Origin of the sequence: Nocardia altamirensis NBRC 108246 (assembly GCF_001612685.1) — a bacterium.
Taxonomy (GTDB): domain Bacteria; phylum Actinomycetota; class Actinomycetes; order Mycobacteriales; family Mycobacteriaceae; genus Nocardia; species Nocardia altamirensis.
In genome coordinates this window covers 1-57423 of sequence record NZ_BDAY01000063.1, presented here as the reverse complement: position 1 = coordinate 57423, position 57423 = coordinate 1, and the positions used below count along the sequence as shown (strand labels likewise).

The 57423-nt window shown below is 67.8% G+C and carries 51 protein-coding genes; 19 read left to right on the top strand and 32 right to left on the bottom strand.

Features of this window, described 5'->3' with window-relative positions; genetic code table 11:
- Nucleotides 1-1178: 1178 nt before the first annotated feature.
- On the bottom strand, nt 1179-2195 hold the full coding sequence (locus tag NA11_RS29630; RefSeq protein WP_069165323.1) for a stage II sporulation protein M: 1017 nt from the start codon (nt 2193-2195) through the stop codon (nt 1179-1181).
- A 43-nt stretch (nt 2196-2238) separates the two neighbouring features.
- On the opposite strand from NA11_RS29630, the gene NA11_RS29625 reads away from it, so the two are divergent.
- Nucleotides 2239-3048, top strand: a complete 810-nt coding sequence (locus NA11_RS29625) for an RDD family protein (protein WP_069165322.1) — start codon at nt 2239-2241, stop codon at nt 3046-3048.
- 19 nt (nt 3049-3067) lie between these two features.
- On the opposite strand, the gene add is transcribed toward NA11_RS29625, so the two are convergent.
- The 6 genes from add to NA11_RS29595 form a co-directional block, all read right to left on the bottom strand.
- The gene (add, locus tag NA11_RS29620; RefSeq protein WP_069165343.1) at nt 3068-4084 is read right to left on the bottom strand and encodes an adenosine deaminase; all 1017 of its coding nucleotides are present in this window, start codon (nt 4082-4084) and stop codon (nt 3068-3070) included.
- Nucleotides 4085-4149: 65 nt separating this feature from the next.
- Nucleotides 4150-5445, bottom strand: coding sequence for a DUF58 domain-containing protein (locus NA11_RS29615; protein ID WP_069165321.1), 1296 nt, complete (start codon nt 5443-5445; stop codon nt 4150-4152).
- Nucleotides 5446-5448: 3 nt separating this feature from the next.
- Nucleotides 5449-6435: an AAA family ATPase gene (locus NA11_RS29610; protein WP_069165320.1), complete on the bottom strand. Its 987-nt coding sequence runs from the start codon at nt 6433-6435 to the stop codon at nt 5449-5451.
- Nucleotides 6432-7541, bottom strand: coding sequence for a DUF4129 domain-containing protein (locus tag NA11_RS29605; RefSeq protein WP_084655183.1), 1110 nt, complete (start codon nt 7539-7541; stop codon nt 6432-6434). Before NA11_RS29605 ends, NA11_RS29610 begins: the two co-directional genes overlap by 4 nt.
- A complete protein-coding gene (locus NA11_RS29600) occupies nt 7538-8320 on the bottom strand; it encodes a hypothetical protein (RefSeq protein ID WP_069165319.1) in 783 nt (260 codons plus the stop codon). The genes NA11_RS29605 and NA11_RS29600 overlap by 4 nt, the downstream gene beginning before the upstream one ends.
- A 192-nt stretch (nt 8321-8512) precedes the next feature.
- Nucleotides 8513-9058, bottom strand: a complete 546-nt coding sequence (locus NA11_RS29595; protein ID WP_069165318.1) for a TetR/AcrR family transcriptional regulator — start codon at nt 9056-9058, stop codon at nt 8513-8515.
- A gap of 85 nt (nt 9059-9143) precedes the next feature.
- Between NA11_RS29595 and NA11_RS29590 the strand changes: the two genes are divergently transcribed.
- Nucleotides 9144-10679: an MFS transporter gene (locus NA11_RS29590; RefSeq protein WP_069165317.1), complete on the top strand. Its 1536-nt coding sequence runs from the start codon at nt 9144-9146 to the stop codon at nt 10677-10679.
- Between the two features lie 51 nt (nt 10680-10730).
- Here the strand turns inward: NA11_RS29590 and NA11_RS29585 are convergent, their stop codons facing one another.
- Together NA11_RS29585 and NA11_RS29580 are read right to left on the bottom strand one after the other, a co-directional pair.
- Nucleotides 10731-12281, bottom strand: a complete 1551-nt coding sequence (locus tag NA11_RS29585) for an adenylate/guanylate cyclase domain-containing protein (protein WP_069165316.1) — start codon at nt 12279-12281, stop codon at nt 10731-10733.
- A gap of 219 nt (nt 12282-12500) precedes the next feature.
- The gene (locus NA11_RS29580) at nt 12501-14222 is read right to left on the bottom strand and encodes a DUF4407 domain-containing protein (protein WP_069165315.1); all 1722 of its coding nucleotides are present in this window, start codon (nt 14220-14222) and stop codon (nt 12501-12503) included.
- Between the two features lie 246 nt (nt 14223-14468).
- Here NA11_RS29580 and aroQ point away from each other — a divergent pair, with 246 nt between their 5' ends.
- From aroQ to NA11_RS29560, 4 genes are all read left to right on the top strand, one after another.
- The gene (aroQ, locus tag NA11_RS29575; RefSeq protein WP_084655182.1) at nt 14469-15041 is read left to right on the top strand and encodes a gamma subclass chorismate mutase AroQ; all 573 of its coding nucleotides are present in this window, start codon (nt 14469-14471) and stop codon (nt 15039-15041) included.
- Nucleotides 15042-16027: 986 nt separating this feature from the next.
- Complete coding sequence (gene gltB, locus NA11_RS29570; protein WP_069165314.1) at nt 16028-20677, top strand: glutamate synthase large subunit; 4650 nt, start codon at nt 16028-16030, stop codon at nt 20675-20677.
- 59 nt (nt 20678-20736) lie between these two features.
- Nucleotides 20737-22206 carry a glutamate synthase subunit beta gene (locus tag NA11_RS29565; RefSeq protein ID WP_069165313.1) on the top strand — a complete coding sequence of 490 codons (1470 nt, stop codon included), beginning with the start codon at nt 20737-20739 and terminating at the stop codon, nt 22204-22206.
- 650 nt (nt 22207-22856) lie between these two features.
- Entirely contained in the window at nt 22857-23756 is a 900-nt protein-coding gene (locus NA11_RS29560) for a cutinase family protein (protein ID WP_167837761.1), read from the top strand.
- A gap of 65 nt (nt 23757-23821) precedes the next feature.
- On the opposite strand, the gene NA11_RS29555 is transcribed toward NA11_RS29560, so the two are convergent.
- The 4 genes from NA11_RS29555 to lysX all read right to left on the bottom strand — a co-directional run bounded on the left by NA11_RS29555 (nt 23822) and on the right by lysX (nt 28675).
- Nucleotides 23822-24166: a hypothetical protein gene (locus NA11_RS29555; protein WP_174567754.1), complete on the bottom strand. Its 345-nt coding sequence runs from the start codon at nt 24164-24166 to the stop codon at nt 23822-23824.
- Between the two features lie 113 nt (nt 24167-24279).
- Nucleotides 24280-24891 carry a histidine phosphatase family protein gene (locus NA11_RS29550; protein WP_069165311.1) on the bottom strand — a complete coding sequence of 204 codons (612 nt, stop codon included), beginning with the start codon at nt 24889-24891 and terminating at the stop codon, nt 24280-24282.
- 132 nt (nt 24892-25023) lie between these two features.
- Complete coding sequence (locus NA11_RS29545; RefSeq protein WP_069165310.1) at nt 25024-25242, bottom strand: hypothetical protein; 219 nt, start codon at nt 25240-25242, stop codon at nt 25024-25026.
- 112 nt (nt 25243-25354) lie between these two features.
- Nucleotides 25355-28675, bottom strand: coding sequence for a bifunctional lysylphosphatidylglycerol synthetase/lysine--tRNA ligase LysX (gene lysX, locus NA11_RS29540; protein ID WP_069165340.1), 3321 nt, complete (start codon nt 28673-28675; stop codon nt 25355-25357).
- A gap of 130 nt (nt 28676-28805) precedes the next feature.
- On the opposite strand from lysX, the gene NA11_RS29535 reads away from it, so the two are divergent.
- A complete protein-coding gene (locus NA11_RS29535) occupies nt 28806-29024 on the top strand; it encodes an RNA-binding S4 domain-containing protein (RefSeq protein ID WP_069165339.1) in 219 nt (72 codons plus the stop codon).
- Between the two features lie 9 nt (nt 29025-29033).
- Here NA11_RS29535 and rraA read toward each other — a convergent pair whose 3' ends face one another.
- From rraA to NA11_RS29490, 9 genes are all read right to left on the bottom strand, one after another.
- Complete coding sequence (rraA, locus tag NA11_RS29530; RefSeq protein ID WP_069165309.1) at nt 29034-29522, bottom strand: ribonuclease E activity regulator RraA; 489 nt, start codon at nt 29520-29522, stop codon at nt 29034-29036.
- A gap of 77 nt (nt 29523-29599) precedes the next feature.
- A complete protein-coding gene (locus NA11_RS29525) occupies nt 29600-29965 on the bottom strand; it encodes a DUF5313 family protein (RefSeq protein WP_069165308.1) in 366 nt (121 codons plus the stop codon).
- A 49-nt stretch (nt 29966-30014) separates the two neighbouring features.
- Complete coding sequence (locus tag NA11_RS29520) at nt 30015-30389, bottom strand: DUF5313 family protein (protein ID WP_069165307.1); 375 nt, start codon at nt 30387-30389, stop codon at nt 30015-30017.
- Nucleotides 30390-30430: 41 nt separating this feature from the next.
- A complete protein-coding gene (locus NA11_RS29515) occupies nt 30431-30904 on the bottom strand; it encodes an SRPBCC family protein (RefSeq protein ID WP_069165306.1) in 474 nt (157 codons plus the stop codon).
- Nucleotides 30905-30952: 48 nt separating this feature from the next.
- Nucleotides 30953-31912 (bottom strand): CopD family protein, encoded by a 960-nt coding sequence (locus NA11_RS29510; RefSeq protein WP_084655180.1) that lies wholly within the window; start codon nt 31910-31912, stop codon nt 30953-30955.
- A complete protein-coding gene (locus NA11_RS29505) occupies nt 31909-32451 on the bottom strand; it encodes a copper resistance CopC family protein (RefSeq protein ID WP_069165305.1) in 543 nt (180 codons plus the stop codon). Before NA11_RS29505 ends, NA11_RS29510 begins: the two co-directional genes overlap by 4 nt.
- The gene (locus NA11_RS29500) at nt 32448-33098 is read right to left on the bottom strand and encodes a YcnI family copper-binding membrane protein (protein WP_069165304.1); all 651 of its coding nucleotides are present in this window, start codon (nt 33096-33098) and stop codon (nt 32448-32450) included. The genes NA11_RS29505 and NA11_RS29500 overlap by 4 nt, the downstream gene beginning before the upstream one ends.
- Before the next feature lie 38 nt (nt 33099-33136).
- On the bottom strand, nt 33137-33655 hold the full coding sequence (locus NA11_RS29495; RefSeq protein ID WP_069165303.1) for a hypothetical protein: 519 nt from the start codon (nt 33653-33655) through the stop codon (nt 33137-33139).
- A gap of 10 nt (nt 33656-33665) precedes the next feature.
- Nucleotides 33666-34310: a DUF6474 family protein gene (locus NA11_RS29490; RefSeq protein ID WP_069165302.1), complete on the bottom strand. Its 645-nt coding sequence runs from the start codon at nt 34308-34310 to the stop codon at nt 33666-33668.
- A gap of 289 nt (nt 34311-34599) precedes the next feature.
- Between NA11_RS29490 and NA11_RS29485 the strand changes: the two genes are divergently transcribed.
- The 3 genes from NA11_RS29485 (at nt 34600) to NA11_RS29475 (ending at nt 39303) form a co-directional block, all read left to right on the top strand.
- Nucleotides 34600-36237, top strand: coding sequence for a TM0106 family RecB-like putative nuclease (locus NA11_RS29485; RefSeq protein ID WP_069165337.1), 1638 nt, complete (start codon nt 34600-34602; stop codon nt 36235-36237).
- A 130-nt stretch (nt 36238-36367) separates the two neighbouring features.
- Nucleotides 36368-38332, top strand: coding sequence for a molecular chaperone HtpG (htpG, locus tag NA11_RS29480; RefSeq protein ID WP_069165301.1), 1965 nt, complete (start codon nt 36368-36370; stop codon nt 38330-38332).
- 155 nt (nt 38333-38487) lie between these two features.
- Entirely contained in the window at nt 38488-39303 is an 816-nt protein-coding gene (locus NA11_RS29475) for a class I SAM-dependent methyltransferase (protein WP_069165300.1), read from the top strand.
- Nucleotides 39304-39360: 57 nt separating this feature from the next.
- Here the strand turns inward: NA11_RS29475 and NA11_RS29470 are convergent, their stop codons facing one another.
- Nucleotides 39361-40128, bottom strand: coding sequence for an SDR family NAD(P)-dependent oxidoreductase (locus NA11_RS29470; RefSeq protein WP_069165336.1), 768 nt, complete (start codon nt 40126-40128; stop codon nt 39361-39363).
- Between the two features lie 231 nt (nt 40129-40359).
- Between NA11_RS29470 and NA11_RS29465 the strand changes: the two genes are divergently transcribed.
- Both NA11_RS29465 and NA11_RS29460 read left to right on the top strand, forming a co-directional pair.
- Entirely contained in the window at nt 40360-41238 is an 879-nt protein-coding gene (locus tag NA11_RS29465) for an SDR family NAD(P)-dependent oxidoreductase (RefSeq protein ID WP_069165299.1), read from the top strand.
- Nucleotides 41239-41326: 88 nt separating this feature from the next.
- Nucleotides 41327-41995 carry a TetR/AcrR family transcriptional regulator gene (locus tag NA11_RS29460; RefSeq protein ID WP_069165298.1) on the top strand — a complete coding sequence of 223 codons (669 nt, stop codon included), beginning with the start codon at nt 41327-41329 and terminating at the stop codon, nt 41993-41995.
- Between the two features lie 56 nt (nt 41996-42051).
- On the opposite strand, the gene NA11_RS29455 is transcribed toward NA11_RS29460, so the two are convergent.
- From NA11_RS29455 to NA11_RS29445, 3 genes are all read right to left on the bottom strand, one after another.
- The gene (locus NA11_RS29455) at nt 42052-42777 is read right to left on the bottom strand and encodes a TMEM165/GDT1 family protein (protein ID WP_069165297.1); all 726 of its coding nucleotides are present in this window, start codon (nt 42775-42777) and stop codon (nt 42052-42054) included.
- A gap of 295 nt (nt 42778-43072) precedes the next feature.
- Nucleotides 43073-43600 (bottom strand): peptidase, encoded by a 528-nt coding sequence (locus tag NA11_RS29450; RefSeq protein ID WP_069165296.1) that lies wholly within the window; start codon nt 43598-43600, stop codon nt 43073-43075.
- A gap of 355 nt (nt 43601-43955) precedes the next feature.
- Nucleotides 43956-44579 (bottom strand): superoxide dismutase, encoded by a 624-nt coding sequence (locus NA11_RS29445; protein WP_069165295.1) that lies wholly within the window; start codon nt 44577-44579, stop codon nt 43956-43958.
- 208 nt (nt 44580-44787) lie between these two features.
- Here NA11_RS29445 and msrA point away from each other — a divergent pair, with 208 nt between their 5' ends.
- Nucleotides 44788-45468, top strand: coding sequence for a peptide-methionine (S)-S-oxide reductase MsrA (gene msrA, locus NA11_RS29440; RefSeq protein ID WP_069165294.1), 681 nt, complete (start codon nt 44788-44790; stop codon nt 45466-45468).
- An 82-nt stretch (nt 45469-45550) separates the two neighbouring features.
- Here msrA and NA11_RS29435 read toward each other — a convergent pair whose 3' ends face one another.
- Nucleotides 45551-46165, bottom strand: a complete 615-nt coding sequence (locus tag NA11_RS29435) for a hypothetical protein (RefSeq protein ID WP_069165293.1) — start codon at nt 46163-46165, stop codon at nt 45551-45553.
- 531 nt (nt 46166-46696) lie between these two features.
- On the opposite strand from NA11_RS29435, the gene NA11_RS29430 reads away from it, so the two are divergent.
- From NA11_RS29430 to NA11_RS29415, 4 genes are all read left to right on the top strand, one after another.
- The gene (locus NA11_RS29430; protein WP_084655179.1) at nt 46697-47068 is read left to right on the top strand and encodes a rhodanese-like domain-containing protein; all 372 of its coding nucleotides are present in this window, start codon (nt 46697-46699) and stop codon (nt 47066-47068) included.
- Nucleotides 47069-47160: 92 nt separating this feature from the next.
- Nucleotides 47161-48210 (top strand): DUF4328 domain-containing protein, encoded by a 1050-nt coding sequence (locus tag NA11_RS29425; protein WP_069165292.1) that lies wholly within the window; start codon nt 47161-47163, stop codon nt 48208-48210.
- A complete protein-coding gene (locus tag NA11_RS29420; protein WP_069165291.1) occupies nt 48207-48974 on the top strand; it encodes a glycerophosphodiester phosphodiesterase in 768 nt (255 codons plus the stop codon). The genes NA11_RS29425 and NA11_RS29420 overlap by 4 nt, the downstream gene beginning before the upstream one ends.
- A 176-nt stretch (nt 48975-49150) precedes the next feature.
- Nucleotides 49151-50071 carry a DUF5926 family protein gene (locus tag NA11_RS29415; RefSeq protein WP_069165290.1) on the top strand — a complete coding sequence of 307 codons (921 nt, stop codon included), beginning with the start codon at nt 49151-49153 and terminating at the stop codon, nt 50069-50071.
- A 265-nt stretch (nt 50072-50336) separates the two neighbouring features.
- On the opposite strand, the gene NA11_RS29410 is transcribed toward NA11_RS29415, so the two are convergent.
- The 4 genes from NA11_RS29410 to NA11_RS29395 all read right to left on the bottom strand — a co-directional run bounded on the left by NA11_RS29410 (nt 50337) and on the right by NA11_RS29395 (nt 54014).
- On the bottom strand, nt 50337-50885 hold the full coding sequence (locus NA11_RS29410) for a ferritin (RefSeq protein WP_069165289.1): 549 nt from the start codon (nt 50883-50885) through the stop codon (nt 50337-50339).
- A 71-nt stretch (nt 50886-50956) separates the two neighbouring features.
- The gene (locus tag NA11_RS29405) at nt 50957-51505 is read right to left on the bottom strand and encodes a ferritin (RefSeq protein WP_069165288.1); all 549 of its coding nucleotides are present in this window, start codon (nt 51503-51505) and stop codon (nt 50957-50959) included.
- Nucleotides 51506-51515: 10 nt separating this feature from the next.
- Nucleotides 51516-52844, bottom strand: a complete 1329-nt coding sequence (locus tag NA11_RS29400) for an LCP family protein (RefSeq protein ID WP_174567753.1) — start codon at nt 52842-52844, stop codon at nt 51516-51518.
- 381 nt (nt 52845-53225) lie between these two features.
- On the bottom strand, nt 53226-54014 hold the full coding sequence (locus NA11_RS29395; protein ID WP_069165287.1) for a CPBP family intramembrane glutamic endopeptidase: 789 nt from the start codon (nt 54012-54014) through the stop codon (nt 53226-53228).
- A 392-nt stretch (nt 54015-54406) separates the two neighbouring features.
- On the opposite strand from NA11_RS29395, the gene NA11_RS29385 reads away from it, so the two are divergent.
- Nucleotides 54407-55516, top strand: a complete 1110-nt coding sequence (locus NA11_RS29385) for an FAD-dependent oxidoreductase (protein WP_069165285.1) — start codon at nt 54407-54409, stop codon at nt 55514-55516.
- A 117-nt stretch (nt 55517-55633) separates the two neighbouring features.
- Here NA11_RS29385 and NA11_RS29380 read toward each other — a convergent pair whose 3' ends face one another.
- A complete protein-coding gene (locus NA11_RS29380) occupies nt 55634-56401 on the bottom strand; it encodes a DUF2470 domain-containing protein (RefSeq protein ID WP_069165284.1) in 768 nt (255 codons plus the stop codon).
- A gap of 427 nt (nt 56402-56828) precedes the next feature.
- Here NA11_RS29380 and NA11_RS29375 point away from each other — a divergent pair, with 427 nt between their 5' ends.
- Nucleotides 56829-57245 (top strand): hypothetical protein, encoded by a 417-nt coding sequence (locus NA11_RS29375; protein ID WP_069165333.1) that lies wholly within the window; start codon nt 56829-56831, stop codon nt 57243-57245.
- Nucleotides 57246-57423: the final 178 nt, after the last annotated feature.

Below are 57423 nucleotides of genomic sequence, written 5' to 3'. Positions count from 1 at the left end.
CGTGTGGGCGCGATAGTGCGGCGCGCTTGGCTGCGCAGCAGCGCATTTCACCTGTGGATGGTGCTGTGTGTTGTTTCGGGATGGCCGAGTGCCGTTCACCTGTGCGTTGCCGGTCCGACCTCGAGCATTGCGGCACAGACGACTCCGAAGGGCCTGGCTTACGGCTGTGGATGCGCGTTGTGGCGGTAGGCGAGGCTGTGCGCGAAACCTGTTGATGCACCGTCGCCTTTGTGGATGATGCCGCCGTACCCAGGTGTGGACATCGATCCCACCGAGCGCGGGCATCCGCGGCGCCAACAGGGTGTGCTGATGCTGTGCACAGCGGTGGACTACCGGTGACTCCCAGCCTGTGGACGGGCGTCGAGGACGTTAACACCGGTGGCCCGGATGGCTATGTGGCGTCGGCGCGGCAGGCTCCGTGATAACCGCTGCGCCTGCGGTTTCGGAGCGTGCGCGCAACGCCTCGGCGTGTTGCAACGGCGTGTCTAGTTTGGGGACAGGTTGCCGCCCTGTCGATTTCGCGGCTTTCGCCGCATCCCGAGGCCAAGTGAGGCGAAGATCACACCCCTGCGCGAGGTTGCGGTCGAGGTGCTGAACGGCGCCTGGCAAACCTCAGCGCGGGCGACCTTTGTGTGTCTGGTTATTTCCGATTCTCACACGACACATGCATGTCTTCGGGCAGTCCTAACAGGTCTGCATCGTGTTAATTGCGTCGTAAACAAACCTCAGGTTGCTTTTGAAACATCCATCATCCAGCTATCCCGTTTTGTAGAGGTGAACGCGCAGGTAGAGGCCTACGTAGCCGTGCCATGGAGAGATCTACGTTGGCATGGCAGCAAATCGCTTTGAGAATGTTTGTTACATCCCCGAGTGGATATGGGTGGACCTGCGGATTCCCTCGATCGCCGACTCGTGGAGTGATCGAATCGGTCGCCGCGGCGGCAGCCACAAGTTAGCTGGGAGAGTGAAAAATGATGCACCCACATGGGTTTGCTGAAGCGCTGCTTTATACGCTTGACACGAGCGACGAGGGTTGCATCGGCATAACGATTGTGTAGAGTCAACGGCAACGCTGGCCGCAGCTGAGCACGACTCGCTGCGGCCAGCGGAACTCAAATGGGGAAGTCGAAACCAAACCGTGACTCGGCGTTGCTGTCGATTGTCCGAACGCACTCTGCTCAGCGGATGCCCAAGGTTGTCTGCGGACCCTCCGGTGCCACCTCACCCGTCACACCCCGCGCCCGTTCGGCTTGCTCCGACACCACTCGGCGACCCACCCCGAACACATAGACCAGGAACAACGCCTCCGCGGTGAACCCGATCGCGATCCGCACCGGGGCGGGCAAGGCGCTCGGGGTCACGAAACCCTCGATGCAGCCGCACACCAGCAGCACCCCGACCAACCCGAGCGCGATCGTCGCGGTCGCCCTGCCCTGCCGGGCCACCGCCTCCACCCGGCTCAACCGACCCGGATCTATCAGCGTCCAACCAAGTTTCAGCCCGGCGCCGCCCGCGACGAACACCGCGGTCAGCTCCAGCGTGCCGTGCGGCAGGATGAAACCGAAGAACGAATCCAGCCGTCCCGCCTCGGCCATCAGCCCGGCGGAGACGCCGAGATTCAGCGCATTCATGAACAGCAGATACACCGCAGGCAGGATCAGCACGCCGGTGAACAGCGCGATCGCGGTCACCCATGCGTTGTTCGTCCACACCTGCGCGGCGAACGCGCCCTGCGGATGCTCGGAGTAATAGGACTCGAACGCGCCGCCACGCCCGGTGATGTCGCTGGTGTCCGCCGGAATGCCGAGCACCCTCCGCGCCGAATCGAACTCCGCCACCCAGAACGCAAGCCCGGCGGACACCAGCAGGAACACCGCCGCCACGCTGACCCACCACGGCCACGACCGATACAGCGCGGCAGGGAAGGCATGCGTCCAGAACCTGCCGATCTCCTGCCAGGCATCGGACTTGCTGCCGAGCACCCGGCCACGCGCCCGCGCCAGCAGCGCGCTCAAGCCGGCGATGAGTTCCGGGTCAGGGCTGTGCGACTGCAACCTGGCCAGCTGCTGGGACGTGCGCCGATACAGCATGACGAGCTCATCGGCCTCCTCGCCGCTGAGTTTGCGCCGGGAGGCCAGGTAATCGAGTCGATCCCAGGCCCTCCGGTGTGCATAGCTGTACGCGTCAACATCCATTGGCTTGCCTCCCACTACCGCCGGTCGGAAGAATGCTATCCACATGGCTGAATTCACCACCGGCGAAGCGGTCGCTCTCGAGCTGCCGATCGCGCGGATCCCCACCAGAGCCACCGCGTTCCTGATCGACGTGTTGGTGCAGGGCACGCTTGCCTTCATGCTGCTGTTCTTGTTCGTCGCGATGATGCTGCCCGCAGGCGCGGATTCGGCGTGGTTGCAGGCGGTCGTGCTGATCACCGTCGTCGGCGTGCTCGTCGGTTATCCGGTGACGTGCGAAACCGTGTGGCGTGGCCGGACATTGGGCAAGCTGATGCTCGGGCTGCGGGTGGTGCGCGCCGACGGCGGCCCCGTCGACTTCCGGCATGCGCTCACCCGCGGGCTGGCCGGTGCGATCGTCGACTTCTGGATGCTCGGCGCGTTCGGCGCCGTCGCGGTGGTCACCTCGCTGTGCTCGCCGAACGCGCGTCGCGTCGGCGATGTGCTGGCAGGCACGGTGGTGGTGCACGCGCAGCGGGCGCTGCCTGCGCCGCTGCTCGCGACCGCGCCGCCGTGGCTCACCGGGTGGTCGGCGCAGTTGGAGCTGGCCGGGCTGCCCGAGGATCTTGCCCTCGCGGTGCGTCAGTACCTGAGCCGGTTCCGCACGCTCACCCCGGCGGCACAGCACGAGCTCGGCAGTGCGCTGGTGGTCGCGGTGTGCACGCGGCTGCAGGTGCCGCCGCCGCAGGAGTATCCGCCGTTGCAGATCCTCGGCGCGATCATCGCCGAGCGGCAACGCCGGGTGCTGCCGCCGCCGATGTTCCCGGTCTTTCCGGTCGCGCCGATGGCGCCGTTGCAGCCACAGGCGGGTTGGTAGCGGTCGGGGCCAACTGTTCTCAGCGGTTGGCGGCGACGTAGTCGTCGATCTCGCGCAGGAAAAGGTCGAGCCGTGCCGGGGTGATCCACGAGGCGCGGAACGAGTTCTTCGCCAGCGTCACCAGCTGATCGATGTCGAGGCCCGCGTGCTCGGCAAGGGCCAGGTAGTTGTCCGCCGCGTAGGCGCCGAAGTACGCGGGGTCGTCGCTGTTGACGGTCACCGTGAGGCCGCGGTGCAGCAGGGCGACGATCTCGTCGGACTTCATCTGGGTGGTGACGAACGAGTTCGAGACCGGGCAGCAGGTGAGCGCGATGCCCTTGGACTTGGCCAGATCGACGAGCCGGTCGTCCTCGACGATGTTGGTGCCGTGGTCGAGCCGGTCGACGACGATGTCCTCCAGCGCCTGCCTGATGTGTTCGATCGAGTCTTGCTGGTCGATATCGCAGTGCATCGTCAGCAGGAAACCCTCGCGCCTGGCCCTGGCGAAGACGGCCGCGAACTTGCTCGGCGGGTTCCCGCGTTCGTCCGAGTCGAGCCCGACACCGATGATCCAGTCGCGGTAGGGCAGCGCCTCGAGCAACGTCGCCATCGCGTACTCCGCCGAATAGTCGCGCAGGAAGCAGAGGATCAGCTCGGCCGAGATGCCGAACTCGCGGCGGGCCTGCACGATCGCCGACCGATATCCGGTGATCACCGTCGCGAACGGGACGCCGCGGCCGGTGTGCGCCTGCGGGTCGAAGAACATCTCGACATGGCGGATGCCCTGCGCATGCGCCTTGGTCAGATAGTCGAAGGCCAGGTCGTGGAAGTCCGCAGACTCCTGGAGCACCCGCATGGCCGGGTAGTAGACCTGGAGAAACGAGGTCAGATCGTGGAACTGATACGTCTGCTTGACCGCGTCTACCGACTTCTCGGCCAGCGCGATCCCGTTGCGTTCGGCCAGCCGGAACTTCAACTCCGGCTCCAGCGTCCCCTCCAGATGCAGGTGCAACTCGGCCTTGGGCAGGCCGCGGACGAACGAGGCGAGATCAGCCATGGCTTCCATCATGCGCTCCGGTCGGCGTCGCCGCGGGCGTTCCGCCGGTGGTCTCCGGTCCGGACCTACATGGTGCCGGACTGCTTGAGTTCCAGGTATTCGTCGGCGAGGGCCTCAGGGAGGTGGCCGGGGGAGGCGGCGACCACGGCGATGCCCTTGCGGCGCAAGGATTCCTGGACAAGGGCGCGCTCGGCGAGGACGGTTTCGGCGGCCGCCGCGGGGTAGAGGTCGGCGCGGGTGGTACGGCGCGCGGCGGCCGCGGCGACGTCGGGATCGGTGACCGAGACGATGAGGACGCGGTGGCGCTGGGCCAGGACCGGCAGCACCGGGAGAAGGTTCTCCGCCACCGCGGCGCCGTCCAGGCTGGTGAACCAGACGACCAGGCTGCGGCGGCGGGTGCGCTGGATGGCGGCGCGCACCAGGCCTGCGCTGTCGGTGTCGACCAGGGCGGGCGTGATGCCAGCCAGCGCGTGCATCAGCTTCAGCTGCAAGCTCTTTCCGCCGATGCCGCGTACCTCGGCGCGCGGCGCCCGGTCGTAGGCGAGCAGGTCCACCGAGTCGCCCGCAGCCGCGGCGAGCCCGCCGAGCAGCAGCGCGGCCTCGATGCTGGCGTCGAGGCGGGTGCCGTCACCGACGCGGCCCGCGCTGATCCGGCCGGTGTCGAGCAGCATCAGCATGTGCCGGTGGCGTTCCGGGCGCCAGGTGCGCACGAGCACGTCGGTGGCGCGGGCGGTGGCCCGCCAGTCGATGGCGCGCACGTCGTCGCCTGCCACGTATTCGCGGAACGAGTCGAACTCGGCGCCCTGGCCGCGCAGATTGGCCACGTTGCGGCCCTCGAGGTGTTGCAGGCGTTTGACTTTCGAGCGCATCAGGGGCTCGCTGCGGAACGGGGGCAGCGCACGGACCCGGGCAGGGACGGCACGGCGGGTCTGGGTCCCGGCCAAGCCGAGCGGGCCGATCAGCCGGACGGTCACCTGACCTGCCACGCGGTCACCGCGATAGGTCGGCGTCAGCGTCGTGCGGAAGCGGACCAGCGTGGCGGGCGCCAAAGCCAAGTCGTGCGTGCGGTTTTCGGCATTGGCGCTGCCCGGCCAGTCGTCCCACACGACGCCGCGCATGGTGCGGGATCCGGTGTTCGTTGCGACGAGTTCCACCTCGGTGGCGCGGCCGAGCCGGACCGTCGTCAGCGGCACCCTGGTCAGGGTGAGATCACGTGCCCTGGCGACCGAGCCGATGTCGAAGAGCAGGCCTACCGCGAGGACCGCCGTCGCGATCAGCACCCCGAGCAACGACGGCATGACAAAGGTGACGAGCAGCGCGAGCAACCCCGCCGCCGCGGCAAGCCGACCGGTGACGACCACGGACTAGACCGGAACCGGGACCGAAAGCAGCAGCGACGACATGACGCCCTCGGTGGTCACGCCGTCCAGCTCCGCCTCGGGCCGCAACTGCAGGCGATGCCGAAGCGCCACGACCGCAACGGATTTGACGTCGTCCGGGGTGACGAAGCCGCGCCCGGTCAACCACGCGTAGGCGCGCGCGGCCGCCATCAGCGCGGTGGCGCCTCGGGTGGACGCGCCGTGCTGTACCGCAGGGGACATCCGGGTGGCCCGGCACAGGTCGACGGTGTACGCGAGCACCTCGGGGCTGATCGTCACCGTGCCGATCGCGGCCCGCCCCGCCGCGATATGCGCCCGGCCTGCCACTGGACGCAGCCCGGCCGCGGCCAGGTCGCGCGGGTCGAAGCCTGCGGCGTGCCGCTGCAGAATGCGGAATTCGTCGTCGCGGCCGGGCAATTCGACGTCGACTTTGAAGAGGAACCGATCCAGCTGCGCCTCCGGCAGCGGATAGGTGCCCTCCTGCTCGATCGGGTTCTGGGTGGCGATCACGACGAACGGATCGGGCAGCGGCCGCGGCTTGCCGTCGACCGAGACCTGGCGCTCCTCCATCGATTCCAGCAGCGCCGACTGGGTTTTCGGTGGGGTGCGGTTGATTTCGTCGGCAAGCAGCAGATTGGTGAACACCGGGCCGTGCCGGAAGGTGAACTCCGCCGAGTGCGGGTCGTAGATCTGCGAGCCGGTGACATCGCCCGGCATCAGGTCGGGGGTGAACTGCACCCTGGTGTGGTCCAGATCCAGTGCCGTCGCCAACGCGCGCACCAACAGCGTCTTCGCCACGCCGGGCACACCTTCGAGCAGCACGTGCCCGCGGCACAGCAACGCGAGCACCAGGTACATGATCGCGTTGTCGTTGCCGATCACCGCCTTGCCGATCTCGGTGCGCAACGCCGCGAACGCCGCGCTCGCCTCCGCGGCGGTCGGCGTGTGGTTGACGTCGGCGGTGCTGGTCATCGGGTCTCCTGTGTCTGACGGGGGGCCTGTGTCTGGTGGATCCGGGGCACGGCGGCATCCGAGACCGCGGCGCGGTGCGCCGTCGTGTCGTGTGCGTCGATCCAGTCGAGCTGTGCCGCAACGAGTTCCAGCGTCTCGGCGTCGGGAACCGGTCCGAACAGCGCCATCCCGATCTGGTTCGGGTCGGCGCCGGTGCGCGCGGCGAGCGCGGCGACCAGCCGGTCCGCCGGGGTGTCCGCGGTCATCCCAAGGGCGGGGCGGATGCGGCGCAGCGTGGCCGCGCGCAGCTTGCCTGCGACATGTTCATGGTCCTTCGACCGCCGATACAGCCCCGCCTGCCCGGCGAGCAACTCGTTCGCGGCGACCTCGACCGGGCGTGGTTCGCGCACCAGCGCGCCTCGGCGGCGCGCCCGCCACCACACCACCACGGCGCCCGCGATCAGGAATTGCACAAGGCCGAAGAAGACCGGCGCGGGCAGCCGATCCCAGATCGCATCGCTGCCTGCCCCGAAGTCGGGCTCACCGATGTCGGGCGGCTGGTTCGGCAGGTCGGGTGGTTGCATCGGTGTCGGCGCGGTTGGCGCACCGCAGGACTGCAGCACGGCATAGAACAGGAGCAGGAACGCGGCGACGGCGGCGAGGGTGGCCCAGAACTTCGGGTTGCGCAGCAGATCGGGTAGGCCCGGCAGCTTCTTGCGGGCCCGAGGCGGTTTCTCGGGCGCGGTCACGTCCGTCGGTTCTGCTGCGGGCGGCGGCGCGGCGGCGGAGAACTGGTCGGCGTGTTCGAGCCTGCGATACTCGTCTTCGGTGGCGCGGCGCCCGCCGTAGACGACCTCGTCGAAACTGTTAGCGGCGGGCCGCAATTCGGCGGCGACCTCGGGCTGCACCGCGCTGCTCGCATCATTGGCGGTCTCCCGCGCGGTGCGCGACCGGCGCACCTCGAGCACGCCGCGCTGCTCCATCCCGCGCAGCACCGCGCGGAACCGTTCGCGCAGCGCGCTGTCGAAATCCTGTTGCTGCGCGGCATTTTCGGCGGCCGCGCGGTGCTCGGCGGCCGCGCCGAGGCGAGGCGGTCCCGGTGTCTGCTGATCGTCGTGCCCGGTCATCGCCGCTCCTGCCCGGGGATACGGATGTCCGCACCTTCCCGGCGACACCGCCGGTCGACGTAGGACACCACCCTGGTCGCCGCCTCGACGACCTCGCCGAACGCGACGATCAACAGCGCACCGCCGGTGAGCAACACGATCACCTGCCACCGATGGGTGCCGGAGAAGTCGGAGAGGTACCACGGAATCCCCAGCAGCGGAACGCACAGCAGGCCGAGCAGGAAGCGCTGCACGAACCACAGCCCCACCACCGACCATTCCGCCCCTGCGGCAAGCAGTTTCGAGCGGGCGGCCGCGGTCCGGTGCGATGCGCGCTCGGCGAACACCACCGGAACCACGACGAAGCGTTTGGCCCGCAGCCAGGCCAACCAGACAACGCCGAACGGAAACGTGATGATCAGCGGCACGGACAGGGCGAGGATGCCGAGGCCGACGGTGGTGTAGAGCAGCTGAAAGATCAGCAGTGGTCCGATCCGCGCGCCGAGCCTGCCGAGCGCGGCGCGCCAGCCGATCGGTGCGCCCGCGATGCTCGCCAGCCCGATCGCCACTGTCGTTCCGCGCAGCACCAACCGCATCAGCCACGCACAGCAGGCCGTCGACAGGACCGCCGCCCACGCGGTGGCCGCGTCCGAGCCGTCGGTCATGGACGAGACGCCAACGGTGACCGCGACAACCAGCAGCTCGGCGAGCACGAAGGTCGCCGCACTCAGCACGGCCAGCGCTGGCAGGTTCGCCTGGACCAGCGCGAACGGCACGTCGAGCAGTTCGCGAAAGGTCATCGGACGGACGGGCACCGTCGTTCCAGGGGACCCTGGTACCGGATCGTCTCCCGCCCCGACGGCACCTGCCGGGTCGGCGGCTGGTAGCACGGGCCGAGTGTAACCGGCGCGGCGGACGGAAGCCCTTCTTCAGTTATGTGGCAGCCGCCTTGTGGACGCGACTGCCGCGCCGCGTGGCACGTCAGCCGTCGCTCAACGATCCAGGAGACGCCCGACCACTGCGCGATAGCGCGCGGGGTCGATCGGCGGGAGGCCGAGCAGGGCACGCAGGTAGACGCCGTCGCCGACGAGCCGGACGAGGTCGGCCTGCACCGGGTCGTCGATCTCCTTGTCCAGGCCGTCGGACCACGAGCTCATCATCTCGACGAGCGCCTGCTGCACCTCGTCGGTCTGTGCGTCCTTCGCCGCGTCGATGGTGCGCATGGTGGCCAGCATGGACCGGTAGAGCTCGAGCTCGACCGCCTCAACGGCGTTGTCCGGGTTGGGTGTCTGCAGGTACCACTCGGCGACCGAGTGGCCGTGGTCGATGGAGTCGGCCAACTGCTGGCTCGCGCGTTCGGTGAGCCGTCTGACCAGTCCGGCGAGCAGTGCGTCCTTGCTCTTGAAGTGATAGAGCAGCCCGCCTTTGGAGACGCCTGCCGCTGCGGCGACGTTCTCCAACGTCACTTGCGACAGTCCTTTGTCCAGCAGCAGGGATTCGAGCGCGTCCAGGATGCGGTCGCGGGTGGTTGCCGTCACCTGCGCAACTATACCGGCTGGACGGTAAGGTCTGGTACTGTACCGTCTGGACGGTAGGAAGATCGCGACGAAAGTCGAGAAGGCAATGACCACCCACACCCAGACCTCGAATCACCCCCCGACAACGAAGACCCCGCCCCGCGCCACCGCGCGCGACTGGGCGGGCCTGGCCGTGCTCGCGCTCGCCCTGCTGCTGCTCGCGGTCGACGCGACGGTGCTCGACCTGGCCGTGCCCGCGATCAGCGCCGACCTGGCGCCGACCACCCCGCAGCTGCTGTGGATCATCGACGTCTACTCGTTCGTGCTGGCAGGCCTGCTCGTGATGATGGGCAACCTCGGCGACCGGATCGGCCGCCGCAGGCTGCTGCTCATCGGCGCGGCGGGCTTCGGCGTCGCCTCACTGCTCGCGGCCTGGGCGGTGTCGCCCGAAATGCTGATCGGCGCGCGTGTGCTGCAGGGTGTCGCCGGTGCGACGCTGATGCCTGCGACGCTCGGCCTGATCCGTTCGATGTTCCTCGACCCGCGGCAGCGGACCGTTGCCATCGCGGTGTGGAGCGCGATGGCAGGCGGCGGCGCCGCGGCGGGACCGCTGCTCGGCGGCTGGCTGCTCGAGCACTTCTGGTGGGGCTCGGTGTTCCTGGTGAACCTGCCGGTGATGCTGGTGCTGATCGCACTCGGCCCGTTCCTGATTCCGGAATCCCGTGACCCGAACCCCGGCCGATTCGATCTGCCGAGCGCGGCGCTCTCGATGCTCGCGCTGGTGCCGGTCGTGTACGCGGTGAAGGAGACGGCGGCGCACGGGCTCAGCCTGACGATGGCGCTGATCGCGGCGGTCGGTGTGCTCGCAGGCGTGCTGTTCGTGCGCAGGCAGCGCACGCTGGCGAACCCGATGCTCGACCTGAAGTTGTTCGCGCTGCCCAGGTTCCGCACCGCGGTGCTGACCAACCTGCTCTCGGTGTTCGCGCTCGCGGGCGTGCTGTTCTTCGGCTCGCAGTACCTGCAGCTCGTGCTCGGTCAGTCGCCGATGCAGGCCGGTCTGTTGCTGCTGCCCGGCCTGGCGGCCAGCGTCGTCGCGTCGCTCGCGGCGGCCTGGCTGGTCCAGCGGGTGCGGCCGGGTGTGGCGCTCGGCGGCGGGCTGACCGTCGCCGCGGTCGGCTCGGCGCTGTTCCTCTGGTTGAGCCCGGATGTCGCGACCAGCACAACGCCGTTCATCCTCGGGTTCCTGCTCATCGGCGCCGGTGTCGGTGTCGCGCTGACGGTTTCGGCGGACCTGGTGGTCGGCTCGGCGCCTGCCGAGCGGGCCGGTGCGGCCGCCGCCGTGTCGGAGACCGCCTACGAGACCGGCATCGCGCTCGGTGTCGCCATCCTCGGCAGCGTGGTCATGGCCATCTTCCGCAACGGCCTCGACCTGAGCAACGTGCCCGACGACCGGATCGGTGCGGCATCGGAATCTCTCGGCGCCGCCACCGGTTTCGCGCGCGAACTGCCGCAGTCGGTCTCGAACGCCTTCCTCACCTCGGTGCACGAGGCGTTCGTCTCCGGCATGCACTTCGCGGCGCTCGGCACCGCGTCGATCCTGCTGATCGCCGCCGTGCTTGCGTTCCGCGCCGCCCGCGCGTAACCCGTTGGTGCGCACCCGCTCCGGAACTGGGGCGGGTACGCACCGACAGGGTCAGGTGCCGCTGGGGCGGGCGAGCCGGGTGGTCGCGATGCGGCCACGGAGGGTGACGGATTCGCCGAGCTTCCAGTGCGCGGCCTCGGTCGCCGCCGCGGCCTCGACGGTGTTGGCGGAGACCAGCAGCAGGTCGTCCTGCTTGGCCATTTCACAGAGGCGCGCCGCCTCGTTGACCGCATCACCGATCACCGTGAACTCATAGCGTTGGCGGGCACCCACATTGCCCGCCACCACCCGTCCGGCGGCCACACCGATTGCGGCGATGAAGTCGTGGGTAGTGTCGTCGAGCCGCTTGCGGATCGCGCGGGCACAGGCGAGCGCCGCGCCGGGCGCGTCGGGAAGCTTTGCCGGCGTGCCGAATACCGCGAGGGCGGCATCACCCTCGAACTTGTTGAGCAGCCCGCCGTACCGTTCGACCTCGTCGACCACGATGTCGAAGAAGCGGTTGAGGATGGCGACCATCTCGGCGGCGGGCAGCGTCGCGGCCATCGTCGTCGACCCGACGATGTCGATGAACAACGCCGCCGCATCGGTTTCCACCCCGCCGAGCGTCGGATTGCCCGCCAGCGCTGCGTCGGCGACTTCTCGGCCGACGTGCTTGCCGAACAGGTCCCTGATCTGTTCGCGTTCGCGCAGTCCCTCCACCATGTGGTTGAAACCGCTCTGCAGCTCGCCCAATTCGGTGCCGTCGTAGACGGTGATGGCGACGCTCAGATCACCGTCCTCGACCTCGCGCAGCGCTCGCCGCACCCCGCGGATCGGCGCGATGGTCGCCGACACGGTCTGCATCATCAGCAGCAGCCCGAACACCAGCGTGGCCCCGCCGAGCGACAGCACACAGACCGCGAGCCGGGCGGTGCTCACCGAGGAGTCGACCAGTGCCCACAGCGCCACGATCATCGACAGCGTCACCGGCACGCCGGCGCCGAGCATCCAGGCCAGCAGCGAGCGCCCGCGGACACCGATGCCACGCCTGCGTCGCGACGGCGCCGCGTCGAGCACCCGCGCGGTGACGACGCGCATCGCGAACTCCGCGATCAGATAGCTGTTGGCGCAGACCACGATCGCACTGAAGCCGATGCCGAGCACGAACTTGGGGATCAGCGCGGGCTCGGTGATGGCATAGAACGGCATCAGCACCACGGCGCCGAGTAACCACAGGGCGGCCTGCTGCAGCACCAGGTGACGTGGCATCGCGGCCGCGGCGATCTGCTCCGATTCGGTCGGGACCTGCTCAGGTTCGGTGGCCCACCGCAGGCTCCGCAGGCCCTTCATCGTGCCCCAGTACGCACCGACCACGAACGCGAACACCCCGTACAGCGGGGCGGCGACGAAATTCAGCAGCACGAGGTCCTGCGTGAAGACCGGTGGGCCGGGCAGCACGAAGCAGATCAGCGCGATCGTCACCGCGACACCGATGAAGTTCGCGATCAGCAGCGGAATCGTCAGCAGCAACTGGACCCGGATGCGCCGCATCCCGGACGACTCGTCGATCGGTCCGAGCAGCCGCGACCCGAACGCTGCGGAGGAACGATCTCTGCGGGCCATGGGACGTAAGCCTAGGCCGGATCCCACCCGCAGAGCCGGACCGGAGGTCCACGTCTGCCCGAGCGCATCGAGCAGCGGCCGCGGGCGGGCCGCCGAACTTGTCGATGCTCGGCGCAGGCGATGCAGGCTACGCCCGCACGGGAGGGTGCGCGTGCGGGTGCGCGGGGCCGTGCGGTCCCGGTCCGATCGAGCGCGTCGAGCGGTCCGCACGGCGGGTGCTCAGTGCCCGCGCGGCAGTTCGCGTCGGCCGCGGCCCGGCAATTCGGGGGTGCCGCGCCCGGTGAGCTCGTCTCGGTGCTCGGCGGCCGAAAGATCGTGTGGCCTGGCCCCGGTGGACTGCGTCAGTGCCGAATAGTGCGGATCCTGCTGCGTGTAGTCCGCGTCGACGACCGTTGCGGCGATGCGCTGCGCATGCCAGGGGTCGGCGCCGGGGGTGAGCTGATGGCCGGAACCGGTCGGTGCGTGCGAGTCCTGCGTGTCGACGGTGACCTTGCGGGTGCGGCGCAGCGTGAAGGTGATCTCCTCGACCTCTTCGAACGCCTGGCGCGCGGTGCGCAGCGGGTGCGTCGCGGTGTCGAAAGCGTTGGCCACGAACGAGGGCACCAGCGGGCGGATGAAACGGGCGGCGGTGTCGGTGAACGGAACGGTGCCGATCAGCGGAAGTTCCAGGCCGCCACCGGTCTTGGGCGCCGGGCGCAGTGCACCCGCTCCGGTGTTCGGGGCGAGTGCGCCGGAGGCGACGGGGGCGGGCAGGTTCGGCGTCGCGAATCCTTCAGACACGGAGCTGTCCTTTCGGTGGTCAGCCGGTGCGGCTGGGAGTTGGCGCGGCGGCTCGGAGATGCCGATCTCCACGCCGCCGATCGCCGCGATGATCCTGGTGCGCTGCCGTTCCCGGTCGATGGCCGTGTCGGCCTCGACGGCAAGGCGGGCGGCGGTGAGTTGTTGGTCGGCGCGCAGTGCCTCGGCCTCCGCGCGCACCTCGGCCCGCTTGACGGCGATGGCCGTTTCGGCCTCCTGCTCGGCGCGATCCAGCACGTCGCGGGCGGCGTTGCGCCGGTCGAACGAGGTCTGTCCGCGCCACCACCGCAGCACCAGCGGCAGCAGTGCCAGTGCGATCAGCGCGACGATGGTGAGGATGCGCAGCGGCAGCGCGCCCGCGTGGTGCGTGGTGTAGTCGTTCATGGCCTGCCAGCGCGCGCCGAGACCACGGTCGGCGCCGGCGAAGGCCGCCGATTCGGCTGTCGCCACGGCCTTTTCCTCGCCTGCGATCCGCTGGTCGAGGACATCGACCCGGCCCTGCGTCGCGGCGAGCTGCTTGCGGGCGTCGTCGAGCATGTCGTTGGCGGTCTGCGCTTCCGGGCCGCGGCCGGGCACATTCGTGATCCGGGTCTGCGGGCATTCCGGGCTCGGGTTGAACTCGCAGCGGGCGATCACCAGCGCGCGGTCGATATCGGCCTGCGCCTTGGCAATCGACTGATCGAGCGCGGTCCGGTCGGCGCGTGCCCGGTCCAGGTCGGCGCGGGCGGTGACTACCTGTGGTGCGGCGGCGACCGAGCGCTGGGCCCGCTCGTCGAGGGTCCGGTCGACGCTGCCGCCGAAGACCACGATGGCGGCCAGTTCCGCGATCAGCCCACCCGTGAGCACCGCGACGGCGATGCGGGCGAGCAGGCCGAGCCGATCCGGTCCACCCTGCGGGCGGGCGGTGACGACGGCCCGTGCGATCGCGCCGGTGAGCGCCGCGACCACCAGTGTCACCGCAAGTATCGCGAGCAGCGCCCAGGTACCGGTCGAGGCCAAGGCAAGGGCCGTGATCACGCCGGACACGGTCGCGAACAGCAGCACCACCGCTCCGGTGACGGCATATCCGGTGCGCTCGTGGCGGTAAGCGACTTCGCCGTGCTGACCACCGCCGAGCCACGTGAACAAGCCGGTGACGGTCATGGGAACTCACATCCTCTTGGTCCCAGTCGATTTCGTGGGCACGGGCACGTCGCGCGAAAAAGCCTGCGAAACCGTCACGGTTTCGTTGTCACAGCGTGACAGGACCGAACCCGACACACCGAGTACGAGCGGGTGTATGTGGCCGAGTTCACATATCGACGGACACGTTGCTGATTCGGCTTGACCGACGTGCCTAGTCTGAGTCGATGACCCGGTGCCGTTCGAGTGATCTCAGGAGGTCAGGACATGCGGCTTGTGTTGTTGATGGTGGTGTCGGCGGCGCTGCTCATGTCGCCGGTTAGCGCGGGCGCGGCTCCCGGCGACGAGTCGCTGGATCGCTTGGTCGCGCTGGTGCTCGAACGGCTCGACACGGGCGACACGGTGGCGGCGGTGAAGTGGAAGGCCGGGGCAGCGTCCGGCACCGAGCCGGCCATCGACGATCCGGCGCGCGAGGCCCAGGTCTACGACGCGATGGCGCGGCTCGGTGCGGAACGCGAGTTGCCGGAAACCTGGATCAGGCAGGTGTTTTCGGGTCAGATCGAGGCCAACAAGACCGTGCAGCGCGGGTTGATGATGCGGTGGCGGTTCGATCCGGCGGCGGTGCCGGGTGCGCCGGCGGACCTGGCGTCGGTGCGGCCGATCATCGACCGGGTGAATGGAGAGATCGTGGACCAGATGGCCGCGCGGCGGGTGCAGTTGAGCGCGCCGGACTGCGCGGAACGGGTGGCGCGCAGCGTCTTCGGTGTCTTCGCGACCGGGCAGGCGGATGCACTGCACCAGGCGGCGCTGGTGCGCGCCGCCGCAACACTGTGCCCGTGAAGCGCTGAATCTCGCGGCGAAGTCGATTACTTAACTTCTCCTTAGGAGTTCTCGCACCGAGTCGTTAAGTGCACCTAATCGCTGGAATCGTCAGTCTTTAAGGGCGCGAGCCGCATTCACGGACGATTCTTCGGCGAAAGGGCATTCGGCCCGCAATAAAATCGCGAAGTTACGCCGTGAAGGCAGTTGTGTTTCGTCGCCAAAAATGTGGCGAACACCACTCTCGACGGTTTGCTGATTATGTGCTGAAACCCACAGCTGCCAAAAGAACCCGGACGGTCGGATCCTGCTCCTGGCTCGTCACGACCCCTGTCGGATTTATCTCATCCAGCCCGGTTTCGAGTTAGCCACCGCTGGATGGTTTGCCGGGTGCTGAGCAAGGGAAATCATCTTCGATGCAGGTGAGAGCGGTTTCGTGCCCGATTCGCGAGGTTTGGGACGGCTGTCATGTGCCGGCTGTCGTCGACCGAAGCCCGGCGTCGCGGGATCGATCATGGGGTGCCCGCTGCTTTACACTGGACAACGCGCACACGTGGAGGACCGAATTGAAGAAGCCCAGCTAGACCCCGTTATTAGTACAACCTAAGTTGGTTGGGCCCCGGACCTGACTTATCGTTTGCTCTTACGCCGAACACAGAATGGTCGGCAGACTCGCCCGCTCGGGCAGCTCCTAACCGGTGCTCAGCGTAACGGGCGGGAACCCGCGCGGAGGTAAGGATCTTGTAAGGGATCCGTTACCGACGAGCACCCACTACGTCCCTGAAGCGGGTGAAACAACTGGAGACGTGACTGCACAGCGCGGTGCGAACGTCAGGCTCGGAGGCGGAAGCTTGCGTAACCACGCAGAGCCCGAGAGCACCGCCAATCGAACACTGAGACCATCAGCGCGGCTGGTTTCGGAACGTACGGGCGCAGTCTTGTACGGAGGCATTCAGGCGAAATTGGGCCTTTCTATTTCGTCGAACGCCCTTCTTGAAGGCAGAGGCATGATGCAACTTCCTGGCCACCGGTCACCTGGACCCGTCGGGCTCTACGACCCGGCGAACGAACACGACGCCTGCGGTGTCGCGTTCGTCGTCGACATGCACGGCCGCCGCAGCCGCGACATCGTCGACAAGGCTATTACGGCTCTGTTGAACCTGGAGCACCGTGGTGCCGCAGGCGCTGAACCCAACAGTGGTGACGGCGCAGGCATCCTGATCCAGCTTCCCGACCGTTTCTTCCGGGCCGTCGTTGACTTCGAATTGCCGAAGGAGGGCTCCTACGCCTCCGGCATCGCCTTCTTGCCGCAGGCCCGCAGGGAAGCCGCGCGTGCCGCGTACGGCGTGGAGAAAATCGTCAAGGAAGAAGGCCTCGAGGTCTTCGGTTGGCGTGAGGTGCCGATCGACGAGTCGTCGCTCGGCGCGCTGTCGCGCGACGCCATGCCGACCTTCCGGCAGATCTTCATCGGCTCTCCGAGGGGTGCGGCCGAAGAACTCTCCGGGATGGATCTGGAGCGCCGGGCCTACGTGATCCGCAAGCGGGTCGAGCACGAGCTCGGCAAGGCAGGCTCCGGCGAGGGCGCCGTCGGCAAGGAGTCGGTGTACTTCCCGAGCCTGTCCGGCCAGACCTTCGTCTACAAGGGCATGTTCACCACGCCGCAGCTGCGCGCGTTCTACCTGGACCTGCAGGACAGCCGGGTGGAGTCGGCGCTCGGCATCGTGCACTCGCGCTTCTCCACCAACACCTTCCCGTCCTGGCCGCTGGCCCACCCGTTCCGCCGGGTCGCGCACAACGGCGAGATCAACACCGTCACCGGCAACGAGAACTGGATGCGGGCGCGCGAGGCGCTGCTGCGTTCAGACATCTTCGGCATCGACTCCGCGGGCAACAACCGGCTGGAGAAGATCTTCCCCGTCTGTACCCCGGGGGCGAGCGATACCGCGCGCTTCGACGAGGTGCTCGAACTGCTGCACCTCGGCGGCCGCAGCTTGCCCCATGCCGTGCTGATGATGATCCCCGAGGCGTGGGAACGCAACGAGACGATGGATCAGCGCCGGCGCGCGTTCTACGAATACCACTCGATGCTGATGGAGCCGTGGGACGGCCCCGCCTCGGTGTGCTTCTCCGACGGCACCGTTGTCGGCGCTGTGCTCGACCGCAACGGCCTGCGCCCGAGCCGCATCTGGATCACCGAGGACGGCCTGGTCGTGATGGCCTCCGAGGTCGGCGTGCTCGACATCGACCCGTCGAAGGTGGTCCGCAAGGTCCGACTACAACCCGGCCGCATGTTCCTGGTCGACACCTCGCAGGGCCGCATCGTCGGCGATGACGAGCTGAAGACCCAGCTTGCGGCCGAGCACCCGTACCAGGAATGGCTGGACGCGGGTGTGACCAAGCTCGAGGACCTGCCAGACCGCCCGCACGTGCACATGTCGCACGACCGGGTGCTGATCCGGCAGCAGATCTTCGGATACACCAACGAAGAACTGAACCTGCTCATCTCGCCGATGGCCAAGACCGGCGGCGAGGCGCTCGGCTCGATGGGCACCGATACCCCGATCGCGGTGCTCTCGTCGCGGCCTCGGCTGCTGTTCGACTACTTCTCCCAGCTGTTCGCGCAGGTCACCAACCCGCCGCTGGACGCGATCCGGGAAGAGGTGGTGACCAGCCTGCGCCGGGCCATCGGCCCGGAGGCCGACCTGATGCACCCAGGTCCGGAGTCGTGCAAGCAGATCGCCATCGAATCGCCGATCATCGACAACGACCAGCTGGCCAAGCTGGTGCACATCAACGACGACGGCTCCCAGCCCGAGCTGCGTTCGGTGATCGTGCGTGGTCTTTACCCGGTCGCCAAGGGCGGCAAGGGACTTCGCAAGGCGCTCAAGGCGATCAACACCCAGGTGTCGGCCGCCATCGACGGCGGAGCGCGGATCGTCGTGCTGTCCGACCGTGAGTCGAACGAGAAGCTGGCGCCGATCCCGTCGCTGCTGCTGACCTCCTCGGTGCACCACCACCTGGTGCGCGAGCGCACCCGCACCATGGTCGGCCTGGTCGTCGAGGCCGGTGACGCCCGCGAGGTGCACCACATGGCGATGCTGGTCGGCTTCGGCGCGGCCGCGATCAACCCGTACATGGCCTTCGAGACCATCGAGGACATGATGGAGCGCGGCCTGCTCGACATGCCGGGCAGCACCGGCGATCACGTGGCCGATTTCAGCAAGGCGGTCGCCAACTACAACAAGGCCGCGAGCAAGGGCGTGCTGAAGGTGATGTCCAAGATGGGCATCTCCACGCTGGCGTCCTACACCGGCGCGCAGCTGTTCCAGGTGATCGGCCTGTCGCAGGAGCTGGCCGACGAGTACTTCACCGGTCTGCGCTCGCACCTGGACGGCATCGGCCTCGAGGACATCGCGGCCGACGTGGCCGAGCGGCACCGGATCGCGTTCCTGGAGAACCGCAACGAGCGCGCGCATCGCGAGCTCGAGGTCGGCGGCGAATACCAGTGGCGGCGCGAGGGTGAGTACCACCTGTTCAACCCGGACACCGTGTTCAAGCTGCAGCACGCGACCCGCTCGGGTCAGTACTCGATCTTCAAGGAGTACACCAAGCTGGTCGACGACCAGTCCGAGCGGCTTGCCTCGCTGCGCGGCCTGTTCAAGTTCAAGAAGGAACGCGCGTCGATCTCCATCGACGAGGTCGAGCCCGCCTCGGAGATCGTGAAGCGGTTCTCCACCGGCGCGATGAGCTACGGCTCCATCTCGGCGGAGGCGCACGAGACCCTCGCGATCGCGATGAACCGCCTCGGCGGACGGTCGAACTCGGGTGAGGGCGGCGAATCGCCCGCGCGCTTCGAGCCGGAGGAGAACGGCGACTGGCGGCGCAGCGCGATCAAGCAGGTTGCCTCCGGCCGCTTCGGCGTGACCGCGCATTACCTGACCAACTGCACCGACATCCAGATCAAGATGGCGCAGGGCGCCAAGCCCGGCGAGGGCGGCCAGCTGCCCGCGCACAAGGTGTACCCGTGGGTCGCCGAGGTGCGGCACTCGACGCCGGGCGTCGGCCTGATCTCGCCGCCGCCGCACCACGACATCTACTCGATCGAGGACCTGGCGCAGCTGATCCACGACCTGAAGAACGCGAACCCGCAGGCGCGGATTCACGTGAAACTTGTTGCGGAGCCCGGCGTCGGCACGGTCGCGGCCGGTGTGTCCAAGGCGCACGCGGACGTGGTGCTGATCTCCGGACACGACGGTGGCACCGGCGCCTCGCCGCTCACCTCGCTCAAGCACGCGGGTGGCCCGTGGGAGCTCGGCCTGGCCGAGACCCAGCAGACGTTGCTGCTCAACGGACTTCGCGATCGGATCGTCGTGCAGGTGGACGGTCAGATGAAGACCGGCCGCGACGTGATGATCGCGGCGCTGCTCGGCGCCGAGGAATACGGTTTCGCCACTGCGCCTTTGGTGGTGTCCGGCTGCATCATGATGCGGGTCTGTCACCTCGACACCTGTCCCGTCGGTGTCGCGACGCAGAACCCGGTGCTGCGCGAACGCTTCACCGGCAAGCCGGAATTCGTCGAGAACTTCATGCTGTTCATCGCCGAAGAGGTCAGGGAACACTTGGCGCTCTTGGGCTTCCGCACGTTGGACGAGGCCATCGGCCGGGTCGACCTGCTCGACACCGCCAAGGCCAAGCAGCACTGGAAGGCCAGCAAGCTCGACCTGTCGCCGATCCTCGACGACGTCGAGACCGCGTTCATGTACCAGGACCGGCGCTGCACCAAGACGCAGGACCACGGCCTGGACAAGGCGCTGGACCAGCAGCTGATCTCGCAGAGCCGCGATGCGCTCGAGCGCGGCCAGGCGGTGAAGTTCGAAACCAAGATCACGAACGTGAACCGCACCGTCGGCACCATGCTCGGCCACGAGGTGACCAAGCTCTACGGTGGCGCGGGCCTGCCCGACGACACCATCGACATCACCTTCACCGGCTCGGCGGGCAACAGCTTCGGCGCCTTCGTGCCCGCGGGCATCACGCTTCGGGTCCAGGGTGACGCGAACGACTATGTCGGCAAGGGGCTTTCGGGCGGCCACCTGGTTGTGCGCCCGTCGCTGAACGCACCTGCCGAGTTCAAGGCGGAAGAGAACATCATCGCGGGCAACGTGATCCTGTTCGGCGCCACCAACGGCCAGGCGTTCATCAACGGTGTCGTCGGCGAGCGGTTCGCGGTGCGCAACTCCGGCGCCACCGCGGTCGTCGAGGGCGTCGGCGATCACGGCTGCGAGTACATGACCGGTGGCCGCGTCGTCATCCTCGGGGAGACGGGACGCAACTTCGGCGCTGGCATGTCCGGCGGTGTCGCATTCATCTACAACCCGAACGGCACCTTCGAGGACAAGCTCAACATCGAGCAGGCCGACGCGGTCGAGCAGCTCTCCGGTGACGACTTCACCTGGCTGCGCGACATCATCACCCAGCACCGCGACCAGACGGGTTCGGCTGTCGCGGAACGCATTCTGGGCGACTGGTCGCAGCAGGTGAACCACTTCGTGAAGGTCATGCCGCGCGAATACAAGAAGGTTCTGCTCGCCATCTCGGAAGCGGAGAAGGCAGGCAAGGACGTCGACGAAGCGATCATGGAGGCGGCCCGTGGCTAGCACGCGACGCATTCAGAAGCTGAGTCCGATGTTCACCGGCAAGATTACGGAGGCCGCTCGTGGCTGACGCGCAAGGATTTTTGAAGCACACCTCTCGGGAACTGCCGACCCGTCGGCCGGTGCCGCTGCGGTTGATGGACTGGAAAGAGGTCTACGAGGAGGGTTTCGCGCACGACACCCTGCAGCGTCAGGCCAGCCGGTGCATGGACTGCGGTATCCCGTTCTGCCACAACGGCTGTCCGCTCGGCAACCTGATCCCCGAGTGGAATGACCTTGTCTACAAGGGCCAGTGGCGTGAGGGCATCGATCGGCTGCACGCGACCAACAACTTTCCGGAGTTCACCGGGCGGCTGTGCCCCGCGCCGTGCGAGGCGTCCTGTGTCCTCGGCATCAACCAGGATCCGGTGACCATCAAGCAGGTCGAGGTCGAGCTCATCGAGAACGCCTTCGACGAGGGCTGGGTGACCCCGGTCTACCCGACTCGGTTGACCGGCAAGAAGATCGCCGTCGTCGGCTCCGGCCCGGCCGGTCTGGCCGCGGCACAGCAGCTCACCAGGGCTGGCCACACCGTGACCGTGTACGAGCGCGCCGACCGCATCGGCGGCCTGCTGCGCTACGGCATCCCGGAATTCAAGATGGAGAAGCGGTTCATCGACCGCAGGATGGCGCAGATGGAGGCCGAGGGCACCATCTTCAAGACCGGGGTGAACGTCGGCGTCGACATCACCGCCGAGCAGCTGCGCGAGCAGTTCGACGCGGTCGTGCTGTCCGGCGGCGCCACCCTGGCGCGTGACCTGCCGATCCCCGGTCGCGAACTCGACGGCATCCACCAGGCCATGGAGTTCCTGCCGTGGGCCAACCGGGTGCAGCTCGGCGACGACGTCACCGACGCCGACGGCCTGCCGCCCATCCACGCGAAGGGCAAGAAGGTCGTCATCATCGGCGGTGGCGACACGGGCGCCGACTGCCTCGGCACCTCGCACCGGCAGGGCGCGGAGAGCATCCACCAGTTCGAGATCATGCCGCGGCCGCCGGAGGAGCGCGCCACCTCGACCCCGTGGCCGACCTACCCGCTCATGTACCGGGTGTCCTCGGCGCACGAGGAGGGCGGCGAGCGGGTGTTCTCCGTCAACACCGAGCGTTTCGTCGGTGCGGACGGCAAGGTCACCGGCCTGCAGGCGCACGAGGTGAAGATGGTCAACGGCCGTTTCGAGAAGGTCGAAGGCACCGACTTCACGCTGGAGGCGGACCTGGTGCTGCTCGCCATGGGCTTCACCGGTCCCGAGAAGCCGGGCCTGCTCGAGGATCTCGGCGTCGGCTACGACCAGCGCGGCAATGTCCAGCGCGACAAGAACTGGGCGACCAACATCCCCGGCATCTTCGTCGCGGGCGACATGGGCCGCGGTCAATCTCTCATCGTCTGGGCCATCGCCGAAGGTCGCGCCGCGGCCGCCGCGGTGGACCGCTTCCTGGAGGGTGAGACGGCGCTCCCGGCCCCGATCACCCCGACCATGGTCGCCCAGCGATGAACTGAACCCTCTCTTACCGGAGCGGAATAAGGCGCCTGTGGACAGCGATGTCCTCAGGCGCCTTTGTTCATTAGCGAATTCCAGATGGTTCACATTTCTTCGCCGGTGTCTTTCCGGTCGAGTCGGTGTGGTCCATGGCTGTTTGCTATGACGGATTCGTGTTGTTCGGGCGCGCGCGAAACCGGGTGTTTTGTGGCGTGCGCGGGGCGGGGTGATGAACATGCCGCTTCGGATTCTGGATTGGATTCCGCGCGGAGTTCATGTCCGGCGGATGTGTTTTCGGGTGCGGTGGCGTCAGCGGAGTAGTCCGGGATGCCTTCGGCGTGTCGCGGTAGCTATGAATTCGCTGCTAGGCGGATTGATTGCGGGGTCGGCGTGTGGGGTCGGGATGTGGTGGGTAACTGCATGTTTGGGGCGCTGTCGGAAATTGGACATCGGCGGGGGTTCGGATGGCGCACGCGGCTTCCTACCTTTATTGTGATGCCGTCGTGCTGCTGATCTTGGGATGAGGGTTGGGGTTGCAGGCGGCACAACGGTGGGTGGCTCGTGTTAACCCAGCGTGCACTGAAACGTCATTCGTCGGGTTCAGCATTGGTGCGCAACTTGTCGAGGGTGCTCTCGCGAGAGGCATGTTTTTGGACTGGAGCGGAATGCAGTTGAAAAAGGTAGTCGCGGCTCTGGGTGCATCCGCGACGGTGTTGTCCGGCTTGGTATTCGGCACCGGCTCCGTGAGCGCCGCGCCCGGGTGCCCGAGCCTGTACGTGGTGGCCATCCCGGGGACGTGGGAGACCGGCAAGGACAAGAAGCCGCAGCCGGGCATGCTGGCTGGCGTCACCAGGAATCTGCCGAGGTCGACCGAGGTCGACTACGTGACCTACGCCGCGACCGCCTTCCCGTGGGAGGGCGAGGTATACGGCAAGTCGAAGAAGGAAGCCGTCGACAACGCGCGCGGCCTGATCTCCGACATGGCACAGGAATGCGGCGCAACGAAGATCGCGCTCGTCGGCTACAGCCAGGGCGCTGACGCCGCAGGCGACCTCGCCGCCGAGATCGGCAGCGGGCAGAGCGTCGTGGCGCCGGACCGGATCGCGGGCGTCGGACTGATCTCCGATCCGCGCCGTTCCCCGACCGACACTCAGGTCGGCGTGCCTGCGCCCGGCGCAGGCGCAGGCGGCGCCAGGGTCGGCGGCTTCGGCTGGATCAGCGACCGCACCCGCAGCATCTGCGCGCTCGACGACCTGTACTGCGCGACCGCGCCCGACGACTTCGTCACCCGGTTCGCCGGCTTCCTGGCGCAGGCGTCGGACGCGAACCCGGCCAACATGTGGCGGTACCAGATCGAAGCAGGCAACATCATGAACGATCTGTTCGCCAGCGGCGGTGTGCCCACCCTGCAGTCGCAGCTGACCGAGTCGGCGAACGAGCAGCGGGCCAAGGATCTGGAGCGCTTCTACAAGTCGCAGGCGCACACCCTGTACGGCAGCTACCCGGTCGGTGGCGGCCAGACCGCCATCTCCTGGATGCACAACTGGATCGCAGGCATGGCCTGATCCAGGTCTCGATCTAGCAAGGCCCACCTCCCGATCGGGAGGTGGGCCTTCGCTTTTCGTGCGGACTAACCGGAACCGGTCGGCGGCAGCAGTTGCTGGAACTGCTGGAACTGCGGCGCGTCACCGGGCTGCGGCCGGTCACCGTTGCCGTGCCACGGCCCGTTGCGGTGGTGGTGTTGGCCGCGCGGGCCATCGCGATGCTGCCCCGACTGCCAATCGGGTCCGTGCGGATGCCCGCTGATATCGCTGCCGTCCTGATCGACGGGTGCCACCGCGGCGGTGGTCGGGTCTTGGGTGTCCGCCGAAGCGGTGGCCGCGAGGGCGCCGAGCGGCAGCGCGATCAACGCGCCTGCCACGGCAACCCTGGTGAGGCGACGACGCCACTGCGTCGGCTTCCTGGAGAGCGACACGGAGTTCCTTTCTCTCGAACGGTGAACCGCGGGTGTGGCGGCTCACCGATCCCATCGAAGGCTCCGTCGCTGGGACGGCGGTGCGACGTCCCTGGCAGTCGTCTGTGAACGGCTCAGGACTTGATGTTGCGCGGCAGCAGATCCCAGACGTGTCCGTTCTCGTTCACCGTCGCCGCGGTGCGACGTCCGGTGCGGGAGAACAGGACTCGGGTGATCGAGCAGTAGTCGATCGGAAAGGTCAGCGGCAGTTCCAAGTCGAGCACTTCCTGCAGAAGCACGTTGATCACGCCGCCGTGCGTGAAGGCGACAACGGTGTCGGCCGGATCGGTGGTCGCCGCGATCTCGGCGACCGCGTCGAGCACCCGCGACTTGAACGCCTTGCCGTCGATCTGCGGCGGAAAATACCCCGCCTTGATCTGCTCGTACACCTCTTTGAACTCGACCTTGGCGTCCTCGATCGGGATGTAGGCAGGCAGGTCCCGATCGTATTCGGCCAGATCGGCGATGACGTCGACGCCGAGCCCCACCTTCGCCGCGGTCGGCCCCGCCGTATCCAGCGCCCGCCGCTGCGAACTGCTCACCACCCGGCTGATCCGATGGTGATCCAACGCCCCAGGCACCCGCTCGGCCTGCTCGAGCCCGACGGGCGCTAGCTCAGGGTCGGCGGGCCCTTCCACATTCATGATCCGAACCGGCTGAGCATGACGAACAAGAATCAACTGCACACGCCCACTCTGCCCCATCAGCGCGGGACACGGCAGTTGGCGGTGCTGATCTTGCGTAGATATCCACGCTGCCATGGGCACGCGAATCGGCCCGGTTCGCGGGGCGAGCCGGGCCGTTCGGTGGGCTGGAAGCTACTGGTTCTTCTTGCGCTTGGTGATCAGGTAGATGCCGCCGACGATCGCGACGACGACCAGGAGGCAGCAGATGCCGCCGATGATCAGTCCGCTGCTGCTTTTCTTCTTCTTTGCCGAGTACTCGAGCGTCGAGGCCAACACGTTCGGGTCGGTCCAGACGCTGTGATCCACCAAGGATGCGCTGGCCAGCAGGTCAAGGTACATTTTCAACCCCATTTCAGGTATCGGGCGATCCTCCGGACCGAACTTTCTCGCTCCGCCCCGGCCCGAATTTCTTAGGGTAGCTGTCCGATTCGTCACCTGTGAACCCTTCAGCGCAATGACCCGATCAGCGCGGTTTCACCAGAGGGAAGGGCAGCGTTTCGCGGATGCTGCGCCCGGTGATCAGCATGACCACCCGGTCGACACCCATGCCGAGCCCGCCGGTCGGCGGCATTGCGTGCTCGAGCGCCTGCAGGAAGTCCTCGTCGAGCTCCATCGCCTCCGGGTCGCCGTTGGCCGCGAGCATCGACTGCTCGGTGAGCCTGCGGCGCTGCTCGACCGGATCGGTGAGTTCGCTGTAGGCGGTGCCGAGTTCGACGCCCCAGGCGACCAGGTCCCAGCGTTCGGTGACGCCATCGATCGAGCGGTGCGCGCGCGTCAGCGGTGACACCGAGGTGGGGAAGTCGATGTAGAACGTCGGCGCCTCGGTGTTGGCTTCGACCAGGTGCTCGTACATTTCCAGCACTACCTGCCCGGCGTCCCAGCCGTGCTGGTAGGGCACCTCGGCCTTGTCGCACAGCTCGCGCAGCTGGTCGAGCTCGGTCTGCGGGGTGATCTCGGCGCCGATCGCCTCGGACACCGCGCCGTGCACGGTCTTCACCGTCCAATCGCCGGAGATGTCCACCTCCTCGAAAGTGCCGTCGCCCTTGGGCCGCAACGCCACCATCGCCCCGTTGGCCGCGACTGCCGCCTGCTGGATGAGCTGGCGGCACACGTGCATCATCCGCTCGTAGTCGCTGTGCGCCTCGTACGCCTCGAGGATGGTGAACTCCGGATTGTGGCTGAAGTCGACGCCCTCGTTGCGGAAGGTCCTGCCGATCTCGAACACCTTCTCCATGCCGCCGACGCACAGCCGCTTGAGATACAGCTCGGGCGCGATCCGCAGATACAGGTCGAGGTCGTAGGCGTTGATGTGGGTGCGGAACGGGGTGGCGTTGGCGCCGCCGTGCACCTGCTGCAGGATCGGCGTCTCCACCTCCAGATAACCCTTGGCGTGCAACGAGTCACGCAGCGAACGGACGACCGCGCTGCGCTTGGCGAGCACCTCCCTGGTCTCGGCGTTGATCGCCATGTCGACGTAGCGCTGGCGCACCCGAGCCTCGGGGTCGGACAGGCCTTTCCACTTGTCCGGCAACGGATGCAGGCATTTGCCGAGCATCCGCCAGTCCGCCGCGAGCAGCGAGAGTTCGCCGCGCCTGCTGCTGCCGATCTGCCCGCTCACCTCGATCAGGTCGCCGAGGTCGAAGAATTCGGTGAACTCGGCGCTGCGTTCGACGCCGACCCGGTCGCGGTCGATGACCAGCTGGATGTCGTCGGTCCAGTCGCGCACCACGGCGAAGATCACGCCGCCGTAGTCGCGGATGCGCAGCAGCCTGCCGCAGACCCGGACGGTGGTGCCGCGCGGCGATTGTCGTGCGCCTGCGACGGAATGGGTCGGCGGGTAGGCGACGGGATAGGCCTCGACGCCGGATGCGGCGAGCCGATCCAGCTTGTCCATCCGCACCCGCACCTGCTCGGGTCGCCGCGGCCGCTGCTCCTGACCTTCGATGTGCTCGAGGTCGGGCGGGCTGCCGTCGGCGTGCAGGCCGACCATCGTCGCGGGCACGGCGCTGTGCGCGCCGGTGTGCACGATCGTCTCCGGTTCCTTGCCGAAGCGTGGCAGGAAGCCCTCGGCGAGTGCGCCAGCGACCGCGACCCGCGGCAGGTGCCTGCGCTCCTCGAACAGGAAAAACCTCGGCTCCCAATGCGGTTGGTATTTCACGTTGGAGCGGTACAGCGCCTCCAGCTGCCACCAGCGCGAAAAGAACAGCAGCACACCGCGCCACAGCCGCAGCACCGGGCCAGCGCCGATCTGGCCGCCCTCCTCGAACACCGAGCGGAACACCGCGAAGTTCAGCGACACCTTCGTGATGCCGTGCTGCTCGGAGTTGAGCGCGAGCTGCGAAATCATCAGCTCCATCACGCCATTCGGCCCGTGCGGGTCGCGGCGCATCAGCTCGAGCGAGACGCCGGTGCGGCCCCACGGCACCAGCGACAGCATGCCGAGCACCCGGTCCTGTGCGTTCACTGCCTCGACCAGCAGGCAGTCCCCGTCCAGCGGATCGCCGAGCCTGCCGAGCGCCATCGAGAAGCCGCGTTCGGTCTCGGTGTCGCGCCAGGCATCCGCGCGCGCGATCACGCTGGGGAACTCCTCGGCCGGAATGTCGCTGTGCCTGCGGATCCGGACGGTGATGCCGTGCTTGCGCAACCGGTTGGCGGCTTGCCGGACCGGCTTCATCTCCGGTCCTGCGAGCGAGAAGGTCCTGGTGTCCAGGATGGCTTCGTCGCCGAGCCGGATGACGGAAAGCCCGGCCCGTCGGTAGGCCGTCGCGCCGATCTCGCTCGCGCCCATGACCGCTGGCGCCCACCCGAATTCGTCGGCCATCCGCAACCAGGCATCGATCGCCTGCGGCCAGGCCTCGCGAATGCCGACCGGGTCGCCGCTGGCCAGGCAGACGCCGAGCTCGACGCGATAGGTGACCGCCGCCTTGCCGCTCGGCGCGAACACCACTGCCTTGTCGCGCCGGGTCGCGAAGTAGCCGAGCGAATCCTCGACGTCGGAGCGCTCCAGCAGACCGCGGATCGCGGACTCGTCGGTGCCCGTCATCGCGTTCGCCGCGCGCTGCGAGCGAAGCAGGATGATCACCGCGGCCAGCAGCGCGATGGCGCCGAACAGGCCGAGCAGCAGATTGACGAACGGGCGCGGATGGCCGTCGAAGTGTTCGTTGTCCACCAGCACCGCGGCCGTCACCCGGTACACCGCCCAGCCGGGCCGCTGCACGCCGCTCGGCAACGTGCCGGGGAACAACTCGACCAGGCCCCAGCCGAGCAGGCAGCCGACCGCCAGGCCGCCGACCAGCACGCCGAGCGCCTTCCAGCCCGCGCCGTGGCGCACCCTCGTGTAGAACTCGCGCCAGGACGAGAGCAGCACCCCGATCACCACGAGATGCAGGATCATCGCCACCAGGGCGTGGATATTGCCGGTGTCGGCGAACTCCCATCCGTTGGCGAACGCGTACAGCGACACGTAGCCGAGTAACAACCACCAGGCGATGCGCTTGCGGCTGGCGAGCGCGCCGGCGAGCAGGCCGATGATGAGCGCCCACATCAGATTGGTGTCCGGCGCGTCGAAGTAGTAGTTGTCGACGTAGCGGCGCGGCACCTGGGTCAGGAAACGCAGCCCCGGCGAAAGGCTCCACAGAAAACACGCCACCGCGAACACCCCGAGTACCAGACCCGCGATATGCGGGACTTCGGCGAGTCGTCCGTGCCCTCGATGCGGGACTGGTGGGGTCGGTCTGTCCGCTGGCGGTTCGATCAGGTGTTGCCGGGCTTGCGTGGTGGTCACTGAACCAGTGTGTACGGTGCCGCCGTCCGGGTGCTCGAAGACCACCCGGGCATGTCGGTTACGCGCGGATCGTCTGCGCGTCCGCGACCCGATGTTTACCGTTTACGGCTGCCCGGTAAGGATGTATCTCATGTCAGAACCAGTCGATGTACCGATCGATGACGACGTCATTCGGCTCGGTCAGTTCCTGAAACTGGCCAACCTGATCGAATCCGGCTCCGAGGCCAAGACAGTGATCGCCTCCGGCCTGGTGCGGGTGAACGACGAGGTGGAACTACGCCGCGGGCGCCAGTTACAGATCGGGGACGTCGTCGCCCTCGCCGGTCACAAGGCCAGAGTGGCTGTCTGACCCCTACTTTCAGTTCTCGGCGCGCACCACGACGCCGTCGTGGTCGCTGTAGAGCATGTCGCCGGGAACGAAGGTGACACCGCCGAACTCGACGGGTACGTCGCGGTCGCCCGCGCCGGTCTGCGTGCTCTTGCGCGGGTTCGTGCCGAGCGCCTTGACGCCGATGTCGAGGGTGCGCAGGATCGCCGAGTCACGGACCGCGCCGTTGACGATGACCCCGGCCCACCCGTTGTCAACGCCGCGGCCTGCGATGATGTCGCCGACCAGCGCGGTGTGCACGCTCGCGCCGCCGTCGACGACGAGCACCTTGCCCTGGCCAGGCTCGCCGAGGGTTTGCTTGACCAGCAGGTTGTCCTGGAAGCAGCGGATGGTGGTGATGCGGCCCGCGAACGCCGCGCGCCCACCGAACTGGATGAACTGCGTGTCGCAGCTGCGGATCTCGGGGCCGATCTCGTCGGCTAGGTCGGCAGTGGCTACAAAATCCTTGGATTCGGTCACGGGCTCAGCTTAGGGATGGCCCAGCGACACATCCGGGAGGGCCACTCCCGTTGTGAGGTCGATCGCCTGGACGGTAGCTAGCGGTGTCCGTAGTGCAGTTCGTACATCTCGCGATCGTGTTCGGAGAACTTGGCGCGGTCGACCAGCGCGGGATTCAATCCGTGCTGGACCAGACGGAAGCGGCGCCACACATAGCTGAGCGCCACGGTGAAGATGATCAACGGGACGATCATCATCACGATCAAGCCGATCTTCAGCGGCATCGGGCCCGGAAAGAGCAGTACCAGGGCGAAGAACGGAATGACCGGCCCGAGGAACCGGACGAGATAGCGTTCCATGGCCCCGTGTCCGACGAGGTCGCGGATGACCCACTCGTGTAGCCCCTCGGGGAGCTCGCGGCCCAGATCGTAGGCGATCCGCTGCCTGATGGTGGGGGTGTTCATACGTCAAGGCTATGCCTGTGGCATTGGTCACCGCTAGGTTGCTGAGCCGTCAACCTCGGCCGTGCCTGCGCTCGTAGGCGAGGCGTTCCGGCTCGGCTTTGCGCCGGGCCGCTGCATCGGCCAGCGCCGGATCGAGGCCGTGCTTGATCAGCCGATGCCGCCGGTAGACATACATCAACGCCACCGTGAAATAGATCAGCGGCAGATACAGCAGCGCCATCATCGCCAGCCCCATCCACAGCGGGCCGGGCAGCAGCAGGAACACCATCAGCACGGGGATGATCGGCAGCAGGATGCGCAGCAGATAGCGCCGGGTCGCGCCGCGTCCGACCAGGTCCTCGCGCACCCAGTCCGCCATCGATGCGGGCAGGGTGCGGCCACCGATGTAGCCGAGGCGCTGGACGAAGGACGGTGTCGCGCTCATCGGACCAGCATCCAGGGCCGACGGCCGCCAGTGCAACCGGATCAGTGCACGGATTGCCCGGATTCGCGGGACGCGTGGAAGGCGACGATCTGGGTGATCAGGTGGTGCGTGGTGTGCTGCACCGCGATCTTCACGAACGGTTCGATGGTCTTGCCGAGCGCGCGTCCGGCCAGTCCGCTGCCGACCTTGAAGTCGACGATCGCGTCGACGGTGCACAGCGCATCGCTCTTGGGGCGGAACAGGAAGGTCGATTCGACGTCGAAGCCCTTGATCGACTTCACCGCGATGGCCGCGTGCTCTTCCCAGCGGACCACCTCGATGCGCGACTTCAGCGAGGCGGGACCGAGCTTGATGTGACCGTCGAAGGTCGCGCCGACGCCGACCGTCTGGGTGCCGACCGGCGTGAAGGACTGGATTCCGTACAGGAAGCGCGGCAGGTTCTGATAGTCGTTCACGTAGGCGAACGCGGACTCCGCCGACGCGGCACAGTCCTCGACGATCTTCACTTCGGTCATGCGAAAACAGTAACCGGTGTCGATCTCGGCTGCCTGGTCAGCGCCGCGCTACGCGGTGACCGCGAGGGTGGCGGCCAGCCCGAATGCCAGCGCCATCACCACCACTTCGACGACGGCCCTGCGCAGCGACGCTGCTGCGGTCACCCGATGGTCCGCTGCCAGGCGCACCCAACTGCGCCGCCACCACCAGCCCAACGCGAGCAGGCCAAGCAGCACAAGGGTTTTCGCGAGCAGGATGCGCCCGTAGCCGGTCTCGACGAACGGTGTGATCCCGCCGACCCTGACCAGCCCGTTGAGCAGCCCGGTCACCGCCACCGTCGCGACCAGCGGTAGCGCCACCGCCGAATAGCGCGGCAGCACTGTCGCCCATTCGCCGCGGGTGCGCACCACCAACGCGAGCGCGACGAGCAACCCGAACCAGGCGCCCGCCGCCAGCGCGTGCACGGCTGCGAGCACCGAGCCGAAGGTCTGCTGCGACATGTGCCCGGTGATCGGCCGCAGCGCCAGCGCGACCGCGGCGAACACGAGGACCAGGTCGGTGGACGCGATGTCGGCCCGCCGGAACGCCACCGCCGCATAACAGGCGACCGCGCCGACCCCGAACAGGATGGCGATGCCGACCTGTCCGCCGCTGAGATCGATCAGGTAGTTGCCGAATTGGTTCGCCCGCAACCCGCCCACCGGCACGCCGACCACCTGAGCGGCCTCGAACACCAGCACCGCGAACTCGGTGCCGCACCAGAATCCGGCGAGCACGGCGAGCAACCGCCACGGCGGTTCGAGCCGCGGCTGCAGCCGCGGCAGTGCGGCGAGCCCGAGCACCGTCGCGCCCGCGCCGTCGGCGAGCACCCTGGCCACCGACTCGGCGGCGAACGGCGCAGGCAGCGTGAGCACCCAGGCGAGCAGCACGCCGAGCAGCCCGGCCGGGACGATCAGCAGCACCGACCACGGTGCGCGCACGGTACTCGGCCGCGCACCGCCTCGGCCGCCGATCGTCCGTCCCGTCACGACTTCGGTTTCCGGCTCCTGCCGCCGAACAGGGCGAACGCCAGCCCGCCACCGAACAGGACGACGGCGCCGACGATGAAGACCCACAACGGAATTCCGCCGGAGCTGTCCTTGTCGCCGTCGGCTCCCTTGGCCGTCGGCTTGGGGCCGGGGGTTCCGGTGCCCGCCTTGCGGAGCGTGAAATGCCGCTTGCCGGTGACCGGATGCCCATCGGCGGAGGTCACCCGGTAGGCGACCGTGTACTCGCCGGCCGGTCCGAGCTCGCCGACCTCGACGCTGACCGTCTTGCCGTCGACCGTCGGCGTCGACTTGGACCACAGGTTGCCGTCCGGGCCGACCACGGTGAGCGACGGGAAGTTCGGCTGCAGCTCCTCGTTGAAGGTGATGCTGACCCGCGCGGGCCCGCTGTCGATGTTCGCGCCGTCGTCCGGCACGCTGCCGGTCGGGGCGGAGTGCGCGGCGGCGGTTCCCGTTGCGGCGACACCGAATCCGAGCAGGAACAACCCGGCCACCAGAGCGGTGAGTAACCGCCGGGTCATGACTGCCTGGCCCGGATCACGTTGCCGAGGCCGAGTGCGACGCCGAGCACGCCGAGTGCGAGGCCGATGCCGCCGAGCCAGCGGGCGGTGTCGTCGGTGTCGTCGGCGGCGGTGGTGGTTGCGGTGTCGGCACTGTGATCATCGCTGGTGCTGCCCTTGGCCAGGGTGAGCGACGGCGCCGGATGGTCCGGCTCCGCACCGTCTTTGCCCTCGGGCTGATTCCACTCGACGACCTTGCCGTCGCTGTAGGTCTGCTTGGCCGGGAAGCTGACCGCGTCCTGCTTGGGCAGCGGGCCGAGCGAGAGCGCGAAGCGCTGGAACTGGCCGGGGCCGACGCCGGGGTTGCCGGGTTCCGCGGTCCAGGTGATCGCGGTGACCTCGCCCTTGTCGTTCTTCTCGACCTTGCTCGACCAGCCGGGAATGGGCTCGGTGCGTGCGCTTTTCAGGTTGGGGATGGTGACGGTGAGCGCGGTGGTGCTCGCGGTCTCCGATTCGGTGGGCACCCGGAAGGTGGCGACCGAGTACTTGCCCTGCTGTGCGCCAGGGGCGTCGACGCTGACATGGGCGGCGGCGGTGCCGCAGGCAAGCAGCACAAGGGCGGCGGCGGACGCGGCGGTGCCGGTGGCGCGCGAAATCGAACGGTACATCGAAAGGCTTTCTGTCCGAAGGGGTGTGCGGTGGCTGGTCAGGCCTGCCGCGGCGGCGCACGCGGGCCGATGGCACCGTTCGGAGCGAAGAAGTAGTGCGGGAGACCGGGATTGGCCCAGCCTGCCGGTTCGAGCACGCGGGCAGGCCGCACCTCGGTGAGTACCGCGCGCACCGCGCTGGACGCCACGGCGTAGAGCCGCTCGGCGACCGAGATCAGCAGCGCGGCACCGAGTATGGCTACGGCATGCGCGATCAGCATCCAGCCGGTCGGCAGCAGCGCGGTTTCCGGCGCCGGATGGTCGTGACCAAGCAGGCCGGTCAACGCGAGATGGCAGGCCAGCTGGCCGAGCCCGAGCCACAGCAGCGTCGAACCACGTCCGGCGGCAAGCACATTCGCGGCACACCCGGCGGCCCCTGCGAGCAGCAACACGACCGTCAGCTCGGCCGACCCGGCGAAGCCGCCGCCTGCGCTGCCGTGCGCGGCGACGGCGAGCGACCCGACCAGCACACCCACCAGGCCACCGCGCAGGTGGCCGGTGGCGGGTGGGCGTGGCATCGCGCCGGGGTCAGCGCACGCCGAGGCGCGCCAGCACGTCGGCCTCGACGGTGGACAGCTCGTCGGAAATCGACGCGTGCACGGCGCGGCGGCGCGGGGCAGGCATCTGCTCGGCGGTGTGCACCGCGGTGGCGAGGCTCTCCAGCCGGGACTTGGTCGCGGTGACGAACTTCTGCGTCTCGCCCTTGTCCTTGCCGTCCTGCGCGCTCACTTTGCCAAGCGCCGCTTCGGCATTGACGATCCTGGCCTGCAGTTTGGCGCCGTGGCCGCCGAACTCGCCGAGCTGGTCGATACCGATGCCGAGCTGCTGAGCCTTGCGGGTGTCGAGCTGCGCGCGCACGAACGTCGCCGCACGGTAGGCCAGCGGCGCAAGCACCGGGATGAGCACCCGTGCCACCCCGAGGTACTTCTTCACCTGGCTCGCGCTGAACAATTCCCGCTCGGCCTTCGCGGCCACCTTCTGCGCGGCCTTCTCCTCCGCCTGCAACGCCGAGATCTGGGCCTTGGCGACCTTGCGCTGGGTACGAGCCTCGGCGCGACGGGATTTGCGGTCGTTCCTTGCGACCAGCTTGGCCTCGAGGCCTGCCTTGTGCTTGAGAGCTTTCGCCTCGGCCCTGCGGCTCGGGCGCCGCTTGCGCTTCGTGAACAACCCCATCGAAGGCCCTCCGTCATGCTGGTTTGCCATGGCAGTACGACGCCGGGGAAAGCCCGTCCGCCCATGTCACACGGTTTGTCCTTACCCTAACGGGTGGATGCTGACACCACGGAGGGAACCTGCTGTGTCGAATGGGCGGCGCTCCCCGGCCCTGCACGCAAGCCACCTCCTTCGGGCCTGACGCTCGCACCGCGTGTGCATGGGGTTCGTGGGAATGTCGGAGGGAAGGACCATACTGCATTACGTGGATTCGGGCATCGATGACCGGGAAGGTCGCACGCACAACGGCATGACCGTCGAACGGCCAGCCGGTGTCGCCGATGTGTCGACCCCTTTCATCGATGCGCGCGCACTGATCGGTTGCCGTCATCGGCTGCATCTGGACGCGGTGCATCCCGGCGCATTGGCCGGGGTCGGCGAGGATCCCGGCGTGCGGCAGCGCAGGGAGGCGGCGACCCTGCATCGGCTGCGGGTGCGTGACGCGTTGATCGCCGCGGATCCCGAGGGCTGGGTGATCATCGACCCGAGCCTGCGCGCGGCGGAGCGGGCCGAGGCCACCATGCGCGCGTGTGCCGCAGGCGTGCAGCACATTTGGGGCGGGCTGCTGCCGCAGGAGCCGGAGACCGGCAGGCGCGGCGGCTCGGAGATCCTGCTGCGCGACCTCGATCGCGGCGGCTACATCCCGGTGATCGTGGTGAACCACAAGGTGACCGACCCGCGCAATCCCGAACCCGCCGACTTCCACCCGACCACCTCGGACCCGTATCACTGGAATCCGCAACCGGATCCGCATCGCAAGCTGCGCCAGCAGCCGCGCGACCAGCAGCGGCTCGCGCACCTGTACCGGATGCTGCAGCGGCACGGTCTGGCCAGCCCGGCGCTGGTCGGCGGCGTAATCGGCTACCACTTCGACCGCATCCTCGTGCACGACCTCGGCCCGGTGCTCGCCGACTACGACCAGCGCTACGCCGACCGGGTCGCCGTGGTGCGCGGCGAGCTGCCGACGGTGCCGTCGAAGGTGCCCGAATGCAGGCAGTGCCCGTGGTGGACCCGCAGCGTCGACGGCCCGAGCTGTGAAGGCTGGCTCGTCGAACACCGCGACGTCAGCCTGGTCGCGCCGGGCTCGCGGGCCGAGGTGCTGCGCAGGCACGGCGTGCAGACCATCGACGACCTGGCGAGCTGGGTCGGCGACGACCCGGACGACTGGCAGCACGGGCCGTTCATCGAGGCCGTGGTCACCGCGCGAGCCTGGATCGCGGGCGCGCCGCTGGTGCGCCGTGTGCAGCCGATTCAGGTGCAGCGCGCCGATGTCGAGGTGGACGTCGACCTGGAGAGCTTCCAGGAATACGGCGCCTACCTGTGGGGCACGCTGCTCGACGGGGTGTATCGCCCGTTCGTCACCTGGGATCCGCTGCCCACCGAGGACGAAGGCCGCTCGTTCGGCGAGTTCTGGACCTGGCTGATGTCGGTGCGCGCCGACGCCGCCGCTGCCGGGAAAACCTTTGCCGCCTACTGCTATTCGCGTACCGCCGAGGACAAGTGGTTGTACGAGTCGGCGCGCAGGTTCGCCGGTCGGCCCGGGGTGCCGACGGTCGACCAGGTGCGGCAGTTCGTCGACGGGCCGCAGTGGGTGGACATGTTCCTCGCCGTCTCCGATCAGTTCATCTGCCCGAACGGCAAGGGACTCAAGAAGATCGCCCCGGTCGCCGGCTTCGCCTGGCGCGACGCCGAGGCAGGCGGCGAGGCGTCGATGAGCTGGTACCGGCTGGCCGTCGGCTACGAGGGTGAGCCGGATATGAGCCAGCGCACCCGATTGCTGGAATACAACGAGGACGATGTGCGCGCCACCCAGGTGTTGCGCCAATGGATGACCGATCGTGCCGATCTCGAGGTGCCCGGTCTGACGGATTTCCGGCTGGAGGTCTGAGCCCTCGCGTCCGCTGCCGCCGGCCAGGCCCTTCGGCTGTGCCTGATCGCGGCCGACCGGGTGCCTGCGTGGTGACGCTGCGCTACCTCCTCCGGCACTGACCGTTCGGCCGCAGCGGTACCATCGCGGCGTGACAGAGCACGTCGAACAACTCGAGTTTCAGGCAGAGACGCATCAGCTGCTCGAGCTGATGATCCATTCGGTCTACTCCAACAAGGACACCTTCCTGCGGGAGCTGATCTCGAATTCCTCCGACGCGCTGGACAAGCTGCGCCTGGAGTCGTACCGGGACAAGGATCTGCATGTCGACACGTCCGACCTCCACATCGAGCTGGCGGTCGACAAGGACAATCGGATTCTGACCGTGCGCGACAACGGCATCGGCATGTCCCGTGCCGAGGTGGTTGACCTGATCGGAACCCTCGCCAAGTCCGGCACCGCCGAGCTGCGCAAGAAGCTGAACGAGGCCAAGAGCGCAGGCACCGTCGACACGGCGGAACTGATCGGCCAATTCGGCATCGGCTTCTACTCGACCTTCATGGTCGCCGACAAGGTCACGCTGACCACCCGGCGCGCGGGCGAGACCGAAGGCACCCGCTGGGAATCGGCCGCGGGCAGCTCGACCTACACCATCGAAACCCTCGACGAGGCCCCGCAGGGCACCGCGGTGTCGCTGCACCTGAAGCCCGCCGACGAGGAAGACCACCTCTTCGACTACACCCTGGAGTGGAAGCTCAGGGAGATCGTCAAGAAGTACTCCGACTTCATCTCCTGGCCGATCCGCATGCAGGTCGAGCGCACCGTCACCGAGGGTGAGGGTGAGGAGAAGACCGAGAAGACGGTCGTCGAGGACCAGACCCTCAACTCCATGAAGGCGCTGTGGACCCGCCCGAAGAGCGAGGTCAGCGACGAGGAGTACAAGGAGTTCTACAAGCACGTCAGCCACGCGTGGGACGATCCGCTGGAGATCATCCCGCTGAAGGCCGAAGGCACCTTTGAATACCAGGCGCTGCTGTTCCTTCCGTCGCAGGCGCCGTTCGACCTGTTCACCCGCGAGCACAAGCGCGGCGTGCAGCTCTACGTCAAGCGGGTGTTCATCATGGACAACTGCGAAGAGCTGATGCCGGAGTACCTGCGCTTCGTCAAGGGCGTGGTGGACGCGCAGGACCTGTCGCTCAACGTGTCTCGCGAGATCCTGCAGCAGGACCGCCAGATCCAGATGATCCGCAAGCGGCTGGTCAAGAAGGTGCTGTCCACGGTCAAGGACCTGCAGGGCGCCGAGGATCCGCAGAAGTATCAGACCTTCTGGAAGGAATTCGGCCGCGTCCTCAAGGAGGGCCTGCTCGGCGATGTCGACAACCGCGAGACGATCCTGCAGGTGTCCTCGTTCGCCTCGACGAATTCCGAGACCGAACTGACCACGTTGGCGCAGTATGTGGCGCGCATGCCCGAGGGCCAGGACGCGATCTACTACATGACCGGCGAGACCAGGCAGCAGATCGAAAGCTCCCCGCACATCGAGGCTTTCCAGGCCAAGGGCCGCGAGGTGCTGATCCTGACCGATCCGGTGGACGAGATGTGGGTCGGCTCGGTGCCCGAGTTCGACGGCAAGCCGTTCACCTCGATCGCCAAGGGCGAGGTCGACCTGGAGTCGGAGGAGGAGAAGAAGGCCTCCGAGGCGCTGCGCGAACAGCAGGACAAGGACTTCGCCGAGGTGCTGTCCTGGCTCGGTAAGTCCCTGGCGGACAGCGTCAAAGAGGTGCGGCTGACCAGTCGGCTCACCACCTCGCCCGCCTGCCTGGTCGGCGACGTCTTCGACTTCACGCCGATGCTGGAGCGGATGTACCGGGCGTCCGGGCAGCTGATGCCGGAAACCAAGCGGATCCTCGAGCTGAACCCGACCCACCCGCTGGTCACGGGTCTGCGCGACGCGTACGACACGCGCAAGGAGGACGCCGACGCGGGCAAGGTGCCCGAGCTCACCGAGACCGCCGAGTTGCTCTACGGCACAGCGGTGTTGGCCGAGGGTGGCGAGCTGAAGGATCCGGCGCGGTTCGCGCACATCCTCACCGATCGGCTCACTCGCACGCTCTGAGATCGAGCAGTCGAACACGGCCGAGGGTCATCTCCGCAGCGAGGTGGCCCTCGGTCGTTTCTGATTTCATTCGCGCACAGTGATATTCGCACGAGTTGATGGGTTGACGGGCCCGGACGCGGTTAAATTTGGACGATCGAAAGGATCGTCAGCTTATGTCCGGAAACCCCCTCGCCGTCGCCGAACCGTGGGACCTGGTCGCCGACGGCTACGCCGAATTCGCGCCGGCGATCATGCAGCCGTTCTCCGACTGTGCCATCGAATTCGCAGCGCTGACGCCGTCTTCCCAGGTGATCGATGTCGCGGCGGGCACTGGGCTGCTGAGCCTGCTCGCCGCGCCACAGGTGGCGCAGGTACACGCCATCGACTTCTCCGGCTCGATGCTCGCGCGGCTCGATGCCGCCGCACAGGCCGCGGGACTGACGAATATCCAGACCAGGGTCGGCGACGGGCAGGCGCTGCCGTTCGACGACGAGCAATTCGATGCCGGGTTCTCCATGTTCGGGCTGATGTTCTTCCCGGAGCGCGCCAAGGGTTTTGCCGAACTGTTCCGGGTGCTCCGCCCCGGTGCGACGGCGGTGGTGTCCAGCTGGGCGCCGGTGCAGGAGGCGCCGCTGATGCGGTTGATGTTCAGCGCTTTTCGCGCCGCCGACCCGAGCGTCGAGGAGCCGCAGCCCAACTATCTGAGCCTGGAGAACCCGGAGGTCTTCCAGAGCGAGATGCGCAGCGCAGGCTTCGAAGGTGTGTCCATCCAACGGCATTCGACCTCGCTCGCCTTCGCCGACGCCGGGCAGTTGTGGGACACCATGGCGCGCAGCAGTGCGCCGCTGGTGTTGTGCCGCCGCAAGCTCGGTGAGCAGGTGTGGGCCGAGCGGGCCGCCGTGATGCGGGACTATCTCGCCGAGCACTACCGCCCGCACCATCCGCTGTCGACCACTGCGTTCCTCGGCATCGGCCACAAACCGTCCTGACAGCGAAAAGGCCGCCACCGACCGAGATCTGGTCGATGGCGGCCTGCGCGGTGGTTGCTAGCGCGGCGCCATGCGCAGTGCGCCGTCCATGCGGATGGTCTCGCCGTTGAGGTAGTCGTGCTCGACGATGTACTGCGAGAGCTGCGCGTACTCGTCCGGGCGGCCGAGCCGCGACGGGAACGGCACGCCGGCCTCCAGACCCTTGCGGTACTCCTCGGTGACGCCAGCGAGCATCGGGGTGTCGATGATGCCCGGCGCGATGGTGTTCACGCGAATGCCGAACTGGGCGAGGTCACGCGCGGCGGGCACGGTCATGCCGTGCACGCCACCCTTGGAGGCCGAGTACGCGATCTGGCCGATCTGGCCCTCGAACGCGGCCACCGATGCGGTGTTGATGATGACGCCGCGCTGGCCGTACTCGTCGACCGCGTCGGTCTTCGAGATGGCGTCGGCGGCCAGGCGCATCACGTTGAAGGTGCCGAGCAGGTTCACGGTGATGACGGTGCGGAACAGCTCCAGGTCGTGCGGGCCGTTCTTGGACAGGATGCGTCCGGCCCAGCCGACACCGGCGCAGTTGACCACGATGCGCAGTGGCGCGCCGGAGTCGACGACCTGCGCGACGGCGGCGCTGACCTCGTCGTTGCTGGTCACGTCGGCCGGAATCAGGGTGACACCGGCAGGCACGCTGTCGCCTGCCCGCTCGATCGACTGCGGCACGTCCAGGCCGAAGACCGTGGCCCCCAGCTCAGCGAAACGCTTGGCGGTGGCGGCGCCGAGGCCCGATGCGCCCCCGGTGACAATGGCGGCGGAACCCGAAATCTCCACGATGGTCCTCTCGTTCGTGACAGCCAGTTGGCCCTTCGTCAACAGCACCCTAACCGGTGCCCGCCGCGCAGCCCATCAGGCCTCCCTGTCATTCCGAAGGAAGTTCACGGCTCGGTTACTGGAGAGTCACTTCGGCACCGCGGCAGCGGATCGAATCGGGCAGCTCGGCGCAGCGTTCGTTGGCCGCGACTATTTGCGAACGAATGTGTTCTTGGGTGGTACCGTCGCAGCATGAAGCTGTTTTCCGGGGCGTCCGTTGCCGGGCGCAAGGTTTTGATCACCGGGGCAGCGCGGGGGATCGGGGCTGCGCTGGCTCGGCAGTTGCATGCGCACGGTGCCGAGGTCGCGCTGCTCGGGTTGGAGGCCGAACTGTTGGCCGAGGTGGCGAGCGAATGCGGTGACGCGCCGTGGCGGTATTGCGATGTCGGCGACGCCGAACAGGTGGACCGGGTGGTGCAGACCCTGGTCGATGAGCTCGGTGGGCTGGACGTGGTGGTCGCCAATGCCGGTGTCGCGCGGCAGTTGCCGTTGATCGGGGGCGACCCCGCGGTGATGGAGCAGACGCTCGCGGTCAACGTGCTCGGCGTCTACTACACCGTGCGCGCGGCGGGGCCGCACATCAGTCACTCGAACGGCTATGCGCTGCTTGTTTCTTCGTTGGCCGCCGCGGTGAACCTGCCACTGGTCGGTGCGTACAGCGCGTCGAAGGCGGCGGTGGCGGTGCTCGGCAACACGTTGCGCATCGAGGTGGCGCACACCGGAGCCAAGGTGGGGATCGCGTACTTCGCCGAACTCGACACCGACATGACCTCGCGCGGGTTCGGCACGGACGCGGCCCGTGCCGCGCTCGGCCGGTCCGCCGTGTCCGGCGTCGCGCCGCTCGCCCCCGCCATCGACGCCGTCGAAAAGGCCATCGCGCAGCGGCGCCGCCGGGTTGTTTCGCCGTGGTGGGTCGGGTTCGCGCTCGCCTTCCGGCCCATTGCCCAGCGACTGATCGGGTTCTCGTTCCGCCGCGGCGTCCGGCGCGCCTTGGAGATCGCGCGCACTGAAGAGGCACCCTTTACGACAGATCAACCTGATAGACCCAACCCCATGGAGCGGCCAGCATAATTGCGCAGCCGGACACGAGTCCGTCCCATCCCGCGCCGAGCCGGGCGGCCACCGCCGCCGCGCCCGACCGACAACCCGGAGTTACCGTATGACCGAATCGGCAACCAGCGCACGCCAACTCCCGCGTGGCAGGCACGGCCTGCCACGGGAGCAGGTGGTTGCCTCGCAGCGCGAGCGGATCCTGATCGCGATGGCCGAGGCGATGACCGAGAACGGCTATGTCGGGACGTCGGTCGCGGCGATCCTGAAACGCGCAGGGGTGTCGAGAGAGACGTTCTACGAGCAGTTCCGTTCCAAGGAGGCCTGTTTCGAGGCGGCCTTCGAGCGGGCGGTGCAGAACCTGCTCGGCCGGATGCAGGAGGTGGCAGGCGACGCGGATGCGGCCGTCGCCGCCGACCTCGAGCAGGACAGCATCGCCAGGATGGACCGGATCTTCGACGCCTATCTCCAGCACATGGTCGACGATCCGGCCAGTGCTCGCCTGTTCCTCGTCGAGGTGTACGCGGTGGGCCCGGCGGCGATTTCCCGTCGGATGAAGCTGCAGGAACTTTTCGTCGGCCTGATCGCGGACACGCTCGACGCCAGAACGGCCGAACAACGCTTCGCGTGCCAAACCCTGGCGGCGGCGATCGGCGCGATGGTCACCGGGCGCATTGCCGCCGACGACATGGCAGGCCTGCTCGCGCTGCGGAAGCCGCTGCTCGAACTGGTCCGCCGGGGCGGGGAACTGTACGGCTTCGCGGTGCAGTCGAACTGAGCGCGCACCACAGCGGGCGTGCCGGTAACCGCCTCAGTCAGGCGCTATTTCACGGGCTACCGAGGCGCTTCGGGCGCAGGCTGGGGGAGGGTCGCCTCGATGGGCGACTGCCGACGTGCCCGCTTCCGTGCCGCGATCAACAGGACACCACCCGCGAGTGCGGGGACGAGCGCGGCAAGGGTGGCCACCGCCGCACCGCTGAGCGCGGGCGCGACCGTGCTGAGCAAGGTCACCGTGCCGAAGTAGAGGAACAGCAGGCCGGAGCCGATGCCGATGGCTCGTTCCGGCAGGTGCTTACCGACCAGGATGCCGATGCCGATGGCCAGCGCGTCCGCGGCGACCATGCCGACGGTCGAGCCGACCCACACGCCGACCCAGTCGTAGTCGGTGGCCAGCGCGGCGGTCGCGAACATGGTGCGGTCGCCGAGCTCGGCGAGCAGGAAGGCGGACAGGACAACGAAGAACGGTGCGGCGCTGGCCCGCAGTGACTTCGGGGTGGGGTTCTCTTCGTCCGCGCCGAAGTGCTCACGCAACGTCCAGAGGCCGACGGCGAGGAAGGTGAGGGCTGCGACCAGGGCAATGGCCGTGGTCGGCAGTGCCGATCCGAGGAAGTATCCGACGCCGACCGAGATCAGGTGCACTGCGGCGGAGGCGGTCGCGATGCCGCCGAGCACCACCCACCAGCGGTAGCGCAGCGCGAACGTCAACGCCATCAGCTGGGATTTGTCGCCCAGCTCGGCGAGGAAGACGATGCCGATACTCAGCAAAACGGTGGCGATCATGATATGTGCGGCTCCCGGGTCTCCGGCCTGCCGACCGGAGTCTGGGTACGCCTCCGGCCGACAACGAAATGTTGTCTAGGCCGAAGGTCTCGCCCACCGGATGATCCCGGTTCACGCAGCCGGACCCGAGCCTTGGTGAGGCCGTGGATCAGTATGTCGACTGCGCAATTGGGGGCTACTCCCCTTCGCTGTCACCGACTGTACCCGCGCGCATGGCGGCATGCCAACTTGCTGTAATCGAAATCGCAATGCGCGCAATAAGTTTGGGGATCCGCGTCCGAGGTTTCGGGTGCCCTTACGCGGCGAGCAGCATAGCCAGAACCGCGGTGTCGGGATCGCTGATCGGGTCAAGTCCGACGCGGCTGACCAGGGAGGTGACCGTGCCGTCCGACTCCGCCTCGGCCCACGCGGCGCGATGCTCCAGGCCGAGATGCGGCACGCCGGGCAGCAGCACGCACCCCGAGGCCGCGCCCGCGCACTCCGGCAGCGACGGGCGGGTTTCCGAGGGGGGATGCAGCATCAGCAGGGCGGCGGGCACATGATCGGCAAACCGGCCGGGTGCGAGAGCCTCCGCGCCGAGCACCGTGCCCTCGGCCATCACGAGGCCAACCATGTCCGGCGCCGGATCGTCGGGCAGCTCCTCGCGCACCCCGAACACCGTCGAGGTGGACAGCAGACCGGGCAGCGTCGCCACCCGGACGGCGAGCACGAGCACCTGCGCCCACTCCTTGGTGGTGTCCGGCCAGCGGCCGGAAATGACGAAGCCCCGCAGCGAGCCGCGGGCATGGAACGGCGTGATGCCGATCGGTCCATTCGTACGCATCGTGCCTCCCGTCGTGGAACCGGGGGCGGCCTTGCCCGTCCTCCAACTATGGATTCAGAGAATGAACTACGAATCACCTGGCACACAAGTACCAAAGAGTGCTAGTCCGCCTCTCCGCGTTTCTTGCCGGTCGTAAGTGCCTCGATAGTTCCTAACCGGACCGGCGGTCAGGCGTTCGGCTGAGCTCTGGGCGTACCCGGCGAGTTACCCATGTCCGAGCGAAATCAGTCGTTGCGAATGGAAGGTCTATCCGATACCGGTTTGCCGCTCGGGCGTGCGCCGGACGCGAACGGGCCCGCGCCCCGAACCGCCGAAACGACGGAAGGGGCGCGGGCCCGTTAGGGGTTCCCGGCTACTAGCCGAAGATCAGTCCCTTGCCCTGGCTGACGGCGCGCGCGAAGCGCTCCTGCACGTCTTCCCAGTTGACGACGTTCCAGAACGCGGTGACGTAGTCCGCCTTGACGTTCTTGTACTGCAGGTAGAAGGCGTGCTCCCACATGTCGACCTGCAGCAGCGGGATGATGCCCAGCGGGACGTTGGCCTGCTGGTCGTAGAGCTGGAAGGTCAGCAGCTTCTGGCCGAGGGTGTCGTAGCCGAGCACCGCCCAGCCGGAGCCCTGCAGGCCGTTGGCCGCGGCGGTGAACTGGCCGCGGAACTTGTCGAACGAGCCGAACTGGTCATCGATCGCCGCGGCGAGGTCGCCGACCGGCTTGTCGCCACCGTTGGGGGACAGGTTCTTCCACCAGATGGAGTGGTTGACGTGGCCGCCGAGGTGGAAGGCCAGGTTCTTCTCGTACAGGAAAATGGCGCCGTGATCGCCGCTTTCGCGCGCGGCTTCCAGCTTCTCGAGCGCGGTGTTCGCGCCCGCGACGTACGCGGCGTGGTGCTTGGAATGATGCAGCTCGTTGATCTGCCCGGAGATGTGGGGCTCCAGGGCGCTGTAGTCGTAATCCAGATCTGGCAGCGTGTACTCAGCCACGATGTCCCTTCCTATGTCGGGCTGTGTGCGCCCTTCTCGAGCACACCCAACCATCATTCGTACACCCGCTCGGTTCCAACCGGGCCTGATGCCCCCGCATTCCGGTGCCGCACCGCGACGTTGCGGTACTGGTTCGCGACTAATGCGGGCTGTGCATCGTCACGTCACCGGCATCGGCACCGTCGAACCTCACGCGTAGCATCGAACCATGTCGTGGTACGACGAACTAGTGGGGCGGCTGCGCCTTACTGGGCCCGTCATGGTCGCCGAGGATCGAGCACTGCCCGGCCGGGCAGAACCGATCCTGGTGCCGGGTACCCACTTCGTCAACGGTCACCCCATCCGCCCGCCGTTTCCAGCGGGCCTGCAGGTCGCGGTGCTGGCTATGGGCTGTTTCTGGGGCGCCGAGCAGGAGTTCTGGCAGCTCGACGGGGTATATACGACGGCCGTCGGATACGTCGGCGGCTATACGCCGAACCCGACCTATGAAGAGGTGTGCAGCGGCCAGACCGGGCATACCGAGGCCGTACTGATCGTGTTCGATCCCGCGGTGCTCGACTACCCGAGTGTGCTTCGGCACTTCTGGGAGAACCACGATCCGACCCAGGGCATGCGCCAAGGCAACGATCGCGGCACCCAGTATCGTTCGGCGATCTTCACCAGGGACGCCGAGCAGGCCGAGACCGCGCGCGGCACCGCCGCGGCCTTCGGCGAGCGGCTCGCCGCGGCCGGGTACGGCGCGATCACCACGGAAATCACCGAGCTGCCCGATCTTTCGGCGTTCTACTACGCGGAGGGCTATCACCAGCAGTATCTGGCCAAGAACCCCGGCGGCTACTGCCCGGTGCACGCGACCGGGGTCAGCTGCCCGGTCGGCTTGGGCGCCTGAGGAACTGGACCGCGGGTGAACCTACTGTCTTCGGGCAGAAAAGGACCGCACCTCCGGTAGTCCGGCTGTGCGGTCTCGGCGTTCAGAGTGGCGGTGCGATACCGGGCCTGGTGGCGCGCGGATCGCCAGCGTCGTGCGCCGCCCACCAGCGCTTGCCGCCCGCGATGAACTCGGCCAGCGAGATCTCCCTGCCGTTCGAGTCGTGGATGAGTACGTTGTCGAACCACACCCTGACGTCGAGCTCGCGCGGGTCGATGCCTTCCTCCTGGGAGAACTCCATCACGTGCGCCGACTCGTGGTCGTCGATGGTGGTGTCGAAGCTCAGCAGCTCGCCCCACAGGGCCCAGCCGCTGTCGTCGAGGTCGATGAATTCCCAGCCGTGCAGGCGGCCGCCGCCGAAGCTGCGGATCGCCTCGTCCAGACCATCCAGTTGCAGGGGGAGCACCTGGGCGTCGACGTCATCCCAGTTTTGCGTCCGCAACGAGGCGGCAACCCGGCTGACCCCAGTGAAGGTCAACTTAACGCGGGAGTCTTCGGTCGGGGTGCCTTGCTCCGCCGGAAGGGTCAGCACTTCTAGGCCGAGTCGTAGTTGTCCAGCCGGTGCGTCGACCTCCAAGCCGAGGCACGTGGCCTCGGAGAGTGCGACGTTGAGGCCGGCTGTGTCCATGCCGTCGAGTAGCCCCCTGCTCACGTTCATGGCCACAGGCTACCGATAGCTACCGGTGGAGCCCAGTATTTAAGTTTTTCGTTAGTGTTCTCGTTTTTTATGGAACCGAATCGGACTCGCGGCCGTCCAAGTAGTTATCGGGACTCGTCGCACCGCGAGTTCCGAGGTCGGCGGGCGGATGACCGCTCCGGGATTGGTGGGTGGAGGGGAGTCTCGGATCGGTCGTCCGCGTCGCCCGACGCAGCGGCAGGTCTGCTGAGCACCCTTGATCGGCGCGGGACACCCGCGTCGGGCATCCGAAATGAAGTAGCCGACCAGTTGCTTTGATAGCCGAACACTGGAACGGAGGCGCAGTCTGATAGCGCCAGCCTGTGGATGAGGTTGTGGATTATGTGGATAACTCTGTCGGAGATATGCACAAGCGCCACGCGAACCGGGCATCGCTCACGGTTCCGGGACGCAGAACATACCTGAAGTACCGGCGTGCTGTCGAGCCGCTCGAGCTGCCGGCCGCTCACCGGAACTCCACGGCACCTCGACGACCATGGCAGGATCGAAACCGTGACGAGTCCCCACGTTCCTTCGGTACCGGTGGACGCGGTGCCGAGCGAATTCGACAGCAGCGCCCCTGCCACGGCCGACGCCGCCCGAGCGATCCTGCTCGATGTGCGCGAGGACGACGAATGGCAGCTCGGGCATGCGCCGGGGGCGATCCACATTCCGATGGTCGATGTGCCTGCCCGGGTGGACGAGCTGGACTTCGACGTCGATCTCTACGTCATCTGCAGGCAAGGCGGGCGTTCCCTCCAGGTGGTCGAATACCTCACGCACATCGGCTTCGAGGCGATCCAGGTCCGCGGTGGGATGGTGGCGTGGCAGCAGTCGGGCCGCCCACTGGTGGCCGACGGCGACCGGCAGGCGAAGATCTATTAGCGGGCCCAGGAGGCATGCGGCATGAACGTCAGGCCTGGAAGCGGCAGCTTGCGTAACCATGTAGGGCTAGTGAATGCCGCCGAGGAGGCACAGTGAGTACGGTCGTCCAACCGTGTGCGCGGTGTGGCGCGCGCTGGGCCGTGCAGTCGGCCCCGATGCACTGGTGTCCGCGCTGCCGCGGCGTGCTGCTCTCGCCCGCGCCCATCGACGCGCCCGCCGAACGACGCAACTACCGCTGGGTGGCGCGACGGCCCGACCATCGGGTGCGCCGCCCGGCCGCCGGACGGCCCGCCTCGCGGGAAACCCCGCGCTACACCCAGATTCCGCGCTGGGGCCTGATCGACCAGCCCGCGCCTGCCGCGACCGACGCCGTGTCGAGTCCGTTCGCCCGCTTGACCGCTCGGGTCTCCACCCTGTTGATCGCCACCGCGGCGGTCTTCGGTGTGGCCGCCTTCGCCGAGGTGCTTCGCTATGTTTTGTTGCTGCGCAACCGCACCCGGCTGATCCACCCTGCGCTGCTGTTCTGCTCGGACGCGCTGGTGATCGGCGCGGCGCTGCTCGCCGTTGTGCTCGCGCTGCTTGCCGCGCTCGGGGTGCTCGGCTGGCTGATCCGGACGCGCCGCGCCACCTTTGCGGCGGCAGGCCGCGACGATCCGCGCTCGGTGCGAATGCTGGTGCTCGGCAGCCTGATTCCCGTCGTCAACCTGCTGTGGCCCGGGGTTTTCCTGACCGAGATGGTCGCGCAGCGTGACGATCCGCGCGCGCTGCATGCGGTCCGGATCTGGTGGGCCGCCTGGGTGTTCGGCGGTCTGGTCGCCGCGGCCGCGCTGCTGTGGCGGACTGCGGACTCATTGCAGGTGAAGGCCGACGGGGTGCTGTTCACCGCGGGCACCGACCTGGTCGCCGCCGCGGTCGCCGTGCTGACCCTCGCCATGATCAGGACGGTCGAGCAGCAAGACCTGCGCGGCCGGAGCAGGTCCGCCCGGCGCTGGGTGGTCGCCGTCGACCCGGCCGTTCCGGTGATCGAGCCGGTGCACCCCGCGGGGCAGGCCCCGGGCGAGCGGGCAGGCGAAGACCAGGAAACCCAGGATGACCACAACGGTGCACTGGACCGTGAGCACGAGGAGGTTATGGCCAAGTGAGCCAGGACAGTCGGGCGCCGTTCGTCGTCGCGCATCGCGGTGCGTCGGCGGCGCGTCCCGAACACACACTCGCCGCATATGAATTGGCGCTGCAGGAGGGCGCGGACGGTGTCGAGTGCGATGTCCGGCTGACCAGGGACGGTCACCTCGTCTGCGTGCACGACCGCACCGTCGACCGGACCTCGTCCGGCACCGGCCTGGTCAGCGAGATGACGCTGGACGAACTCAAGGAACTCGACTTCGGCGTCGACGGCGCGCCCGCCGAGGTGCTCACCCTGGCCGAGCTGATCAGCCTGGTGCTGGACTGGCGGAGCAGGCCGACCAAGCTGTTCATCGAGACCAAGCATCCGGTGCGCTACGGCGCGCTGGTGGAGAACAAGCTGCTCGCCGAGCTGCAGCGGTTCGGCATCGCCACCCCGGCCTCGGCCGACCATTCCCGCGCCGTAGTCATGTCTTTCGCGGCTACCGCGGTCTGGCGGATCCGCCGCGCCGCGCCGCTGCTGCCGACCGTGCTGCTCGGTGAGTCGTCGCGCTACCTCGGCGGTAGTGCCGCGACCACGGTCGGCGCTACTGCTGTCGGACCGTCGGTGAAGACGCTGCGCGACCATCCCGAACTGGTCGACAAGGCTGCCGCCGCAGGCCGCGCCACCTACTGCTGGACCGTCGACGAACCCGACGACGTGCGCCTGTGCGCCGATCTCGGCGTCAGCTGGGTCGCCACCAACCATCCGGGGCGGACGAAGGCGGTCCTGGACGCTGCGTGATCGGTCGCACGGCCGAAGGTGCCTCCGGCCAAGGCATTTGGTCACGTGAACCCGCCTCGGCACCGCCACCGATCGGTCGCGACGGGCCGATGCGCGCCACGCGTCCAGAGTTTGGTGCCATCCGGTGTCGTGGCGCGCGGTGTACCAGCGCTGCGCACCATGTAGGTTGACCCCCCGTGGGAAAGAGCAAGCGCAATAGTCCTAAGCCCGGAGGGAACCGGGCGCAGCGTCTCGCCGAGCGGAAGGCAGCGCTGGAGCAGGCGGCCGAGTCCGTGACGCGTCCCTTCGAGGGACTGGCCGCGGAGTGCGATCTGGTCGCGCTGCGCGAATTCGTGCCGTCGGCGACCGCCGAGCTGAAGCTAGCGTCGAGTGTCGCGGCGGAGCGTCCGGTGGTCCTTGCCACTGTGCTGCCCGGTGCGGTCGCCGCGCTGGTGCGGGCCGGCGACGAGCCGAGCGGCTACGTCGGCGCGCAAATGCAGTTCCAGGGCACCGATCCCGGGAGCGATCTGGCCGCCGCCATCCTGTGGACGCAGTCCGCGGAGCCGGGCGACTCGCTGGCCTCGGTGGAGAGCGTGGCGGGCGGCCCTCGGCTGGCCGACGTGATCGATGCCGGTGCGGACCTGGATCTCACGGTGCACCAGGACTTCGACTGGTGGGTGCCCGAGGGCGTGCAGCCCGACGCGCAGGTCGCCGCGACCATCGAGCAGGCCAAGCAGGCGATCATGCCGTCGGCGCGGATTGCGTTGGGCGCGGACGCGGTTGGCGCGGCGTGGTGGGTGGATGCCGGCGAGAAGGCGCACATCCGCTGGGTCCGTCCGGAGGACGAGGACGACCTGATGCTGGCGCTGGCGCGCGTGCACGCCGCCGGTGGCCTGCAGCTCGGCGAGGGTTCCCGGTTCGCGGGTTCGTTCCGCACGCACGGTGTGCTCGTCCCGGTCTTCGACTTGGACCCGGAGCGGCATGCCGAGGAATGGACCAAGCCCGCACAGGAATTCGGCGCTCGGCTGGCCGAGGCGCTGGCCACGGATGCCCCGCTGGCCGCCGACGAGCGGCGTTCGCGGGACGGCCTTCGGTCGCGTCAAGTCACCTTGCGCTGACGCGCTGAAATTAATGGAAAGAATTTAGTGAAAAACACATGTTTCTAATCTCGTCTGAGGCTAGATTCTCAGCTACACCGAAAGTTGGTGCAGGTGAGGGCAGTCTCACTGAACTGATGAGGAAAGTAGGAACACCATGGACATCATTCTCGCGTTGATCAAGGCCCTCAGCTCTTTGAGTGCCAGCTAGAAGAGCACCATGGAACAGCAACAGGCCCAGCCCGTCGCGGCGGGCTGGGCCTGTTGGCCGTCGTGGAATTGCGGGTCAGATTGATCCGCCTGCGGCGGAAGGGGCACCGGAAGCATCACTCGGTCCACCCATTTCCCTGGCGATGAACTCTTCCAGATCGAACAGGTTGGACCCGGCGCGATCGGCAATGGTGAGCAGCGTGGTCATATTCGCGACCTCCTCGACCTGCTCCTTCAGGAACCACTGCATGAACTGCTCGCCCAGGTAGTCGCCCTCTTCGCGGGCGGTGCTCGCCAGCTGGATGATCTGGTCGGTGACCGTCTTCTCCTGGGCGAGCGCGAGGGCGATCGGCTCACGCACATTCTCGAACTTGGATTTGGCAGCGTCGATGCCAGAAATGTCGACACTGATATCCCGGTCGAGGAAGTACTGCACGATCATCATCGCGTGGTTGCGTTCTTCTACGCCCTGGGCGTAGAAACGCTTGGCCAACTGCGGCAGGTCCGCATTGTCGAACCACACCGCGATAGCGATGTATTGATGCTCGGCATTGAATTCGTGCCTGATCTGGTCGTGAAGCAGGCTGTGGAATTTGCTGCGCGGGGACTCCGGATGGCTGGACATAGAGGCGACATTAGCGCTGGTCAGGCCGCGTGTCATCCAAGTGCAACCTTATTGAGGCTAGTATTGCCTAATTAATTCTTCGCTGCCCCAGCCATTCTCGGGGTGGTGTTGTCGACTCGGTGCGGGGTCCGCAGCTCGCGTGCGATGAACTCTTCGACGTCGAACAGATTGCCCTCGGCGCGGTCGAGCACCGTCAGCAGGGTGGTCATCTTGGCGACCTCCTCCACCTGTTCCTTGAGGAACCACTGCACGAAGCGCTCGCCGAGGTAGTCGCCCGACTCTCTGGCCGCGCGGGCGAGCTCCGAGATCTGCGTGCTCCGGCCCTGCGCCGTCGCCAGCAGGAAATCTATTGCGGCACGGGGAGATTCGAAAGTGGAACGAATCTCGTCCAAACCGGTGACCTGGACGTCGAGATCGCGGTCGAGCAGGTACTGGACCATCCGCAGCGCATGCCCGTGCTGCTCGGCCGCTTTGCCGTAGCAGTGCTTCGCCAACTGGGGCAATCGATGCGCGTCGAGATAGACGGCGGCCGCCAGGTACTGCTGGCCTGCGGTGAACCCGCGACGGATCTGCGTGCGCAACAGCGGAGGGAACGGCTTCTCGGCATCGTTGTCCGTCATGTCTTCGACGTTACCGCGTCAGCAGATCCTCCGGAATCGATCGGTCATTGGCGAGTGCGTCGAAGAACTGGCCCGCCTTCTGCTTGTCCCAGAGCAGCACGTTCCCGCTGTCGGTGTCGTCGAAACCGCCGATCGGCACCGTCGTGGCCACCGTGTCGCCGCGCATCGCCCAGCCGAGCTGCGCCAGATCCCAGATGTGGTCGCCGTCATCAACTTTCAGCGATTTGGCGGTGTCGGTCATCAGCGGCCACAGCTTGAACGGGTTGGTCAGGGTCGACGTGCTCGTCGCCTTCTTCAGCAGCGCGGCCATGAAGAGGCGCTGGTTGTTCATCCGGTCCAGGTCGGCGAGCGCCGTCGCGCGGCTGCGCACGAAGCCGAGAGCCTCTGGGCCGCTCAGCTTCTGGCAGCCCGCAGGCAGGTTGATGCCTGCCAGCGGATCGTCGATGGGCTTCGGCAGACAGACGTCGATGCCGCCGAGCGAATCGACGACGCCGGCGAAACCGCTGAAGCCGATCTGCGCGTAGTGGTCGATGTGCAGGCCGGTGGCGATCTCGACGGTCTGCACCAGCAGCTGCGGGCCGCCGAACGCGAACGCGGCGTTGAGCTTGTCCTTGCCGTTGCCGGGAATGCTGACGTACGAGTCGCGCGGCAGGCTGACGAGCGTTGCCTTGCCCGACTTCGGGATGTGGACCAGCAGGATGGTGTCGGTGCGCTCCGGACCGACCTCGCCGCCGGTGGCCAGCTCCTGTTCCTGCTCGGGCGTCAGGCCTGCGCGGCCGTCCGAACCGACGAGCAGCCAGTTGGTGCCAGGCGTGTCGCCGATGCGCTGCGCGTAGTTGGCCAGCGCTGGGATGCGGGTCAGCGAGCCGTCGAGCTTGATCACACCGCCGATCGCGGCAAGCACGAGGACCAGCAGCAGGACCAGGAGCCAGCGGAAATAGTGACGCTTACGGCGCGGGCGCTGCGCCTTGGGCGGGCGCTGGCCCCGTGGCGGACCGGGCGGTGGCGGTGGATCCTGCCGATACGGCCGCTGCGGGGGCGCGGACTCGCGGTAGGGGACCGGCTGTTGTGTCGGCGCGTGCGTCGGCGCGCGCCGAGTCTTGTCGAGCGGCGGTGGTGTGCGCGACCCGGCAGGTGGCGGCGGGACCTGCGAATACGCGAGTGGCGGCGGCCCGTTCCTGCCGTCCCGGCGCAGCACCTGGGTCGGCTCGATGCGTGGCGCGTGTGGATCACCGGGCGGCGGTCCCGCGCGGTGCGGACCCGGTCGCTGCATCGGTGGCCGGCCGGGCGGCGGCACCCGGCGCAACGGCGCGCGGTACTGGGGGTCGTCGCCATTCATCACTGAGACTCTACTTATCGCTCGTCGTTCAGGCTGGGCATGCGACGGACCGATCTTGCTCCAACCCGAGCGTGTCGAATATCGCGCACACCGGCCGGAGCACTCCCCGTTCCGAGCACTCTTCTATGAATTCGCGTGCGCTACGGCACCGTTATCGCACTGCGGAGAACAGTTCCGTCACGGTGCGTATTTGCCCAGGTGAGAGGCCGTGCTCACGATCGAAATGTGTTTGTCGACACCGCGGGACCAGCTCGGCGGTCGTGATCACACTCATTCACCGGGGCCCGAATGGCCGATCGCAGATCGGTCAGCGCGCCGAATTGTGTTCGAGTGGATACCGCGCCTACACCACGTAAACCGTCCTTGCCCAACCAGTATCGGTCAGGGCAGCCACGAAACGTGGCCGCGCAGTGCGGTGTAACCGAGGTAGGCGACGGCGTCGATCGTGGCGTGGGCGAGGACCAACGGCCAGAGTTTGTTCGTTCGCTGCCAGTAGCGGCCGAAGATCAGGCCCATCACCAGGTTTCCGATGCCGCCGCCGAGGCCCTGGTACAGGTGGTAGCTGCCCCGGAGCAGGGCCGAGGCCAGCAGCGACGAGTTCTCCGACCAGCCGAGTGTGCGCAGGCGGGTGATCAGGAAGGCGACCACGATGATCTCCTCGGCCAGCGAGTTCGCGCAGGCGGACAGGATCAGCGCGGGCAGCCGCCACCAGTGATCGCCGAGCGACGCGGGCACGATCGTCACGCTCACCCCCATGGCGTGCGCGACCAGATAGAGGCCGAGGCCGGGCAGTCCGATGATCGCGGCAAGCACCAGTCCTGGCAGTACGTCCGCGCGCCACCGAAGTCGCGCCGCAAGCCCGACCAACCGTGGCCCGATGCCACTGCGCCACAACAGATACAGGCCGAGCGCCGCCCAGCCGAGCAGCCGGGCCACGCTCAGCAGCTGGAACAGCAGATCGATGGTCGACTGCGTCGACCGCGACGGATTCAGCGCCACCGTGCGCCCACCGATGCCGCCCGGCGCCAGCGCACTCTCCAACAGCGACAGCCCCGCATTGAGCCCACTGAGCCCGAACGTCACCACCAGCACGACCGCGATCTCGAGCTTGATCCCGAGCCGCTCCCGTTCGGTCAGCTCGACCCGCTCCGACTCGCCCTCAGCACGCATGCCTCGAATCTATTGCCAACGCCGCACCAGGGACGACGCGCACCACCGACCAGGTCGGCGCCGATCGCCCACCCGCGACACCGCGGATTGCCACGCGTTGGCACTGTTCGGCTGCTCGACCCAGATCGCGTCGATCACTGTGTCCGCGGACACCGCGCGCCGCTGTGCCGGCCGATAGCGATGCGGCAGCACCGTTGCGCAGCTGATGGTGTCCGCGCCGAGCAGGTCGGTCAGCCCGAGTGGAGAGCGCGTTCGTCGATCCTGGCCGCTGACACCGATCCGGCGACGCAAGCGGGGTGCAAGGGCGGCGCACCGAACGCAAGGACCGTGCAACTCCGGCTCGCCATCGTCGTAAGCCTGATCGAAAAACACGACACAGCATAGGAATTGCGATGACAACTCCGGTCACGATCATCGGCGCCGGACTCGGCGGACCCATGCTGGCCCGGGTCTTGCACGTGCACGGCATCCCGGCCACGGTCTACGAGGCGGAATCCGCACCGACGGCGCGCGCCCAGGGCGGGATGCTCGACATCCACGACTACAACGGGCTTCGTGCCATCGAAGCGGCCGGCCTGATGGACGAGTTCCGCGGCATCGTCGTGCCGGGCCGTCAGGCGCTTCGTGCGCTCGGCTCGGACGGGACTGTCCTGTTCGAGCGGGCCGACGACGGCACCGGCGGTCGCCCCGAGGTGCAGCGCGCGGAGCTGCGTCAGCTGCTGCTCGACGCACTCCCCGAAGGGACCGTCCGGTGGGGCCACCGGGCCAGCGGCGCTCGCACTCTCGACGCGGGCCGCCACGAAGTGACCTTCGCCAACGGCGCCACCGTCACGGCGAGTCTGCTGGTCGGCGCCGACGGCGCCTGGTCACGGGTCCGGCCGTTGCTCACCACCGCCACACCCGAATACGTCGGCGAATCGGCCGTGGAGACCTACTTGTTCGACGCCGACAACCGCCACGCCGCCGCGGCGCAAGCGGTCGGCGGCGGGATGCTGGTCACGAGCGGGCCCGGCGGGCAAATCCACGCGCATCGGGAGAAGGGCGAGATCTTGCACGCCTACGTGATCCTGGAGCGGCCGTTGGACTGGTTCGCCGCCATCGATTTCGCCGACGTCGCCGCGTCCACCGCGCGGATCGCGCACGAATTCGAGGGCTGGGCACCGGAACTCACCGCGTTGATCACCGACAGTGACACCGCACCGATCCACCGGCCCTTCTACGCACTGCCTGCCGGACACCAGTGGGATCGGGTGCCAGGGGTGACGGTGATCGGCGACGCCGCCCATCTCGCGCCGCCGAACGGCGAAGGCGCCAACCTTGCCATGGTGGACGGCCTCGAACTCGGCAAAGCTCTTGCCGCGCATCCGGGCGACGTCGAGGTCGCCCTCACCGAGTACGAACTCGCCATGTTCCAGCGCGCCAGCGAGGACAACGCCGAGGCCGTGGAGGATTTCGCCGAGCTCTTGGCGGCCCTCGCCAGCGGTGAGTCGGTCAGCGGCTGATCGCCTTGTGCGACAAGGACAATGAGGTGGCCACCGGCAAGGTGGCTACCTCATCGGCAGCCAGCAGACTGGGCCGATGTGCGCGAAGGCAGCCCGGGAGACCGCAGGCTGCGCTGGTCAGATCCGGCGCAGGCCGTTGAGGAAGGGGCAGCCCGCCAGGGTGCGGACGGCGCGGCTGAGCGACTCGATGTCGTCGGCGGGGGAGGTGAAGGGCAGGCGGAAATCGTGGTCGCCGTCGCGGCCTTCGACGCGCAGGGTCAGGCCGTAGCGGTCGATGGCGAGCGGGTGCACGATGCCGTGCTGCAGGCGCGGTGGCAGGTGGCGGGCCAGCTGCGCGACGACGTCCGCGTGGTCGGCGTCCATGTGCTGCAGCCACGCGGATTCCAAGGTGCAGAAGGGATCCGGCTCGGCCTGGCGCAGCTCGTCGATGGTGACCGATTCGGCTCCGGTCGAATCGGCGACCACCGCGGAGTTGATGACGACGCGCAGCAGCGTCGCAGTGTAGCCGACATCGAGCAGGCCGGGATCCGGGTGCTCCTTGGCGACCTCGGTGGCCAGCGCGCGCTGCGCCTGGGTCGGCACCGCGCGCACCCAGCCGCGCAGCCACACCAGCGCTCGAACGGGTTCCCGCAGCGGCAGCGGGGCATGGTCGGTGAGTTCCAGCACCGCGGGTGCGCCCGCGTCCGGGGAGTTGCCCGCCAGGACGGCGGCGACCGAGGTGGTCGGCACCGCGATCACCGCATCGCCGCACTGGCGCAGGTGGTGCACGGAGATCGGCGTCGGATCGATGCCGGGCATGGCAAGCACTGCTTGCTCCGCGTGCGCGCACGCACTGCGCACCCGCTCAGCGGTGGACGGTGCGACAGTGGGTGTCGGACGCGGCATACAAACCTCCGTGGTCAGGGCTCTGCTCGCCTCGCTCGGCGCTCAATTAGGTTACCCTAAGCTAAGTGACGCGACGACCATCCGCAAGCGTTCGCCCCACCCTGATCCTGAGAATTCTCCCGACGTTCAGTGCAGCTGAACGCGTTTGGCGGCTGAGTGATCAGAGCCGGAGTAAGCCAGTGCAGCGTCATCGCGCAGGAACGTGCTCGGCCGTGTCGGATCGCGGCGAAGCGATCAGCGGCGTAGGAGGTAGCGGAGCGCGATCTCGCAGGCGCCACGCGAACCGAATCACGTAACGCGACGAGCTCGCCCGGCCGCAAATCGGATGGCGGCGAGGGGCAGGGGCGGAGTGGGCAGCGCAGCAGCACCGCGTCGGTACTCGCTCGGTAGCGAAGTCGACACCGCCGCCGGTTGTTACGGTGGATCGGTGGCGGATGGAGCAGAAGCAGCGCGGGAACCGGTGCTCGTGGCATTGACGGCGCTTGCCAGGCGCAGCCTGGTCGAAGGCCTGGTACGCGCGCCGTCGACCAGCGCGATCGAGGCGACTCCGGTCCTCGACGCGGACGCCCCCGACGCCGACATCGCCGACTTCCTGGCAGGCATTGCCCACGCCGAGACCGGCTACATCGCCCGGACCGCCTCCGGCGAACGTGCCATCGCCATCGTCGCCGCGACCGCCGCCGCACTCTGCGGCGAAGATATCCGCGCCGCCCTCACCACCCCCGACCTCGCCTTCCTGACCGCGCTCAAACCTCCTGCGGTCGAGGCACTCCGCTCCGTCCTGCTCGCCATCGAAACCGACGCCGTCGACGAGGTCACCCGAGCTCTGCGCCCACTCGCCTGACGCCGCGTCCGACGCTGTCGCGACCCGCAGCTCATGGTTGCCGGGAACCGGTGGTGGCATTTTGCGGAGTGGGGTCCGCGTGGGTGCACTTCCGGCGCTGCCGCGAGCCCCGACTCATGGTTGCCGGGAACCGGTGGTCGCATTTTGCGGAGTGGGGGTCCGCGCGGGTGCACCTCCT

Coding starts and splice junctions, on each gene's coding strand:
- NA11_RS29600 (WP_069165319.1), bottom strand. CDS start 8,320: ATGACCTTTCGCGAACTGCTCGACGTGCCGTTCGCGCTGGTCCAGGCG.
- NA11_RS29630 (WP_069165323.1), bottom strand. CDS start 2,195: ATGGATGTTGACGCGTACAGCTATGCACACCGGAGGGCCTGGGATCGA.
- NA11_RS29410 (WP_069165289.1), bottom strand. CDS start 50,885: ATGTCCAGCCATCCGGAGTCCCCGCGCAGCAAATTCCACAGCCTGCTT.
- NA11_RS29380 (WP_069165284.1), bottom strand. CDS start 56,401: ATGCCGCGTCCGACACCCACTGTCGCACCGTCCACCGCTGAGCGGGTG.
- NA11_RS29610 (WP_069165320.1), bottom strand. CDS start 6,435: ATGACCAGCACCGCCGACGTCAACCACACGCCGACCGCCGCGGAGGCG.
- NA11_RS29625 (WP_069165322.1), top strand. CDS start 2,239: ATGGCTGAATTCACCACCGGCGAAGCGGTCGCTCTCGAGCTGCCGATC.
- NA11_RS29495 (WP_069165303.1), bottom strand. CDS start 33,655: ATGCCACGCCCACCCGCCACCGGCCACCTGCGCGGTGGCCTGGTGGGT.
- NA11_RS29490 (WP_069165302.1), bottom strand. CDS start 34,310: ATGGGGTTGTTCACGAAGCGCAAGCGGCGCCCGAGCCGCAGGGCCGAG.
- NA11_RS29405 (WP_069165288.1), bottom strand. CDS start 51,505: ATGACGGACAACGATGCCGAGAAGCCGTTCCCTCCGCTGTTGCGCACG.
- NA11_RS29475 (WP_069165300.1), top strand. CDS start 38,488: ATGTCCGGAAACCCCCTCGCCGTCGCCGAACCGTGGGACCTGGTCGCC.
- NA11_RS29435 (WP_069165293.1), bottom strand. CDS start 46,165: ATGAACGTGAGCAGGGGGCTACTCGACGGCATGGACACAGCCGGCCTC.
- NA11_RS29560 (WP_167837761.1), top strand. CDS start 22,857: ATGCAGTTGAAAAAGGTAGTCGCGGCTCTGGGTGCATCCGCGACGGTG.
- NA11_RS29505 (WP_069165305.1), bottom strand. CDS start 32,451: ATGACCCGGCGGTTACTCACCGCTCTGGTGGCCGGGTTGTTCCTGCTC.
- gltB (WP_069165314.1), top strand. CDS start 16,028: ATGATGCAACTTCCTGGCCACCGGTCACCTGGACCCGTCGGGCTCTAC.
- NA11_RS29400 (WP_174567753.1), bottom strand. CDS start 52,844: ATGAATGGCGACGACCCCCAGTACCGCGCGCCGTTGCGCCGGGTGCCG.
- NA11_RS29500 (WP_069165304.1), bottom strand. CDS start 33,098: ATGTACCGTTCGATTTCGCGCGCCACCGGCACCGCCGCGTCCGCCGCC.
- NA11_RS29515 (WP_069165306.1), bottom strand. CDS start 30,904: ATGACCGAAGTGAAGATCGTCGAGGACTGTGCCGCGTCGGCGGAGTCC.
- NA11_RS29545 (WP_069165310.1), bottom strand. CDS start 25,242: ATGGGGTTGAAAATGTACCTTGACCTGCTGGCCAGCGCATCCTTGGTG.
- NA11_RS29395 (WP_069165287.1), bottom strand. CDS start 54,014: ATGCGTGCTGAGGGCGAGTCGGAGCGGGTCGAGCTGACCGAACGGGAG.
- NA11_RS29465 (WP_069165299.1), top strand. CDS start 40,360: ATGAAGCTGTTTTCCGGGGCGTCCGTTGCCGGGCGCAAGGTTTTGATC.
- NA11_RS29485 (WP_069165337.1), top strand. CDS start 34,600: ATGACCGTCGAACGGCCAGCCGGTGTCGCCGATGTGTCGACCCCTTTC.
- NA11_RS29590 (WP_069165317.1), top strand. CDS start 9,144: ATGACCACCCACACCCAGACCTCGAATCACCCCCCGACAACGAAGACC.
- NA11_RS29535 (WP_069165339.1), top strand. CDS start 28,806: ATGTCAGAACCAGTCGATGTACCGATCGATGACGACGTCATTCGGCTC.
- NA11_RS29520 (WP_069165307.1), bottom strand. CDS start 30,389: ATGAGCGCGACACCGTCCTTCGTCCAGCGCCTCGGCTACATCGGTGGC.
- msrA (WP_069165294.1), top strand. CDS start 44,788: ATGTCGTGGTACGACGAACTAGTGGGGCGGCTGCGCCTTACTGGGCCC.
- NA11_RS29585 (WP_069165316.1), bottom strand. CDS start 12,281: ATGGCCCGCAGAGATCGTTCCTCCGCAGCGTTCGGGTCGCGGCTGCTC.
- add (WP_069165343.1), bottom strand. CDS start 4,084: ATGGCTGATCTCGCCTCGTTCGTCCGCGGCCTGCCCAAGGCCGAGTTG.
- NA11_RS29525 (WP_069165308.1), bottom strand. CDS start 29,965: ATGAACACCCCCACCATCAGGCAGCGGATCGCCTACGATCTGGGCCGC.
- NA11_RS29450 (WP_069165296.1), bottom strand. CDS start 43,600: ATGCGTACGAATGGACCGATCGGCATCACGCCGTTCCATGCCCGCGGC.
- NA11_RS29580 (WP_069165315.1), bottom strand. CDS start 14,222: ATGACCGTCACCGGCTTGTTCACGTGGCTCGGCGGTGGTCAGCACGGC.
- NA11_RS29455 (WP_069165297.1), bottom strand. CDS start 42,777: ATGATCGCCACCGTTTTGCTGAGTATCGGCATCGTCTTCCTCGCCGAG.
- NA11_RS29385 (WP_069165285.1), top strand. CDS start 54,407: ATGACAACTCCGGTCACGATCATCGGCGCCGGACTCGGCGGACCCATG.
- aroQ (WP_084655182.1), top strand. CDS start 14,469: ATGCGGCTTGTGTTGTTGATGGTGGTGTCGGCGGCGCTGCTCATGTCG.
- NA11_RS29605 (WP_084655183.1), bottom strand. CDS start 7,541: ATGACCGGGCACGACGATCAGCAGACACCGGGACCGCCTCGCCTCGGC.
- NA11_RS29460 (WP_069165298.1), top strand. CDS start 41,327: ATGACCGAATCGGCAACCAGCGCACGCCAACTCCCGCGTGGCAGGCAC.